This is a genomic window from Arthrobacter sp. 10N418, assembly GCF_056394725.1.
On record NZ_JBFTIK010000021.1, the window covers coordinates 1 to 54526 of the forward strand.

The window sequence follows — 54526 nt, forward strand, 5'->3', positions numbered from 1 at the left end:
TCGACCAGGGCCGCACCGAGGGCGCGCTGGCCCTGGTCGTCGTCGATCCCTGCAATGAGGCTGCGGTCCAGTTTGATGATGTCGGGCCGGATGTGGAGCACGTGCCGCATGGAAGCGAACCCCGAGCCTGCATCGTCGACGGCGATGCGCAGACCCTCGGCCCGTAGTGGCGCCAGCACCGAAAGGAGGGGACCGTACTCGGATACTTCCAGCCGCTCCGTCAGTTCGAGGACCAGCCTCGTCAGCGACAGGCCGGACCGCTGCAAGAGACCGGGCAACCGTGGATCCAGGCAGGTCTCCGGTGAAATGTTCAAGGCCACATAGATGTCCGGCGGAAGCGCCTGGGCGGCCGCCAGGGCGGTTTCCAGAGCGGCAAATTCGAGTTCACCCAAGAGGCCCACGACGGCGGCCTCGGCGAACCAGAACTCCGCTCCGGCGCCGTCCTCGTCGAGGAATCGAGCCAGCGCCTCGACGCCAAGCAGCTTTCCGTGAGGTGTGTCAAGGATGTGAGACAGCCGGTTGGTTTCTTTTGGGTTAGGCGGCCGCGGGTAGCGGCTGGTTTTTGGTCTTGAAGTTGGCCATTGCTGTTGCCGGCGGCAGCCCGTTGTTGTTGGTGTGGGGCCGCCAGCGGTTATAAAACACTTCGATGTAGCGCATGGTCGCCCGGCGGGCGTCCTGGCGGGTGGCGAAGCTGTGGTGGTGGTAGAACTCGTTCTTCAGGGATGAGAACACCGACTCGGCGACGGCATTGTCCCAGCACACCCCGGTGGCCCCCATGGACTGGCGCACAGCGTTTCCGGTGCACCAGGCGCCCATTTCCCGGGAGGTGTATTGGGTGCCGCGGTCGGAATGGAAAATGGCATCCGGGGCCAGGTGTCCGCGGTCCCTGGCCATCGCCAGCGCGCCCGTGACGAGGGAGGCGCGCATGTGATCGGCCATCGCCCAGCCCACGACCATGCGGGTGCACAGGTCGATGACGGTGGCCAGATACAGCCAGCCCTCGCCGGTGCGCAGGTAAGTGATGTCACCGACGAGCTTCGTGCCGGGGGTATCTGAGGTGAAGTCCCGGCCGATGAGGTCGGCAAAGACCTTGTCCGGGTCCGAGGGGATGGTCGTGCGTTTGAAGGCGCGCATCCGCTTGGCTGCCCAGCCGTTCTCGGCCATGATGGCAGCGACCGTTCCCACGGAAATCTCCACTCCCGTGGCGGCGAGTTTGGTGTGGACCATGCGATGGCCGAAGATCCCGTCGGAGGAATCGAACATCGCCTTGACCAGTCCGGTCAGTTCCCGGTGCCGGGCAGCGGTCGGTGATTCTTCGTGGTCCAGCCACCGGTAATGCGAGGCCCGCGGAATGCCCAGCCGGGTGCACATCCAGGTGACAGGGAATTCGGCGTTCTTCTCCTGAACAAGCCGGTAGAGATCCTCTACCGTTGTTCTTTGGCGAAGAACGCCGAAACTTTTTTTAGGAAGTCATTCTCCCTTTCCAGCTCCCGCAGCCGCGCCTCCAACGCCTCGTATTTCGCGGGATCCACCGGATCATCAGGCTTGCCGCCGGCCCCGCCCTCTCCTGCCCGATGCAGCTGCACCCACCGCTTCAGCGCGGTCACGGAGATCCCCAGCTCGGGGGGCAACAGAGGCAGGCGAACGACCGGAGGAAATGATGAGTTCACGGCATCGGCCTTGAACTCATCGGAATAAGTGGGACGGGAAGACATGGGCACAATCCTTTCAAACTGTGTCTCACATCAGTAGTACACCTCAATATGACTACCGACAGCACCATTCAGGGACAGACCAACACCTCAAGGAGAATTGACGCGTAAAGCAGTCATCCCGGCCAGCCGGGCCGGGAACCCGCTTCCTTCCGGCCACCACAGCCATGCCCCAGGAAATGCTCCCGCCCGTAGACAAACCCGTCATCCAGCACGTGGTGGAAGGCCCCAGCGGTCGTATCCCCGATGCGGCCGCCGGCTCCTTTTGTCTATGCAGACTCGGGCAGATCCGCATCGTCCTGGTCGCGCATCATGTCAGAGTCCGTGGCATTGGAAGCAGCCCAAACACTTTGGGGATCGGCGCCAGCATCCATTGCCTCAGTCATTGCATCGCGCAGGTCCATCCTCGCCTGATCCGCTGCAAAGTCCGCGGACTCACTGTCTGCGGAAGCAACCCAAACACGCGCCAAGCTCTCGTCCACATCAGCCTCCAAAAGTATTGAATCACAGCCCTCCTCTGCGGGCAGATCGATTATAGCCATTAGAGTCCCGCGAACTGCACCTGCGAATAGTCCGGCCTTCCCTGAAACCCCCGCGGGGCTCTCAGGGCAGTGCCAGAGGGCACGGCGATGACCGGTCCGTGAAGAAAGTTGATCTCCTGGCAGTGACTAGAGAGCAGGGGGCCGGGCGACCAGAGTCCGGACGTCGGCAGCGCCAGGTTAGGTACCGGATTCGCCATGTCGCGCAGCCGTTGCCGTGCGACCTTAGGGCTGTTGCGGCAGCCGGCGGGACCGGAATGCTACCGCAAAGCTATTCACCGTTGTGGTTGGTGGTGTTCGATGAGCCAGCCGGCCATTTGGCGGGCACGGGCCGCGGCCTGCGTGTCGCCTTCGGCCGCGGAGATGATGGAGCCCTTCATCAGGATATGCCAGGACCGGGCGAACTCTTCGGGCCGGTCCAGCCCGGCCTCTTCGGCCAGAGTTTGGACGTGGTTACGGATCCTCGTCAGGTAGTCGATGCTGGCCTGCCCGAGCCGATGGCCGGGACCCATTTCCAGCAGGACGTTGATGAATGAGCAGGCCTCGAAGTCATCGCGGGCGAACCAGTCAGCGAACACCTCAAAAATTGCCAGCAGCTGCCCGGCCGGCGTGGTCCCGCGGCGCCGGGCGCCGGCGACAATCTGCTCCACAGTCCAGAGCTGGTCCCGGCGGGCCAGGAAGGCCAGGACCACGTCGTCCTTGGACCGGAAATGCCGGTAGAACGTAGCCTTGGCGACCCCCGCGCGGTCGATAAGTTCAGTAATGCCCACATCCCGGATGCCCCGGCGGGAGAAGAGATCATAGGCCGCGGCCATGATCCTTTCCCCCGCGTCCATGGCCACGGCTGGTGGTTCGCCGGCAGCCGCGACGCCTGCGCGCGGGCCGGTGGACACGTCAACGCCGGGCAGGGCGGCGGCGGGGCGAATGGGTTCGGTGGTGGATTTCATGATGTCAGAATTCTACCTCCGATTGGGGACAGACCGGTCGGTACCGGAGTATTGTGGCTTTCATTGGTGTTCCGTCTTTCCCGTCCTTGCCGGCGCGGAGGCCGGCGAACGAAGGAGTAGCCAATGTCAATCCAGCCAGCGGCCCTGCATGCGTGGTCCGGCACCGGTGAACCCGCAGCCCTGGCAACCAGGATGCCCACCGGCGACGGCGTCGCCCGGATACGGGAACAGGCTGCTGACATCATCGAGGAAGTGCTCTCGGGGACCGATCCGGGCCAAGCCGCCGCCCGGCAGGCGCTCCGGGAACAATGTGCCGCCCACCCAGGGCACCCGGAAACAGCATTGGCTGAACACGTGCTCACCATCCGGGGCATTACGCTCGGCCCTGCCCGTTGCCGGACGCCGCTGCTCCCCGTAAGCACCCGCGGTGCCGGAGGAGTGCGGTGAACGATAACGACATTCCCGCAGTGGAAGAAGCCGCAGCCCGGCTGGAGTCCCCGGGCAGGGAAGGAAAGAACCTCGCCAGCCTGCCTTCGGCCTGCGGCGCCGCTTTTACCCACGGGCAACCCGTCCGGGACATCGCCCACGCAGCACACCTGACAGCCCTGGAGGTCCTGGACGCCGTCGACGCAATCACCTACCCGGGCAGTCCCTGCCCGCCCCAGGAGCCGGGGCACTGAATGCTCCCCCTCGACCCACCCCCGGAACATTCCCTCGCCGGGGCAGCCCCGGATCCATGGCAGGACCGCTCCGAGAGCGCGGTCACCGACCGGCCCGGAGCCTGGCGCAAGCCTCGCGTCGGGGACCGGACCTGGGTCAGTCACCGCCCCTCAACCGGCGGGCCGCCCCGAAGCTTCTGGCTCACCTACCGCGCCGGTAAAGACACCCCCGCGCAGGAATAACGCCAAGCAGCCGCCTGCCGGGACGCCGAACCGGTGACCAGCACACGGATGGCCCGGCCTCTGCCCTCCCGGGGATCTCACCGACGGCCGGCCAACCCCGGATGGCCCCATCGGCAAGGTATCGACGGAACCGTCCGGGCGTCCCGTTTGCGGGGACTGGGCTGGCTCCGTCTCGCCACCCCGTTGACCCGGGCCGGGCCCGGGATGCGGGACGGGCAGGGCCGTTGATTTGACGTGAATTTTCGGCGCACCTACGGTGGGAAGTTCCGTCGCAACCCCCAATGGTGACGGGACGCCTCTTCGACCCCCGCGGCCGGCCTCCCCCGGCAAGCCAGGGGGCGTTTTCGCGTCCAGGTACTATGGGTCCGACAGTGAGGCTTTCGAGTTCCCGGGACCGGGTCGCGGGCACCCGGACGAAAGCAGCCCGAGTCATTACGATGCCTGCCCCGCCAATTCTTGCTCCCAATCCGACGGGTCGGCGTTCTGCCGTGGCCCGTCGCGGTCGGAATTCTGCTGCCATGGGACCGGCAGCAACCAACCGTCGAAAAAGCATGGCTGGGCGCCCGAAACCGCAAGCCCCTGGGCGGCTGCGGTTCCCGGAGAGGGGACATGGTCCTGTCAGTGCCGGCACCAACCCCTCTAGCCGCTTTCCCGCTGGCCTTCCTGCTCGATGCGTTTGCGCTGGTCCTCGAGTTCCTTCTCTCCCTCGTGCTCCGCATCGTAGAGTTTGGCGTTGCTGACCTTGAGTTCGAGCATGATGGCGTCGAGCTTCACGTGCATCGCCGCCGTGTCACGGTTTTGCGTGTTCTGGATGATGAAGACCATCAGGAACGTCACGATGGTCGTACTCGTGTTGATGACCAACTGCCAGGTATCAGAGAAACCCAGCAGCGGACCCGTCAGGGCCCACAGAATCAGTACGGCGACCGCAGCGGCAAACACCCAGGCATGCCCCAACACCTTCGCCGTCCTGGCGGTGAACCGCGTGAAAAAATTCGGTTTGTCGCCCTTCCCCGCAGTTTCCATTTCCCGTCCTCCGTCCGCGCCGCTCCAGCATCCTGTTTTCCCTCAGGTACCGCCCGCCCGGTGCCGGATCTGCACTGGCGGTTTCAGTCCGGTATTTCCATTTGGAACCCGCACGGACAGCGCAGGACCTTGGTGCGCAGGTACACCTCCAGCGGTCGCTCTCTTTGATCTTCGGTCGTTAGCGGGGCATAAATGCTGTGGTGCTCGGAACTGGCGGCCATCATCAGTTCCCCGCAGTGAAGATAGGCTCCGCCGAACTGCAGCACGACCGGTTCCGGGCCTGGCCGATTCAGGACCCCGGCAACATCGGCGACCGTGGCCGGGTGGGCGTAGAAATATGCGCACTCCCTGCAGGTGTAGGCGGCATCGACCAGACCCGTTCGGGGCGGCTCCAGTGCCTGGACGGATTCGATGACCAGATGCTCGTCGGTGTCACACTTGGTGCACCAGAGCCGGTGACCGTGCGGGTCCCTGGCGCGGGCCCGCCTGCCACGATGCGAGATGGTCGACATAGGGACTCCTTCGTCTTCAGAGGCCGCCCGGAACCTCCCGGCCGTGACTTCGCAGGTGTGCCTCCTCTGGGATGAGGATAAGGCCGGGTCCCGACGCTGACAAGGACACCGGCCCGCGCCCCGTTAGGACCGTGCCAGGAGTCTGGCGGCCGGCCGCCCTTTTGCCCCGGAACCGGCTGTGGGACGATGCCTTCATGAGCGAAAACACCGGCCTTGGGTCGGCCCGGGACGCCTCCGTCGGACCGCCGCGGTCCCGTCGATCCGATATCCATGTCAACCCCGAGAACCCGACAACCCAGCAGATGCGCATCATCGGAAAGCGGCGCCAAGCCGCCGAAGAAAAACTGGCACAGCATCTGCAACAGGTCCGACATCCCGAACGGCACACAGCAGAAAATTCTTCGGCGGATCAGCACTAGACAGCAGGCCGCGGGAGGCGACCACGGGCGGTTTATGGTTGCCTATCTGTCGGCGCCCTGTGTCGGCTGGCGGCGTTCGCGGCGGTTTTCCTAGACGGCTTAGGGGACTTCCCGGGGGTGTTCGGGGTGGGGAGACTCCACCCGAAGGGCCACATTGGCCGGGCCGGTCGCGCCGTCTTGCGGGCCGCCCGAAGACAGTGTCCCTGGACGCTGGCGTCGTCCGGTTTTGGGGTTGTAGCATCAGGACATCGGAGGCAATCCGGGTCCGCACAACAGGGCAGGGTGGGCAGTGTCGTGAACGCACTTATCTGGATCGTAGTTGCAATTGCCGTCGTCTTTTTGATCATCGGGGGCACCGTCAAGGCAGTGGGCTTCCTGTTATGGGTCGCCCCGATTCTGTTGGTTGTGGCCATCGTCGTGTTCCTGATGAACCGCTCCCGCGGCCGGCGCGGGATCTGAGCCCGGCCCCCACCGCAAGGGCACCCGTGCCAGGTACCTTCGGTCCCACGGGCTCACAGCCGTGGGACCGCGGGCGGAACACCAGGTCATGTCTGTCATCATTCCGGGAGGAAACCATGGAAAGCTTTCTCCGCCACGGCGGCTTAGAAATCCCGGATCCCGTCCGCCGGTTCCTGAAGGGCGAGGCCGAGTCCGGCCTGCGGATCGAACAATACAGCGATGGGAACACTCTGGTCATCAGAACCGATGTTCCAGGCATCGACCCGGAAAAGGACGTTGACCTTACCGTCTCCGACGATGTCCTGACCATTGAGGCCAGACGTGAGGAACCCGCGCACGAATCCGAACCCTCCTACCGCAGCGAGATCCGCTACGGCACGACCGTCCGCAGGGTCCCGCTCCCCCGCAGCGCGGACCACGACAGTATCGAGGCGACCTACCTCGACGGGGTTCTGGAAATCCGCGTGCAACTGCCCAACCAAGCCGGAACGGCATCGACGAAAGTCCGGGTCTCCCGCGGCGGACACCAATCACCGGAGGCCCCAGAGAATTACGTAACCTGACCGGTCACCGGCCGGTCCAGAGGCCGGCCGGGGGAAGGGAAAACTCCACCCGGGTTACCGGACCGCCCCGCAGGTCAGGGTCCACTGGCGGGAAGGTCATGCCCCGCGCCCGCTGCGCTGCTGGCCACCTCACCCCTGTTGGCTATGTCACCCTGTTCTTCTTCCCGGTGTTCCCCACCTCCAGAACCTACCGGATCACCTGCACCGACTGCGGTCAGATCTCGGTCGTCAGGCCGCGGCAGAAAAAGCCCCCACATGGCGAACCACCGGATACGCGTCGGGCAGATATATTTGAAGGGAGTCACGGTGCGGTCCGACGCCTGACACGCTCGTCCAGAACGGCACCTTGCGGAAGAGCCCAGCGAAATGCGCCACCAGATTCCGCCACCCGCCGCGCCTAAAGTCACCCTCTGAAGGAAACGCAGAAATGGGACGCAGACGTCTTGTGCCGCGAACAGCGACCCCAGGGGCGCCTGTGCCCGCTCTGCCCGCGGCCGCCATGGACCGGACCGCGCCCAGGGAAACCCCGGAGGACCTGCCGGCCGCCTGGACTGAACTGATCGCAGCAGCCAAGGGCTCGAAGGTGGTCAGCTTCCACGCCTGCACCCGCACGGGCCGTCCCTGGGCCGAAGACCCGGTCGCCGTCCGGGACATCGCGGCCACGCTCAGGGAATTTCCCGGACGGGAAGACCCGCAGACCACCGGGCCGCGGTAGGGGCCGGGAGCCGCGCCGCCGATACCAGACGGTGAAACGATCGTGCCCACCGGCGGCCAGGTGTAGGACTCCGGGAGGCCGGGTTGGTCATTGGGCAGATCCGGCATACACAGGTGCCAGGAGCAGCGGCCCGGTCTCGACGTCGCCCCTGCTGCACGCTGTCCGAAGCTGCTCGGCCGGGGCTTTTTCACTCCGGGCGCGTGTCCCGGTGAAGGTCCGTGTCGAGGGCGTGGGCACCCGCCAGTAGGCCAAGCAGGCTCCCGAGCTGGGCGGACTGTTCGCGGGTGAGAGGGGCCAGAAGCTCGGCCTCATGCTGTTCGGCGATCCCGCGCAGTGTCCGCAGGAGCTTCCAGCCCCCGGCCGTCAACCGGAGCTCGTAATTCCGCCTATCGGTGCTGCTGCGTACACGCTCGACCAGTCCCCGCGCCTCAAGCGAGTCAATGAGCGGAACGACCCTGCTCGGCACCGCACCCAGACGGTCCGCGAGAGACCGCTGGCTCAGTCCGGGCGTGCGACCCAGCAACCGGAGCACTCCCGCGTCCCTCGGATTCAGCCCCATTTCACGTGTGCGTTCGGCAAAGCGTGCCGATGCCAGTGCCCCCAGCTGGGAGAGCAGAAAGGCGGTTCGCTTCGACCGTGACGGATCCGGTGACTCCATGCCCCAAACGTTACGGCATTGACAGAATCGTTCACAAGATGAATCATTCAAGCTATGACGCATATATAGGAAAGGACAACGATCATGACCGAAGTGTCACACAACCACACCCGCCAATCGACCCGCTCCGGAGGCCCCCATCCGGGGATCCTGGCGACCATAAGCCTGGGGCTCACCATCGGCGGCCTGCTCGCCAGTTCGATCCTCACCGGCGGCCAGACCTTCGTCTCCCCGTTCTCCCCCGCCGGGCAGATCGCAGCATATTTTTACGGAAACGCAGATGCGGTCCGGCTCGCCAGCGTGCTCCAATTCGGTTCAGCTGTACCCCTGGGGATCTTCGCGGCCACCGTCTACGCCCGGCAACTCCGGCTCGGCGTCCGGGTCCCCGGGCCGGCGATCGGGTTCTTCGGCGGCATCACCGCCTCAGCCTTCCTTATGCTCTCGGCCCTCCTGGCGTGGGTCCTGAGCCGCCCGGAAATCACCACCGACCAAACACTGACCCACGCACTGTCGTTCCTCGCCTTCATCACCGGCGGCGTCGCCTACGTCGTCGGCATGGGATTGCTCGTCGCAGGAATCGCCGTTCCAGCCCTCATCCTGCGCCTCCTTCCGCGCTGGCTGGCCTGGACCGGCCTCGTCATCGCCGCCGCCTCCGAACTGGGCTTCTTCTCCATGGCCCTCGAGCCGCTCCAGTTCCTGCTGCCCATCGGACGATTCGGCGGACTCCTCTGGCTTATCGCGGCCGGATTCCTCCTGCCACGCAACCGGCCCGCAGCAAACCGTCAGAACCGGTGACCGGATGTCCAAAGAAGTAAACAGGTCCACACCGCCACCTGGACTCGCCGCACCAGCCGACAGCCACCGACAGAACTGGCACAGATTATGGCCGGGGCAGTCCCGTCTCCAGGTGTTATCCCCTTCGGCGTAGCTGGTCGCCCGGTAGGCGGCCCGCGCCCGGTTCCGCAGCGCGGCGGGGATGCTGACCGTCACCAACGCCACGGGGATGTAGTGGGCGGAGCCGTTCGCACGTCCGCGCTCCAACGCCCTGGGGCCAGCGAGCTTCTACCAAGGGAATACTAGAGGTCCGCATCGAAACACGGCTGATTTCGGCTGATCGAGGGAGACTCACCAGGCCTTCCCGGCAATGAAAAAACCCCGCCGTTCCCGTGTAAACACTGGGAACTGCGGGGTTCTAGCTGGTGGCTCCGACCGGCGTCGATCCGGTGACCTTTCGATTTTCAGTCGAACGCTCTACCAACTGAGCTACAGAGCCTAGGTGACATGTCACCATGACAGCCGGAATTTCTTCTGGCAATCAGAGCGACCCTGACGGGACTTGAACCCGCGACCTCCGCCGTGACAGGGCGGCGCGCTAACCAACTGCGCTACAGGGCCTTGCTATTTTCTTGCTTCTCTGCAGTATCGCTACCGCAATTTTTCAAGGCCTTTAGCCTACCAGACTTTTACATCCGGACTGACCAGTTCCTTGCGTACCCCCAACGGGATTCGAACCCGTGCCGCCGCCGTGAAAGGGCGGTGTCCTAGGCCGCTAGACGATGGGGGCCAGAACTCAATTCGGCTCATCAGGGGCAAAAATAAAGGGCCGAAGCCGTTCGTTTTTGTCCTTTCGAGTTGCTCCGAACTGGACCTATAAAACTATAGGGCCAACCTCCGTATTATCCAAAATCAGGCGGTGCTGCCCGGAGAATGGGGCTGGACAGGCCCCGTCCCGGCAGGCGGATGATGGACAGATGGACGCCGTCGCTGCCCTCAATGAGATCGCTTTCTGGCTCGAACGCGGGCGCGCGGCCACGTTCAAGGTGCAGGCTTTCCGGAAGGCAGCCGGGATCATCAGTGGCCTGGACCCGGCGGAGCTGGCCGCACGGAGCCGGGACGGCAGGCTGAAGCGGATGAAGGGAATCGGGGACAGAACCTCCGAGGTCATCGCCCAGGCCGTGGCCGGGGAAATCCCCGGGTACCTGGCCGACCTCCGGGAGCGCGGCGCCGAACCTCTCGCACAGGGCGGCCACGCGCTCCTGGCGGCCCTCCGCGGAGACCTCCACACCCACAGCGACTGGTCAGACGGCGGTTCACCGATCGGACTCATGGTTGACGCCGCCCAAATGCTGGGCCGGGAATATCTCGCCGTGACCGACCACTCCCCCCGGCTCAGAATCGCGAACGGCCTGACCCCCGAGCGTCTCAATGACCAGCTGGGCGCCGTGGCGCGGATCGGCGCCGGCCGCACGGGCATCCGTGTCCTGGCCGGAATCGAGGTCGACATCCTCGAAGACGGGACGCTGGACCAGTCGGCGGACATGCTGGACCGCCTGGACATCGTGGTTGCGAGCGTCCACTCCAAGCTCCGCTCGGACAAGCGGACCATGACGCGCCGGATGCTGGCCGCCCTGAGGAATCCGTACACAAACGTCCTCGGCCACTGCACGGGCCGCATTGTGGAAGGGAGTCGGGGAACGCGTCCCCGCTCCGAATTCGACGCCGGGCGGGTGTTCGCGGCCTGCGCAGAGAATGGGGTCGCGGTCGAAATCAATTCGCGGCTGGAGCGCCAGGACCCGCCGGACGATCTCATCCAGGCCGCCCTCGATGCCGGTTGCCTCTTCAGCATCGACAGCGACGCGCACGCCCCCGGCCAGCTGGACTTCCTCCAGTACGGGGCCGAACGCGCAGCTTTCAATGGCGTCCCAGCCGAGCGGATAGTCACCACGTGGCCGGTGGAACAGCTGCTGGAGTGGTCAAACCGCAAGCGATAGGCGCGCCAGGGACCCCAAGTCTCAGGCAATGAGGACGACGGCGAGGGTGACCATGACTGCCGCGATGCCGGCGTCGAGCACCCTCCACGCGCTGCGCCGCTGGAACAGCGGCGCCAGAAACCGGGCCCCGACGCCCAGCGCCGTGAACCAGAGAATGCTGCCCAGCGCCGCACCGGCGGCAAACCACCACTTCCCGTCCGGGCCGTGGGTGTTGGCGAGGGATCCGAGAAGCAGCACGGTGTCGAGATAGACGTGGGGATTCAGCCAGGTCAGCGCAAGGCACGTGCCCAGGGCCGCCGCCCAGCTTCCGCCGTTTAGGGCCTTGGGCTGGTCCGGCTGTCCGCCGCGGATGGCGCGCCGGGCCGCGAGCACCCCGTAGGCCAGCAGGAAGATGGCCCCGGCCCACCTCACGACGTCGAGGACCGCCGGCGCACGTTCAATGACGATGCCGAGGCCGGCAACGCCCAGCACGATCAGCACAAGGTCCGACACCGCACACACGCACACCACGAGGGCGACGTGGGTGCGCTGGATGCCTTGGCGGAGAACGAAGGCGTTCTGCGCCCCGATGGCGACGATGAGGGACAGGCCGCTGGCGAGGCCCGAAAATACGGAGAGGATCACGCAGTCCACGTTAGGCGCGCATCCGCCGTGAAACCAGTTAAAGCTATTGATGCAACATAAGCTGGGCTAATGATCGATATCCAGCCCGAGCAGGCCCGCACCCTGGCCGCGATCGTCGCTCACGGAAGCTTCGAGGGGGCCGCGAGCGAGCTGTCGGTCACGCCGTCGGCCGTAAGCCAGCGCGTCAGGGCCCTCGAGGTGGCAGTGGGCCGGCCGGTTCTGCGCCGGACCCGGCCCATCGAACTCACCAGCTCGGGACAGGCGGTGGTGCGTTTTGCCCGACAGCTCGACATGCTCTCCACCGAGCTGGCGGAGGAGCTGCAGCCCGGCGTCCCGCACGCGGGGACCCGCCTGACCCTGGTGATCAACAGCGATTCGCTGCACGCCTGGGCACTGCCTGGCCTGGCCGCGGTGTCCGGCAACGTCCAGCTTGAAATCCTTCGGGAGGACCAGGACTACTCCCTGGACCTGCTGCGCAGCGGCGTTGCTGCCGCTGCCATCACGGCCACGGCCAAGCCGGCGCCGGGCTGCACCTCCCGTAGGCTCGGCGTAATGCGCTACCTTCCGGTCTGCACGCCCGGCTTCGCCAGACGGTGGTTCGGCGGCGGAGTGACGAAGGAAACCCTGTCAGGGGCTCCAGTGATCGTCTACGACCGCAAGGACGATCTCCAGGACCGCTTTTTGCGGCGGTTCAGCCCCAAAGACCTCCAGCCGCCGAGGCACTACGTTCCGGCCGCCCACGAATTCGGCGAAGCCCTCCGGTTGGGAATGGGGTGGGGGCTGCTCCCGGAGAGCGAAATCGAGGCCGATCTGGACCAGGCAAGGCTCCAGATCATGGCACCGGATTCGTTCGTTGACGTCCCGCTCCACTGGCAGCAATGGCGCTATGGATCCGCGGCCCTGAACGACGTCGCCACGGCCATCATCCAGGCAGCGGCGCGGGCGCTCCGGTGAGGGCTGCCAAGGGCGGTTGCCCGCTTGGCCGGAACTCGACTAGAAGTGACCGATTTCCGCCAGCTGCCGGGGCCCTGCAGGCACTAGATTGGCAGCATGGCAACAACCGCCGAAACAGGCCCCACGCAGCCGGACAGCACCCACGAAGTGCCCCCGGCCATTCCCACCCGCCCCAACCGCTCCGCGCGCACCAGGCCCGGACAGCCTGGCCAGCCGGCACCGATCAGCAGGCTCGGCATCGCCGCCGTCGTCGTCACCGTCGTGCTCTGGGCTTCCGCTTTCGTCGGCATCCGGGCCGTGGGTCCCAGCTTCTCCCCGGGTCCGCTGACACTCGGCCGGCTGGCGGTTGGCGCAGTCGTCCTCGGCCTCGTGGTGCTGCCGAAGCTGCGCGCCCTGCCCAGGGGTCGCGAATGGTGGCCCATCCTGGCTTACGGGGTGATGTGGTTCGGCGGTTACAACGTCTCCCTGAACGCCGCCGAGCACCTCCTGGACGCGGGAACGAGCGCCCTGCTGATTAACGTCAATCCCATCCTCGTCGCGGTCATGGCCGGCCTCATCCTGAAGGAAGGCTTCCCGCGCTGGCTCATCATCGGCAGCCTGGTCGCGTTCGGCGGGGTCGCCGTGATTGCGCTCGGTTCCGGGCAGCGGTCGACGGCGGACGTAGCCGGTGTGCTGCTGTGCCTCCTGGCGGCTGCACTCGCGGCGGTCAGCGTCATCGTCCAGAAGCCGGTGCTGCGGAAGTTCCCGGCCGCCCAGGCCACCTGGTTCGGCATCATGGTGGGCGCCATCTGCTGCCTGCCGTTCAGCGGCCAGCTCCTCACCGAGCTGCAGGCGGCACCGCTGCCGGCCACGCTCGGACTCGTCTACCTTGGCGTCTTCCCCACCGCCATCGCCTTCACAACGTGGGCGTATGCGCTCTCGATGATCGACGCCGGACGTCTCGCGGCGACGACGTACCTTGTCCCCGGCACCACGATCCTCATCTCCTGGCTGGTGCTGGGCGAAATCCCCACCATCTGGGGCCTGGTCGGCGGCGTGATCTGCCTGGCAGGCGTAGGGCTGACCCGGCGCCGCTCCCGCTAGCTGTTCAGCGGTACAGTTCAGCTATGTCCGCTTCGCTGCCTCCGGGCCTGCCGATCGTTCCGGGCGGCCCGGCCGACGGGCCGTTCCCGATGTCCGAAGCCGACTTCGAGACCGCCGTAAGTGACGCCCTGGACCGGATCCCGCAGGACCTTGCCCGGACGATGAACAACGTGGCGGTCTTCATCGAGGACGACTACATCCCGCGGCCCGGAGAGGATCCGGACACGGTGCTGCTGGGCCTCTACGAGGGCGTGCCCCTGACCGAGCGGGACTCCTGGTGGGACGCCGGTTCACTGCCGGACCGCATCACCATCTACCGCCAGCCGATCCTGGACATCTGTGCCTCCCGGGAGGATGTGATCGAGGAAGTCACCGTGACGGTGGTGCACGAGATCGCCCACCACTTCGGCATCAGCGACAACCGCCTCCACGAGCTCGGCTGGGGCTAGCCTTGTAAGCATGGGACACGACCACAGCCACTCGCACGGAATGACCGCCACAGGCAAACACCGCAAGCGACTGATGGCCGTCCTGGGCATCACGCTCGCCGTCGTGGTCATACAGATTGTCGGGGCCATGGTGTCCGGCTCGCTGGCACTGCTCGCCGACGCCGGGCACATGCTCTCCGACGCCGCCGGCGTCTTCATCGCCCTGCTGGCCGCCTGGATTGCCGCCCGTCCCGCCAGCGACCTGCGCACCTACGGCTACCAGCGGGCCGAGGTCCTGGCGGCACTGGCCAACGCCCTGGTCCTGATCGTGATCTCGGTGGTCATCTTCACGGAAGCCGTCCGGCGGCTCGGCTCGGCCCCCGAAGTGGAGACCGGCGTCATGCTGTTCGCCGCCGTCCTCGGCGCCGTGGCCAACCTGGCGTCACTGCTGATCCTTCGCGGAGCCCAGAAAGAAAGCCTCAATGTGCGCGGCGCCTACCTCGAGGTGCTGGGCGACCTGCTCGGATCCTTCGCCGTCATCGCCGCGGCAATCGTCATCATGGTCACCGGCTACCGTGCGGCGGACACTATCGCCTCCATCCTCATCGCCCTCATGATCCTGCCCCGGGCCTGGCATCTGCTCCGCGACGTCGTGGATGTCCTGCTGGAGGCGACCCCGAAAGGCGTCGACGTCCAGATGATCCGCGAGCACATCCTCGCCGTGGAGGGCGTGGTCTCCGTGCACGATATCCACATCTGGACCATCACTTCCGGGGTGCCGGTCTTCTCCGCCCACGTCGTGGTGGAAGATGCGGCGCTGGGTGCCCGCGGCGCGGACCAGGTCCTGGACAAGCTCACAAGCTGCCTCGGCTCGCATTTTGACACCGAGCACTGCACCTTCCAGCTGGAACCGGCCACGCACTCCGAGCACGAGGCCCACCAGCACGCCTGATCACGCCCCCGCCCAAGACGACAGCCGGGCCGCCCGCCTTCTTGCGCGTCTTGCCCACCGGCCGGCCGGCCGGCCGGGAAAGAAGGCTCCCCCACCCCCGACACGCCCCGCTCTAATGTGACCAAATGACATTGTTGTTGTTTATGTTATTGGTGTGACTCGTGTTGCCAAAGTGGTCTTTGGCACGTAGCCTCGTCCCTGCTGGGTGATCCGCAGAGGGGCCTTTCCATGCGCCAGAATCCAACCTCGCTCATTCCAGCCTGATACTTCAGCGAGGTTGTGCCCATGAGTTGGACCGGATCCGGCCGAAAGAGCGCGGTGCTCTGCGCCGCCGTCGTACTTCTTGGATCGCTGGCGCTGCCGGCGCAGGCCGCATCCCCTCAGCTGTCCCGCACGGCCGTGCCGGCCTCGCCCGAGACGCCCTCTCCTGAGGAGATCGCCGCGGCGAAGTCCAGTGAAAGCGCGACGGCGGGCGAGGTCACCCGAATCGACAGTCTCCTGGCGGATGCCTCCACGGCCCAGGAATCCAGCCTCGCGGCGTCCCTGCAGGCCAACAACAACTACGGCGACGCCCTCGTCGAGCTTCAAACCCGGCGCGATGCGGCCGCAGTCGCCGCCGCGAAGGCTGCAGCGGCCGGGGCCGAACAGCAGAAAACCCGCAAGCAGATCGGCCAGCTCGCCGGCGATCTGTACCGCAACGGCGGCCTGAATCCGGCCCTGAGCAGCCTGGTCAGCGGCAGCGGGAATCCCCTGGAGCAGGCGGCAACACTCGAGGCCGTGACGGCCGGCCGCACGAGGGCGTTCCAGTCCGCGGAAACCGCCGCCTCCGCTGCGGAGTCGCTGACAGCAGCAGCCGCGGAGGCCAACCGCGCCGCGGACGAGGCGGCCCGGACGGCGGAATCCCGGAAGGCGGACGCGCAGCGGGCCAGCGATGCCCAGCGAAAAGCCGTGTCCGACGCCCAGGCGCAGCGGAGCGTCCTGGTGGACCAGCTGGCAAGCCTCAAGAACACCACCGTCACGCTGGAATCAGCCCGGGTGGATGCCCTGGACCGCCAGCGCCAGCAGGAGCGGCTCGCTGCCGTGACCGCGGCGGCGGCACAAGGGGCGTCAGGAACAACGCCGCAGCCGGCGCCGGCAAATCAGGCGGCCCAGCAACCGGCAGCGCCGGCAGAACAGCCGCGTCCCGCCGTCGTTCCGGCTGTTCCCGCCCCTGCCGCCCCTGCCGCCCCGGCCCAGGCGCCGCCGGCACCTGCTCCAGCGCCGGCCCCCGCCCCCGCTCCAGCGCCTGCACCGGCGCCGGTTCCCGTTCCCGCACCGGTTCCGTCGCCCGCGCCCGGCGGGTCGAACCAGACCGCGATATCAGTGGCCCTTGCAAAGATTGGCTCGCCCTACTTCTACCAGTACGGCGGGACCGGGGCCTATGGCTTTGACTGCTCCGGGCTGGTCCAGAACGCGTTCGCGGCAGCCGGCAAGTACCTGCCCCGCACGGCTTCCCAGCAGTTCGCCCAGGCACCTGTGCACGTGCCTCTCGCTCAGGCGCAGTCCGGAGACTTGCTGGTCTGGGGCTCGGCACCGGGGTTCTACCACGTGGCGATCTACCTTGGCGGCGGCCGGGTGGTCCAGGCGCTGAACCCGGACGCCGGCATCACCGTCACTGACCTTGCCGCCATGTCCGGGATGCAGCTCTACCCTTACGCCGCCCGTTACTGACGGGTCATGAATCAGTGCGCGGCCTCTCCTTGCCGGCGCGGAATACCCGGGGCGCCGCCCGGCCGGGCCCCTAGGAGAGGACGTCCTTCGTGACGAACCTGCCGTAGGCGAGCGCCCCGAAGACGGCGACGTAGCCGCCCTGCAGCAGCGCATTGCTGGCAAAGGAGTCCCACGAGACCGGCTGGCGCAGAAGATCCCCGAAGTCCAGCCAGTAGTGGCTGAACAGCCAGGGATGCAGCCAGTCCAGCTGAGGCAGCGCGTCCAGCACCTGTGACACAACGGAGAGCACCACGGTGGCCGCCATCGCCCCGACCGGCACATCCGTCAGCGTGGACATGAAGAGGCCGATTGCCGACAGCCCCAGCAGGGAGACGGCCAGATAGGCGGCAATCAGCAGCAGCCGCAGCATGGCGTCGCCCGCCCCGATCGAGTCGCCGGAGAGCAGCGTCACCGGACCCACCGGGAAGAGGGCAGCCCCGACGCCGGCACCGACCAGCGCCACCACGAGCGGGCCCACGACGACGAACACCGCCGCCCCTGCGTACTTCACGAGCAGAAGCCGGATCCGGCCTGCCGGGGCGACCAGCAGGTAGCGCAGGGTCCCCAGCCCGGCCTCGCCCGCGATGGTGTCCCCCGCTACGACCCCCACGGTGAGCGGCAGGAACAGCGGGACGGACACCACCATGGCTGTGACGCCGACAAACAATCCGTTCTGCATGATCCGGTCCAGGAATGCCGGCCCGCGGCCCGGAGGCACCGCGGATGACACCCGCACGGCGACGGCGATCAGGACAGGAATTGCCGCCAGCGCGAATAGCATGGCCCAGGTTCTGCGGCGGCGGAAGAGCACCCCGAATTCGGACGCAAGGAGGCCGCCGCTCCACCGTCGGCGCGGGACGGACACCGGGACGGAAGTCCGGCCCGAGTGCCGGAGGGCGGAGTCACTGGACAACGTCGAAGCCCTCCCCCGTCAGCGCCACAAAACGGTCTTCCAGGCTGACCTCCTCGGTCGAGAAGCCACGGACGCGGACGCCTGCGGCCACGAGCGCCGCCACCACAGCTTCCGGCGCCACACCGCCGTCGCCGGCCGCAGCCGGCAGGGGTGCAAAAAGCACTGCTCCCGCGCTGGCGGGACTGCCACCATCGGGGCTGGTGTTGGCGGTCATGCCCAGGGCCGCCAGAACCTGCGCCGCGGTACCGGGGTCAGGCGTGAGCACGCGGATCCGGGCCTGGCCCGCCTGTCGCAGTTCCGCCAGCGTCCCCTGGGCAACCAGCCGGCCCGCGCTCATGATGGCCGCGTGGCTGCAGATCTGTTCCACTTCGGCCAAGAGGTGGCTGGAGACAAACACCGTGGCTCCGTCGGCGGCGAGGGAACGCACCAGGCTCCGCACCTCGCGGGTGCCCTGCGGGTCCAGGCCGTTCGTGGGTTCGTCCAGGACCAGGAGCTCCCGGGGAGCGAGGAGGGCATTGGCAATACCCAGGCGCTGCTTCATGCCGAGCGAGTACGCCCGGACCTTCTTGTCCGCGGCGTGCGTCAGGCCCACACGCTCCAGGGCGGACCGGACCCGGGCCCGCCGCGTGGCGGCGAATCCGTGCGGATCCGCGGCATCCATGCGGTGCAGGTTTGCCGCGCCGGACAGGAACGGGTAGAACGCTGGCCCTTCGACGAGGGCACCTACGCGGGGCAGAACCGAATCGAGCTGCCGGGGCATCTCCTCGCCCAGGACGCGCACGGAGCCGTCCGTGGCGGCGGCCAGTCCGAGCATGAGCCGGATGGTGGTGGTCTTGCCCGAGCCATTGGGGCCCAGGAAGCCGAACACCGAGCCCCTCGGCACGGCCAGATCGACGCCGTCGACCGCCAGCTGGTGGCCGAACCGCTTGCTGAGGCCCGTGGTTTCGATGCTCAGTTCACCCGGCGAGGCGGGGGTCACTCGGCCGCCGCCCGGACCGCCAGCCGCAGAGTCATCATTGCGCGGCCGCGGCCTGGAGCCGCTCCAGGGGCACGGAACCGACGAAGATCCTGCCGTCGTCGAGGATCAGCACGTTCACCAGCGACGTGTGCAGGAGCCGTCCGCCGGAGACGGGAACGGTGGCCTGCTGGAGGAGCGACGCCGCCCCGGAGGCCGACCCGCCGGGAAGTGCCTTGTCCGGCGACTTCGGGTCAGGCTGGTCCTTGGACCCGAGCTTCGGGAACATGCCCGTTCCCGCGGGGAATCCGGTGACGGCTTCCCAGCCGGATCCTGTGACGCTGGGGTGGTGGGCGCCCTTGGGCTCGTCGGCCGGCGGTTTCGTCGCATCGGACTTGTGCTCCGGGACCGGTATTTCCTTGACTGTCGCACCCGGCGGCGGAGTGAAGTTGAAGATCGACGCGTCCGGAGCCTCGAGTGTCAGGCTGGTGAAGGCGACCCGGAAGGCCGGATCAGCCTGTCCGCGCGCCTTAATCTCGACGCCCAGCGGCAATCCGCTCTGCCCGTCGACGGAGATCGCGATGGAGGCAACCAGGGTGGCCGATGACTTCGGCGCCAGCACCAGGTTGTATGCGGGCCGCCCGGCCACCTGGACGTCGGCGCCGACGCTCACATCCGTGCCCGGGTCGAGCTTGGCCAGCACCTTGGCGGCCAGCTGCTCGGGGGTGGGCATGGCACCGGTGTCGGCCGCATGCCGGTCGGTGGCGTCGGCCGGCAGCTGGACGTGGCTGGCGGTGTTGTCCTTGGAGTTGTAGAACCACAGATCGTTGCCGCGCCGGACGGCATTCCGTTCAGCCAGGCGGTCCATGATCTGAACGCGGGCGTTGTGCTCGCCGTCGGTGTAGACCCGGGCCGTGTGCGGACCGGCCAGGAGCTCCAGCCACGCGGTATCCGAGGAGCCGCCGGACCCCGCGGTGGGAAGTTCGGGAAGGCCAATGTCGGAGGACTGCTCGAGCGTTCCGGACAGTGCGGTTTTGCGGTGCTGGGCAAGCAGCTGCAGCACCTGCTCCGGCGACTTGGCCGGCAGGGGATCCCCGGCGCTCGCGGGAAGGGAGCCCGCCAGGGCGCCAGCGGCGATGACGGCGGGAACGGCCACGGCGGGCAACCAACGCAACCATTTGCGGGTCACGAGGACCGCGCTCCAACTTTGCAGCTCATAGTTCAACAGTACGCCTGGAAAGGCCAGCTTCACCCACAACCTCGAGCGCCGCACTGATGGGCATCCGCTGCGGGGTTCCGTGTACAGCGAGGCGTCATTCCCCCGTCGTCGCTCTTGAGTCGTTGGGTTCGATCACCATAAAGTGACTGCCAACGACAAGCACTTCAGGAGATGACATGTCCCTCGTCCGCGTGCATAACTTCTCGGTCTCCCTCGACGGCTTCGGCACCGGCGAGGGCCAGCAACTCGAGGCTCCGTTCGGCCACGCAGGCTCACGGCTAATGGAGTGGGCTTTCGAGACGCGCACCTTCCGCGCGATGGGCTTTCACGGGGAGTCGGAGGGATCCTTCGGCGTCGACGAGGCGTTCGCCAGCGCGTGGGGGCCCGGGATCGGCGTGGAGATCATGGGGCGCAACAAGTTCGGCCCTCAACGCGGTCCCTGGGAGGACGAGGAATGGAAGGGATGGTGGGGCGATAACCCTGTCTTCCACACCCCTGTCGTTGTTCTGACACACCATCCTCGGCCGGTACTTGAGATGGAAGGCGGAACAACGTTCCATTTCGTTGACGCCGACCCCGTCACCGCACTCAAGCAGGCCCGCGCCCTGGCCGGCGACCTCGACGTCCGGATCGGTGGCGGCGTCAGCACGATTCGACAGTTCCTCGAGGCCGATCTGATCGACCACATGCACATCGTCCTCGTACCGATCGTCCTGGGCCGGGGCGAACGGCTCTGGGATGGACTCGAAGGACTCGAACAACGCTTTGACATCGAAGCGACTCCTTCTCCGTCCGGAGTTCTCCACCTGGTCTTCACCCGCCGCACGGCCCGGTAGTCCGACTTGGGAGCCACCGCCCGTGGACGACCGTTCTCAAGACACTGCGCGAGTCTGCCTGCACCCCCGGGAATACGCAGGTTCGACGTGTAGCGGTTACCGTGTACGCGCCAAGGCAAGAGTGCCGGCGGCAGTCAGCGCGCGGACTCCTCGACCAGGGCGATGCGGTTGCCGTCGGGGTCCCGGAAGTACGCCATCGGCGGCATCGGACCGCTCTCGCCGCCCCTCACGTCCTCGAACTCGACGCCGCGCGAGCTGAACTCGGCCATGGCTGCTTCAAGGTTGGGCGTGTCGAAGCCAAACGGTGCCCTGCCACCAGGTTGCGGGTCCTCCTCGCTCATCGGCGGCACGAGGGCGATCACCGTATACGCGCCGACCGGAGCCACCTCGATCCAGCGGAAGCCCTCGCCGACGTCGTTGTCCGTGCGCACCTCGAAGCCGAGCTTGTCGCGGTAGAACGCGAGCGCACGGTCCTGATCGCTCACCGTGAGGTACACGGTGCCCACACCGGGGATGTGCTGTGCGGCTGCTGTATCGGTCATGCGGATACTCCCTCCGGGTGAATGGCCCACCCCACGGTGACGCTCATGGCTGACGTGCTCGGCAACGCGCTTTGGCTGTGACTACTCGTCTCACTTGAACACGTCTCGTTGCCAGTTAACCACGTGGCCCGCAGGCTTCAGCCCGGGACGGTGTCCCCTTGATTCCGGCTGCAGGCGGCCAGCCTGCGCTGCGCCCCGGGCGGCCGCCGAGCCAGTCGATGCGTCAGCCGTCGTTTCCGCTGAAGAATGTCGCGAATGCATACGTCGGGGCGGCGTCTGTCATTGAGCGATAAAAGGTCGTGTGCTCATCCATTCGGCACGAAGTATTGAAAATACCTCCTTGTCGTAACGATTCCCGTCGTAGACCCAGCTACTGCGAAGAACGCCGTCCGAATGCATACGCAGTCGCTGCGCGACAGCAACACTGCGGTCGTTGTCGGTGCGGCACCGCCATTCAACGCGAGACATTCCCCGCTCTATGAAGGCCCACTCCATGAGCAGTTCGACTGACCGGGTGATGAGGCCGCCGCCGACAGCATCGGGTTCGAGCCAGCAGCCGACCTCGCAAATGCCCCAGACGGGGTCAAACGTGACAAACATCACGCCTCCAACAATCTTGCCTTCGGCCCAGAGGCCATAGATGCGCGCTCCATCATTCGCGGTGGCTGTGGCGTAGCGCTGAAGGGTAGCGCGGGCACCGTCGATGGTGTCGGTGACAAAGGTCGGTCCGACCCACGGCCGGATATGGTCTCTTGCCCTGCTCATATGCTCGGCAAACTCGCCGGCGTGCCATGTCTCAAGAGGCTTCAGGACGACCCCGTCTCGCACGACTGTTTCAAACATTGTTTCTCCAGAGGTTTGCCCAGGGTTTGGTGGCCACTGGGGGTGGGTGACTTTCCCGGACGTGTGCGGCGGCTTCTTGGCGGAGACTGAACCAGTTCCGGCGCGTGAGAAGTCGCTGACGGGTGCGCTAGGTGCCTAAAGCGAGGTAGTTGCCCAGAGCCTGGAGCAGGCCCCGTGTGCCCTTTTCACGGACGTCGCTGTCAGCCCAGAACTGGTCGAAGAAGACACCCTGCTCGACGTGGGTGAATCGGGCGCCCTCGTCGATCGGGTCGAACTCCAAGGACGCCACCGACGTCGACGCGTGGATCCCGTCGAGCCACATGTCATACGTCGTGACGATGCGGTTGTGCTCGACGATGTCAGTGTATGTGGCCTCGTACCGAGAAACTGGACCGTTGTGAAATTTGCCCTCAGCGACGTCCCGTCCGCCGACGCGGAAGTCGAAGGCCCAATCGCGGGCCTCCATGCTGTTGCCGCCGCCCCACCAGTCCAGCTTCTGCTTCTCGTCAGCAAACGCGCCCCAGACGCGCTCGACAGATGCCGGGTAGTCGCGGGTCAGGGTAAAACCAGAGCGGGCGAGACGTCGTTTGATCGTCATGAGTACGTTCCTATCGCGTCAGGGTGACGTGGATCGTGCCGCTTTCGGCCACCTCGGTCGTTACTTGGTGGGTCAGCTCGAAGGCGCGCAGGTCATCCCACAGCCGGTTGCCCCCGCCGAGGAAGATCGGGGCCACCGTGAGGTGCAAGTCGTCCACCAGGCCGGCGCGCAGGAAGGCGCGGGCGGTGCCGTACCCGCCGCCCACGCGTACGTCCAGGTCACCGGCGGCCTCGGCCGCCTCCGCGAGCACGTCCTCAATCGCGGTGCTGCGGAAGTGGAACGTAGTCCCGCCCTCCATCGGGATCGACGGACGAGGTGCGGTGTGCGTGAGGACGTAAACCGGGGTCCCGAATGGCGGCTTGTCACCCCACCAGCCTTTCCAGTCCGGGTCGCCTGGAAATGCGTGGAGCCCGAACATGCCCGCTCCCATGATCTCGGAGCCGACGCCCTCGAAGGACGCGACGGCGTATCGATCATCGACGCCGGTCGTTCCAGCGCCGCTGGTCTCGCCGAATACCTTCTCCCGGAACGTTCGGGTCGCGCTGTATGCCTCCGTGAGGCGCCCCCAATCCGTGCCCATCGGATTGTTGGGCGTCGGGTCGGCTGGCGTATATCCGTCCAACGAGGTGAACAGGTCCATGCGAACGCGGATCATATCAGATTCCCTTCGGGTTAGATTGTGAGGTGGATGGCAAGCCGGTCCGCCTGGTGTTCTGCGGGTGTCCGCTGCTCGCCGAGCCACAGGTGCAGAACGTCGAGGGCACCTGGGCGCAGGCTAATGGTGCGGACGCGTCCGTGTTTCTCCGACCTGACCACTCCCGCGTTCTCGAGGACGCGCAAGTGCTGCATAAGCGACGGCAACGCCATCTCGAACGGCGCGGCGAGTTCGGACACGACCGCCGGGGACTTCGCCAATCGCTCGACGACGGCTCGGCGTGTGGGATCCGCGAGAGCGCGGAGCACGGAGTCGAGCTGTTCGTAATACTTAGGCACAGGCCTAAGTATTTTTGATGGAGGAGGGGTTTGTCAATCAATTCACGGACAAGCGTTGCGAGCCGTGACACATCTGAGCAGCCCAGGACGAAACTGGTCGGCTACGCACGCGTTTGGACGCGGCAGCAGGCGGTCCTTCTGGCCGCCAGGGTCCGACGCGAAGACCTCTACATGGATCTCTGCCGCGCCCGCGCTGGCTTCAGCCGTCAGCCCCGGGAGAACCGGGCGCAGCGCGCGATGACGCGTCTGGCGCTACGGTGCCGGCGGCGCCGTCGACCGTGATGCTGTGCCCGGTGGAAATCCGAGTCGTGGCGTCCGGTACGCCGACCACTGCCGGGATCCCGTATTCGCGTGCGACGACGGCGCCGTGGGAATTCGGCCCGCCCATTTCCATGACCAGGCCGCCGGCCGTCAGGAACAGCGGCGTCCAGCCCGGGTCCGTGGATGGTGCTACCAGGATCTCACCGGGTTCCAGGTGCGCGCCTTGCGGGTCCAGGATCACGCGGGCCCGGGCAGTGACCGTGCCGGCGGAAGCCGGTGTGCCGGACAGGATCCCGGCTGCGGCAGAAGCTCCGGCGTCAGCACCGGCCGCGGCGTTCTGAAGCGCCTCTGGCTCTGTGCCGTCCGAGAGCAGCACGCGGGGGATGTGCCGCCGGCCCAGTTCGGCCGCGTAGGCGTCGCGGCGTTGCTCCACGACCGCCTGCAACGGTGCGCAGTCCAGCCCGTGGCGGGCTTCGGTGAGGTCCAGGAAGAAGACATCATCCGCAGCGTCAATGCGCCCGGCCGCGGCCAGCTCCTCCCCCACCGCCGTGAGTTGTTGCCGGACCGCGCCCAGTGCCTCCACGAGGTAATACTTGGGCAGTTCCCGCAGGCCCGCGAACATCCGCGTCCGTCTCAGTGCCGCCCGGACCAGGCCCGCGCGCAGGCGGCTGTGTTCCCGGGCAGTGGCTACGAAACGCTCCACCTGGGCCTCCGCCTCGTGCGCCGCCTTGCTGAACTGACGGTCCGGGGCTTGGGCGGGGTCATCGAGCCGCAGATAGTTGGCCAGGACCCCCAGGATATGGGTCGGGTCATCGGACCAGCGCGGCATTCCGAGGTCAATTTCCGCCACCGCACGGTGGCCGTACCGGCTAAGAAAAGCCGAAAGTCCGGACTGCACGACGTCGGGAAGCCCTAGGGCCCGGTAGCGGCGCGCGAGCTCGGGCAGACTGGCGTCGGCGAACACGGCCACCGAGTCGGGGTGGGCTCGTATGGAGGCGGCGAGTGCCCAGAGTTCGAGGTCCATCTCGGTCGTCACATTATTGGGCAGTCCCCTCAGCACCGTCTGCAGTTCCGCCGCGGACGCCCTGCCTCCCAGCAGCTTTCCGGCCACGGCCAGCAGCGCAAACCCCAGCGCCGGCAGCGGCAGGATGTTGGGAACCACCTGAAAGACCTCCCGGCCCAGGATGCGCTCGGCATGGTCCAGCCGCTCGGCGGGGGTGGATCCGGCCGGGACCGCGAGCGAGCTCCTGAGCCGCCCGCCAACGCGGGCAGCCCGGCGGAGCGCGGCCTCCGGGCGGATCAGGCCGCGGAGCAGGGACTCCGGCACCCTGGCGTGGGCGGCTACCGGGGCGACGTGCCGCAGGAGCGGCCATGCTGACGTGACGGTGACGGAGAACCTGGCATCGGTGAAAAGCCGGCGCAGGACGGTGGCCGATCTGGCCTCCATGACATCGAAGACCTTGGGGACGATCGCGCGGCCGACGGTGCTGCGGACGACTGGCGTGAGGTCGAAAAAGATACGTTGCCCGGCCTGGGTATAGGGAGACGGGCCGTCGCGCGGCGCCGGCACCTCAAAGTGCGCCGCCTTGGCCACGGAGGAGGCAATGAGCCGGATGCCGGCGAGCCCCATCGGTGTCAGGGGCCGGGTCAGACCCTGGGCCAGGCTGAAGCACAGATACACGCGCAGCCCCTCCCCTGCCGGCGGCCGGTCCGGCAGCGGGTAGAGCGTGGTGATGGGCCTGGACTGCGTCAGCCATACGATACCGTCCGCACTGATGGCCCATTCAAGATCCTGCGGGGAACCGAAGTGCGCCTCGGCGCGGCGGCCCAGGCGTTCCAGCGCCGCGAGCTGTGCATCGTCCAGGCTGGCGGCTGCCCCTGCGCCGGGTTGCGCGACCCGCTCCGTTCCGCCTCCGGGCAGGGAGCGGATGACAAAGCCCTTGTCCCCGATCCGTCGCGCCAGGACCCTCCCGGTGGCGCCGTCCACCACGAAGTGGTCCGGGTTGACGGCCCCGGAAACGACTGCCTCGCCCAGGCCGGGGCTGGCATCGACGACGGCCTCGTGCCGCCGCCCGGTGACCGGGTTCGCCGTGAACAGCACGCCCGCGACGGATGCCTCCACCATGCGTTGAACCACCACGGCGAGCGCAACGGCGGCCGGGCTGATTCCTTGAGCGGCGCGGTATGTCACGGCCCGGTCCGTCCACAGCGACGCCCAGCACTGACTGACGGCGGCCAGCACCGCATCCGCACCGACCACATTCAGGAACGTGTCCTGCTGGCCGGCGAAACTGGCGAACGGCAGGTCCTCTGCCGTGGCGGAGGACCTCACGGCGACGGCAGCGTCGTCCCCTAGCGCGGCGTAGGCAGCGCGCACGGCAGCCGCAATGTCGTCCGGAACATCGGCGGACATGACCGCGGCGCGGGCCTTCGCAGCCAGCGCGGCCAGTGCGGGCAGATCGTCCGGGGCGGTGGCAGCAAGGGCGCTGTGGATGCCGCCAAGTCCCGCGGGCGCCGTGGCGCGCACGTAGGCCTGCGTGGTCAGGCAGAACCCGGCCGGAACCGGCAGCCCGGCCCGCATCAGTTCGCCCAGGTTGGCCGCCTTGCCTCCGGCCTGGGCCAGCATGGCCTTGCCGGTGTGCTCCAGCGCCAGCACCAAAGCGTCCGGGGGCGTTTCCGGTATGCCGGGCTGCTCCATGCGCCGTACTTCCCTTCAGCGTCGATGAAAGCGGGACTTCGGCAAGCGAGGGCTAGGAGACGCCGAGCATGGGTCCGAAGCTTGGTCGGTCCGCCAGCCGCGGGTCCTCGCGGTCAGGGACCACCATGACGGGGCCCTTGGCATGGTGCAGGACGCCGTCGGACGTGGATCCCAGCAGCATTCCGGCAAACCCGCCACGGCCGCGCGTGCCGACCACCACGAGTTCCACGTGTCGGCTGGCCTCGACGAGGATTTCGACCGGAGAGCCGTCCACGAGCTGCGTCTCCACCGTTAGCTGGGGGAAGTGGCTCTTCAGCCACGCCACGCCGGCGTCGAGCTGGACCTTGATATCGGCGAAGAGTGCTTCACGGTCCATCGGTGCGGGCACCCATGCCAGCGATCCGCTGTACTGGGGCACGGCGCACACCACCCGCAACCGGGCGGAGAGCCGCTCGGCCTGGGCCGCCGCCTCCAGCACTGCCACGCGGGCCTGTTCGGAACCGTCCACGCCCACCACCACGACGTTCTCGACGGGCTGGCGGCCGGACTTTGCCTGCTCAGCGAGGACGTGCTTGTCCTGCGTGGTTTCGCCGAGGCGGTCGGAGCAGATCAGCGGCACGGTGACGGTGGGGCACTTTGCATGGGCCGGCAGGGCGCTGCTGACGGAGCCGAGCAGACGGCCGACGAAGCCGCCCCGGCCGCGCGTGCCGAACACGAGCAGTTCCGCAGTTTCGGTCATTTCCAGCAGCACGCCGGACGCGTCGCCGTTCTCAACGGAGGCGTCGACGTCGATGTTGTAGCCGGAGACCTTGTCCAGGGCCTGCTTGAGGATGGCCTCCGCGCCTTCACGGATCACGGAATCGTCCACCGTGGCGTAACCGCCGTCGAGCCCTGACGCCGCGAAGATCGGCACCGAGTAGGCGGTCACAATGTGGAGCGGGCGCTGGCGGCGCTCAGCCTCGCGGGCGGCCCAGACCAAGGCGCAGTGGCTGTGGTCCGAGCCATCCACGCCAACCACGATCCCCCGGGGCGGCACCGACTCGCCGGAATTCCCTGACGGTTCCGGATGCACCTGTTCACGGCCCATGGGGTCCGCCTCCTCGCGATTCTTGCCTGATGTTGCGGCTATTCTGCCAGAAGTGTCGGAATCGAGCGTCCACCGGCATCGCGCCCCGAAAACTGGGCGCGGGAACCCCTGGTTTTCCTCACTATTCCCGGGTAGTCGCCAACAAGCAAGATGCCGCCCGGGGGCGCCAACGACACCCCCGGCAGCGAAATTTTACCCAGAGTTAACCCGGCAAAATGGCGGCGCGGGACTTTGGGATTTACGGCTGCCGACGGCCGCGGAAATCCGGAGAAACCGGAGCACTGCCGAATGTTCGGGGGGCCCTATTCACGGGCCGGAATGTTAGGTAGTCTTCGAGGCACTGCTGAACTGAGACTCGTCTTTCAGAACGCAGCCCCCTCGAGGGGCTAGCGTCAGGACGGCGTCTCGGACGGCGCTTGGGGCTTGCGCCCCGCAACCAGCACCATTCGAGGAAGGACCCTGCAGTGTCGAGCATGCCTGAATACGGCGGGATCGAGCGGACTACCGCCGTGGTGATCGGCACGGGACTCTCCGGCCTGGCCGTCGCCAGCGAACTGCAACGCCGCGGAGTGGCCGCCATCATTGTGGACGGCCTCGACCTGCTGGGCGCCGGGCATCCGGCCAACACCTCCTCGCTCCAACGCTGCGACGCCGCGGATGCCGCGACCCTCAGGGAACGCAACGAGATTCTGCGCCACCTCCGGAACTACGCTGCAAGCCACAAACTGGACGTCCGCAACAACATCCGGGCCCTGCAACTGGACCACTTGGACGCCGGCGCTGACGGCGCTGACGGCGCTGCCACACAACAGTGGGCCGTCCGCACGCCGGGCGGCGTCCTCCTGGCGGACCACCTCGTCCTGACCCGCTGCGCCCACAGCCAGCTGCGCCGAATGCTCTCCGACCTGGGTGTGGCCGCCGGCCAGAACCTGATGGCCGCGATGCACGCCCTCGGGATGTACCTCGTGGGCGTGGGCGAACTCATTACCCCCACGCCCAAGGAAGTCCTGCGGCAGGCGAAGGTGGTGGGCCAGGCAATATCCGTCAAGGTCCACCCGGGCGGCATTCCGTCCGTCCTGCCGCGGGGCTTCGCCCTGGCGGCTCCCGCATAGCCGGAGCATACCAACCCGGAGTCCTGCAGTTTCAAGACGCAACGCGGGGTCAGATACAGCCCATCCGAAGCCTTGCGATGGGCCGTATCTGACCCCGCGTTGCGTCTGTTGTTCAGCTGCCGCCGTCCGGGTCGTCGTCGGGCTCGACGTCGTCCGGGTCGTCGTCACCAGGGGTGAGGCGGCGCTTCGCCATCAGTCCGAGCGCGACCAGGATGCCTACCGCCGTTCCCACGAAGATCACGATGCTCCAGGGAAACGGCTGCGAGGCGTCCGGGGACTTCTCCGGCGCGGGCGTGGTGCCCGGCTGGGCGGTGCCCAGCGTCGGGACGGCAGCGGCCGCCGTCGAGCCCGCTGCCCCGGCCGTTGCCGTGGCCGTGAACGTGAAGCTGCCCTCGATGGGGTGGCCGTCCGAACTGGCCACCCGCCAGGCGACGGTGAACAGCCCTGCGGGGGCGCCCGGCTTGACCTTCTCGGAGGCGACGTTGTCCACGATCTCCACGGGGCCGTCAGCCCAGTTTGACCCCGCGGCATCAGTCACGGCGATCTGCGAACCGATCGCCAGCGGATTGTGGTTGAACGTGACCGAGACCTTCTCCGGCGGCGCCGGCACCGTGGCACCCGCGGCCGGGCTGGTGGACTCGGCGGCATCGTGCGCCGACGCCGGACCGACGGCACCCAGCAGGGCCGCGGCGAGGACCACGGCGCCAAGCAGGGCGTTCAGAAGCTGTCGGATGAGGCGCATGGGCGGAGGGCTCCTAGTGTTGTCTTCCTTACAGACTAGGCGAAAACGCCGGGTGGGCCCGCGCCCGCCTAATAGGATGCAGGTAACATCCAAGACTCCCGGAGGACCAATGCTTAAGCAGGGCTCTGCACTCGATCGGTATTTTAAAATTTCCGAGCGGGGGTCGAACTTTTCGCGCGAGATCCGCGGCGGCTTCGCAACGTTCTTTGCCATGAGCTACATCGTGGTGCTGAACCCGCTGATTCTCTCCGGCCCCGATTCCTCCGGTGCCACGCTCGGGTTCCCGGCGGTTGCAGCCGTCACCGCTTTCGTGGCCGGCATCCTCACCATCCTGATGGGGGCCTGGGCCAAGCACCCGTTCGCTTTGGCAACCGGGCTCGGCGTCAACGCTTTCGTCGCCGTCACGGTCGCCACCAACCCGGGCCTGAGCTGGCCGGACATGATGGGCCTCGTGGTCCTGTCCGGTGTCACGATGCTGATCCTGGTCCTCACCGGGTTTCGGACCGCAGTGTTCAAGGCTGTTCCGGACGGGCTCAAGACCGCGATCGTCGTCGGCATCGGCCTCTTCATCGCCCTGATCGGCCTCGTCAACGCCGGCTTCGTGCGCCGCATCCCGGACGTCGCCGGCACCACCGTCCCGGTCGGCCTGGGCTTTGACGGCAAGCTCCTCGGCTGGCCCACGCTAGTGTTTGTCTTCGGCCTGATCCTGACCATCGCCCTCGTGATCCGCAAGGTCAAGGGCGCCATCCTGATCGGGATCGTGAGCTCCACCATCCTGTCCGTGATCCTGGAATTCACCCTCCACATCGGCCCCAGCTTCGACGGCAAGAACCACAACCCGCTGGGCTGGTCCCTCGTGGCGCCCAAGTTCACCGAGTGGGCCGCCCCGGACCTGTCCCTGATCGGCAAGGCCAACCCATTCGGCGCGTTTGAGCACCTGGGCTTCGTCGCCGCGACACTCCTGGCCTTCGTGATCCTGCTCAGCATCTTCTTCGACGCCATGGGCACCATGGTGGGCCTCGCCACCGAGGCCGGGACGATCGACAAGGACGGCAACATCCCCAACGTTGACCGCGTGCTCCAGGTGGACGCCCTCGGCGCGATCATCGGCGGCGGCGCGTCCGTCTCCTCCAACCAGATCTACGTCGAATCCGGCGCCGGCATCGGCGAAGGCGCACGGACCGGCGTCGCCTCGATCGTGACCGGCCTGCTGTTCCTCGTCGCCATGTTTTTCACCCCGCTGATCAACCTCGTTCCGTTCGAGGCCGTGGCCCCGGCACTCGTCGTCGTCGGCTTCATGATGGTCTCCCAGGTCGGCAAGATCGACTGGCAGGACTGGGGCATCGCGATCCCGGCCTTCCTGACCTTCACCCTCATGCCGTTCACGTACTCCATCGCCAACGGCCTGGGTGCGGGGTTCATCGCGTTCGTCCTGATCCGCCTCTTCCAGGGCCGTGTCCGCGACGTGCACCCGCTTATGTGGGCTGTGGCCGCGGCGTTCCTCCTGTTCTTCGGCATCGGCACCATCGAAGCCGCCCTCGGAATCCACTAGGCGGCCTTCAATGGGAAGTTTCCGGGATTCCGGACGGTCCGACGGGGGCGCGGCTGGTTTTCGGGCGCCGGCTGGGGTGAGCTAGGACCATGGTTTCTCCCGCGCTCACCGTTGATGTCCCGCCGCAGCCCTGGACCGGGCGGTTCGACGGCGAGGGCGCCGACCACTGGCGCTGGTGGCAGTCCGTCACCCATTCCGCCCCGAAGGCGATCCCGGCCGCCGCCACGGCACGCACGCGGCCCGCCGTCATCCTCGGCTTCTGCAGCGATGAGGGCGTACGCCGCAACAAGGGCCGCACCGGCGCCGCAGCCGCCCCCGCCGCGATCCGCGCCGCGCTCGGGCCGCTCGCCTTCCACCTGCAGCGGGAAGTGCACGACGCCGGCGACGTCACCGTCGCGGGCAACGCGCTCGAGGCCGGCCAGGCGCGCGCCGGACTGGCCATCACCCGGTTGCTCGACGCCGGCCAGCTTCCCGTGGTCCTGGGCGGCGGCCATGAAACCGCGTACGCCAGTTACCTGGGCGTGGCCGGCTCGGCTGCTGTCCGTGAGGGCCTGCGGGTGGGCGTGCTGAACCTGGACGCCCACTTCGACCTCCGCGACGAACCCGTGCCCAGTTCCGGCACCCCGTTCCTGCAGATGGCCCGGGCGGAAGCCGCCGCAGGCCGCGAACTCATGTACGCCGTCGTCGGGATTTCCGAGCCGAACAACACCCGGGCGCTGTTCCGGACCGCGGAGGGGCTCGGCGTGGACTACCTGCTGGACGAGGACTGCTCGCCGGAGGCAGCGCACGCGTTCGTGGCGGCGTTCCTGGCGCAGGTGGACGCGCTGTACCTGACCATCGACCTCGACGTCCTGCCGGCCTCGGTAGCGCCAGGGGTGAGCGCACCGGCCGCGTACGGTGTCCCGCTGCCGGTCATCAGCGCCGTGTGCCGCCAGGTGGCCGCGAGCGGGAAACTGCTGCACGTGGATGTGGCCGAACTGAACCCCCGGTTCGACATCGACGGCCGGACGGCCAAGGTGGCCGCACGCCTGGTCAATACGCTGCTGGGGTAGGCAACTCAGGGCTGGACGGCCGGCATTGAGACCAGGGCAGGCTGCCGGTCTGGCCCACCTTTCAACAAGAGCCACCGCGCCCGGCCCCGCAAACGGGGTGACACCCGGTCAAAACTGGGGAAATTCAGCGGCCGCCTGCCGAAGCGTCCAGCACGAGGCCCCCAGGAAGCAGAAAGTCCCCGCCCTCCGGGGCGAGCGCCACGCAATGCGGCGGCCGGTCCGGTGGACGGGGACTTTCTGCTGACGACGTGCGGCTAGCTGCGCCGCACCTGAACGCCGTCGGACTTCAAGAAGAGCACGTTCTCCGAGGGCACCGGCGGCCCCGCCGGGACGAGCCAGAGGACGTTGCCGCTGAGTGAGACTTCTTCGACCTCACCGGCGGCCAGAACCTGCGCGTGCTTGAGGATTTCGACCCGGTCACCTGCCTTGAGGCTTCTCCAGTCAGAAACCGTAGTGGCTGACGCCTGGCGTCTGGACAGAACCGTCCCGCGTGCTTTCATTGAACTTTTACCCCTTTGTATATGTTCTTCGCCACAACATCATTGGTGCGGACTTTCCCTTTTTACTACACTTCCCGGGCCCCCGCCGTCCGGGTCGCCAAAGATTTCGGGGGCGCCGGGAATTGCTCAGCTGCAGTGCACTTTGTTTCTCGTCAGGCGAGATTTCCGACGGCGGATTCGGCCGCCGCCCGGACCGCCCCCGACGCCACCAGGGCGTCCGCCGCTTCGAGCTCCGGCGACAGGAACCTGTCCGTGCCGGGACCGTCGACGACGTCGCGCAGCGCCGCGATCACGGCGGTCCCTGCGGGGCCCGGGGTGAGTTCGCCGCCGGAGAGCTGGGTGCGTATGTCCAGTGCCCGGGCAGAGGTGACCAGTTCGATCGCCAGGACACGGCGCAGGTTCTCTACGGCGCGGCGGAGCTTGCGTGCCGCGTGCCAGCCCATGGACACGTGGTCTTCCTGCATCGCCGAACTCGGGATCGAGTCCACCGACGCCGGGACGGCCAGCCGCTTGTTGTCCGAGACCAGCCCGGCCTGGGTGTACTGGGCGATCATGAGGCCCGAGTCAACGCCGGGGTCCGCGGCCAGGAAGGCCGGCAGCCCGTGGGAACGGGCCGGGTCCAGCATCCGGTCGGTCCGGCGCTCGGCGATGGAGCTGAGGTCCGCGACGGCGATCGCGAGGAAGTCCAGCACGTAGGCCACCGGGGCGCCGTGGAAGTTGCCGTTGGAGCTGACCCGGCCGTCGGGCAGGACCACCGGGTTGTCGATCGCGGCGGCCAGTTCCCGGGAGGCGACCAAGGCTGCGTGGTCCACGGTGTCGCGGACGGCGCCGGCGACCTGGGGTGCGCAGCGCAGCGAGTAGGCGTCCTGGACCTTGGTGTCGTTGATCCGGTGCGAGGCCACGATCGGGGAGTTGGACAGGACACGGAGCATGTTGTCCGCCGCGGCGGCCTGGCCCGGGTGCGGCCGGAGGGCGGCGTGCAGCTCGGGCAGGAACACCTGGTCGGTGCCGAGCAGCGCCTCGACGCTGAGCGCGGCGGTGATGTCCGCCGTCGTGAGCAGCTGGCGGATGTCAGCAATGGCCATCAGCAGCATGCCCAGCATGCCCTCGGTGCCGTTGACGAGGGCCAGGCCCTCCTTTTCGGCCAGGGTGACGGGTTCGATCCCGTGCGCGGCGAGGAGCTCGGCGACGCTACGTCCGCCCTTGCCGCCATAAAGCTGACCGTCGGGGCCGGTCGCTTCGCCTTCGCCCATGAGGACCAGGGCGCAGTGGGACAGCGGCGCGAGGTCGCCGGAGCAGCCGAGCGAGCCGAATTCGCGGACCACCGGGGTGATGCCGGCGTTGAGCACATCCACCATGGTCTGCAGCACGACGGGGCGGACGCCGGTGCGGCCGGAGGCCAGGGTCTTGGCGCGCAGGAACATGATGCCGCGGACCACTTCGCGTTCCACGGCCGGGCCCATGCCCGCGGCGTGGCTGCGGATCAGCGACTTCTGCAGCTGCGTGCGCAGTTCGTTGGGGATGTGCCGGTTGGCCAGCGCGCCGAAGCCCGTGGAGATGCCGTAGGCCGGGGTCTCGCTGTGGGCGAGGTCGTCGATGTGGGTGCGGACCTTGGCGACCGCGTCGAGGGCTTCCTGGGAGATGGCCACCTGGGCGTCGTGGCGGGCGACGGCGATGACGTCCTCGGGGGTGACACCGCTGGAGCCGAGCGTGACGGTGAGCGGTGAGTGGGTGGTGATGGTCATGATAGTTCCTACTCAGTTCTCATCGATTGCTCCGTAATGGCCCTTTTCAAGGCTCAAAACGGCGTTTACGGAGCAATCGACGGGTTTAGCGGCTGGGTTAGTGGGACTCGTGGGGCCACGCAGGCCGGATTCCCTGGCCGTTGGTCCCGGCCGGCGAGGGGCCCGGCCTGAGCTTGCGAAGGCTGGGAGCCGGCGGGGACTTGCGAGGCTAAGGAGCCTGTGGGGACATGGGGATGCGGACGCCGCGTTCCTTGGCGACCTCGACGGCGCGGTCGTAGCCGGCGTCGACGTGGCGGATGACGCCCATACCGGGATCGTTGGTGAGAAGGCGTTCGAGCTTTTCCGCGGCGAGGTCGGTGCCGTCGGCGACGGAGACCTGGCCGGCGTGGATGGAACGGCCGATGCCGACGCCGCCGCCGTGGTGGATGGAGACCCAGGTGGCACCGGAAGCGGTGTTGAGCAGGGCGTTGAGCAGCGGCCAGTCGGCGACCGCGTCCGAGCCGTCGGCCATGGCCTCGGTCTCGCGGTACGGGGAGGCAACGGACCCGGAGTCGAGGTGGTCGCGGCCGATCACGATGGGCGCCTTGACCTTGCCTTCCTTGACGAGCTGGTTGAACAGCAGCCCCGCCTTGGCACGTTCGCCGTAGCCCAGCCAGCAGATGCGGGCCGGCAGGCCCTCGAACTCGACCCGTTCGGCGGCGGCGTCGATCCAGCGGTGCAGGTGTTTGTTCTCGGGGAAGAGTTCCTTGATGGCCTTGTCCGTGACCGCGATGTCCTCGGGGTCACCGGAGAGCGCCACCCAGCGGAACGGGCCCAGGCCCTCGCAGAACAGCGGCCGGATGTAGGCCGGGACAAAGCCGGGGAATTCGAAGGCACGGTTGTAGCCTCCCTTGCGGGCCTCGTCACGGATGGAGTTGCCGTAGTCGAAGACCTCGGCGCCGGCGTCCTGGAACTCCACCATGGCCTGGACGTGCTTGGCCATGGAGGCCTGGGCCTTCTTGGTGAAGCCTTCCGGGTCGGCCGCGGCCTCGCGGTGCCACTCCTCGACGGTGATGCCTTCGGGGAGGTAGCTCAGGGGGTCGTGGGCCGAGGTCTGGTCCGTGACGATGTCCACGGTCAGCTCGCCGGCGTTGTGGCGGCGCAGGATCTCGGGGAAGACCGTGGCGGCATTGCCGACGTAGCCCACGGACCAGCCGCGGCGCTCCTGCTTGGCTTTGAGGACTTTGGCGATCGCGGTGTCGAGGTCCGTCTCCACCTCGTCGAGGTAGCGCTTGCCGGCACGGCGGCGCAGGTGGCTCTCGTCGACGTCGACGATCAGGCAGGCGCCGTCGTTCAGGGTGACGGCCAGCGGCTGCGCGCCGCCCATCCCGCCGCAGCCGCCCGTGAGGGTCAGGGTGCCTGCGAGGGTGCCGTTCTCGTCGCCGGTGAGCTTGCGGGCGATTGCGGCGAAGGTCTCGAACGTGCCCTGCAGGATGCCCTGGGTGCCGATGTAGATCCACGACCCGGCGGTCATCTGGCCGTACATCATGAGGCCCTCGGCCTCGAGCCGGCGGAATTCGGGCCAGGTCGCCCAGTCGCCGACGAGGTTGGAGTTGGCCAGCAGCACGCGGGGCGCCCATTCGTTGGTGCGGAAGACCCCGACCGGCTTGCCGGACTGGACCAGGAGAGTCTCGTCCTTCTCCATGGTCTCCAGAGTGCGGGTGATCGCGTCGAATGCGGCCCAGGACCGGACGGCCCGGCCGGTGCCCCCGTAAACCACGAGGTCATCGGGTCGTTCGGCGACCTCGGGGTCCAGGTTGTTCATGAGCATGCGCAGCGGGGCTTCGGTCTGCCAGCTCTTGGCGGTGAGCGTGGTGCCGCGGGCTGCTTTGACCGGGCGGGCACCGGTGGTGAAATCGGCGGGTGCCATGAGGGCTCCTTCGTGTACTGGTTGGTCAAGCCTGCGCTTGAGGGAAACGAGGTTCTGTATCAACTAAAGCCTGCCGGCGGCCCCGGAAACAGGGCCTGCGGAGGGGTGCTGTCCGGGATTCCAGACCCGGCCGCCTTTTCCCAACTAGCTAACAGCAGGGGCCGTTTTGAGCGCTCAAAACGGCCCCTGCTGCTAGCTAGTTGGGTGGGGCAGCGGCGTCAGGCGGGGCGGCCGTGGATCCGGATGGAGAGTTCGTCGGCGACCTTCTGGACCCGGGCGGCCAGGGCCGGCCACTCCTCGGCCGGCAGCTTGTCCTCGAGGAACGTCACGGCGACGGCGGCCGTCGGCCACCCCACGTGGTCCGTCACAGCGGCGGCGATCGATCCGAAACCGGGCGTGACCTCACCGTGTTCGGTGGCGTAGCCGCGCTGCCGGACCTGGTCCAGGTGCGAGGACAGCGCGGAGTACTTCATGATGGGCGATTCGGTCTCGTGCCGGGCGGTGAACGCAGCGGCGTTCGGGTACAGCGCGCGGACCTGCGACTTCGGCAGTGCCGCGAGGATCGCGCGCCCGCTGGCGGTGAGGTGGCTGGGCAGCCGGACGCCGACGTCGGTCACGAGGGACGGGCGGTTCTTAGCCCGCTCCTCGACGATGTAGAGCACGTCCCGGCCGTGCAGCACGGCCAGGTGGGCGCTTTCGCCGATCACGTCCACCAGCGAGGCGAGCATCGGCCGGCCCAGCCGGGACAGCGGTTCCTGCCGTGAGTAGGCCGAACTGAGTTCGAACGCGCTGATGCCCAGTCCGTACCGTTGTTCCTCGTGCAGATGGAGCACGAAGCCGTTCGCCTCCATGACGCCGAGCAGGTGGTAGACGCTCGAGCGGGGAAGGCCCAGTGCCGTGGCAATATTCGACGCCGCCATGGGTCCCCGTTTGGAGGCAAGCAGCTTGAGGATGCGCAGGGTGTTCTCCGCTGCCGGCACCTTGGACGTCACCTTCGGGGCAGCGGTCTTGGGGGTCCCGACGGCGGCCGCTGCGGCCGCTGGGACCGCCACCGGGTCTGCCGCGGCGGGGTTCAGGGTAGTGCTGGTCATTGGCATGGATCCTCTTCGAAATCGGGCAGTGTCCGGTATCCCGTACTTAAGCATGCGCCCGGGTTCGGGCTGTGGCCACACCTCCGTGTTCCAGGATGTCTGGAATCCCGGACATTGCGGCTCTTTGCGGCATGGACGGCCATGTCGCCCCCAGGGGCCCCGGTCCCGGCGCCTCTGCCTCCCGCGGGCTCCACACTCATCAGCCTCTTCGGCGCAGCAGAACGAAGGGCTACTATCTGGACCATGAAGCAGACGTGGGAGCCATCCCAGGACGGCGTCATGGTCCTTCCCTCCGGCCGGCGCATCCGCGGCCGCGGCCTGCATGATCCCCTTCCCGCCGGACCGCTTCCGGAATTCGGCCTCTATCTCCTGGGTACGCGTCCGCCCGACGTGGAGTGGGCTTCCAGGTGGGTCCCCTGGCCGGATCTGCGGCTGCCGGCCGACGAACCCGATGCGCTGGACGCGCTCAGGGAGGCGTGGCGCCGGGCCGAAACCGAACGGGTCGAAGTCGCGTGCTGGCGCGGCATTGGCCGTACGGGCACGGCACTGGCCTGCATCGCCATCCTGGACGGAGTCCCGCCTAAGGAAGCGGTGTCCTTCGTGCGCCGGCAGTACCGCCGTCGGACGGTGGAAACGCCATGGCAACGGCGCTTCGTCGCCCGCTTCCAGGGGCAACAGCCCCGGTAGGCACCGCGCTCAGACGGTGATCACGACCTTGCCGCGTGCCCGGCCCTCGTGCATGTACTGGATGGCCGCCGGTGCGTCGGCCAGGGCGTATGTCCTGTCAATGACCGGCCGCACGGTACCGGCCTCGATGAGTCCCGTCAGGAACCGGAGGTCCTCCGCGCGCTCTACCGCCATGAGCCCCTTCAGCTTCTGGCCCACAAAAGGGGGCAGCATGGCCGCACGCAGCGAGCGTTCGAACCCGCCAGTCCACCGGCCGTCGCCTTCTCCTCCCACAATCACGAGCGTCCCCCGGGGCTTGAGCGCCCGCCGGAGGACGGAGAGCGGGCGGTTGCCGGCAGTGTCGAGAATGAGGTCGTATTGCCTCGCACCGTCGGCGAAGTCGTCGTGTTTGTAATCAATGACGCGGTCCGCGCCGATCGACCGGACGAGGTCCGTCTTCGCGGTGCTGCATACCCCTGTCACGTGGCCCCCGAACCCCTTGGCGAGCTGCACCGCGTAGGCCCCGACTCCTCCGGCCGCGCCGATGACCAGGACGTCCTGCCCGGCCTGGACGCGCCCGCTGTCGCGCAGGCCCTGAAGTGCCGTGACGGCGGAGATCGGGACGGCCGCGGCCTGTTCGAAGCTCAGGTTCGCTGGTTTCAGCGCCAGCTTTCCCTCCTTTGCGCACACGTATTCGGCAAAGGATCCTTCGCAGGTGCCGAACACTTCATCGCCGGGCCGGAACCCGACCACGTTCCTGCCAATCTCTTCCACCTCGCCGGCGACCTCCCGGCCGCGGATGCTGTTCCTGGGCGCCTTCAACCCGAAGCCGAAGGCACGGATCAGGTACGGCAGTCCCGTCATGAGGTGCCAGACGCCTTGGTCGACGCCGGCAGCGCGGACGCGGAGCAACACTTCGTCCTCGCCCGGCGCCGGCTTGTCGACGTCGCGCAGCTCCAATACCTCAGCAGGGCCATAAACATCCTGGATGATCGCCTTCATCGTGCTTCTCCTTCAGGACCGGGGTACTGGAAGTTGCTCCCAATGTCAGACGAACCCGCCATGTTGAACGTATGGATAACCTGACATGGCGTCAAGAGTCTTCCACATTCGGACGGGGCGGACGTCGCCCCCGGGAAGGCCTGCGGCCCGCGCCCCGGCGGGGCTAAGATCAGGCATGGTTCCCGCCACCAACCTCCTGGCCTTTGCCCTCGCGGCCCTTCTGCTGATCGCGGTTCCGGGACCCAGCGTGCTGTTCGTGATCGGCCGGACGCTGGCCCTGGGACGCAAGGGCGGGCTGCTGAGCGTGCTGGGGAACGCGATCGGCGAGCTGGTGCAGATTGCAGCGGTGGCACTGGGCGTGGGGGTGGTCGTGGCCCAGTCCATCATGCTCTTCAGCGTGGTGAAGTTCGCCGGCGCCGCCTACCTCATCTACCTGGGAGTCCAGGCGATCCGGCACCGCGGCAGGGGTGCGACGGCGGCCGACCCCTCGCGCACGGCGTCCGCCGCCCGCGTCCTCCGGGAAGGATTCGTCGTGGGCGCCACGAACCCCAAATCGATTGTCTTCTTCGTGGCGGTTCTCCCGCAGTTCGTGGACTACTCCGCCGGCGCGATCGCCCTGCAGCTGGGCATACTCGGGGCGGTCTTCCTGCTCATCGCACTGGTCTCAGACAGTACCTGGGCCCTCGCGGCAGGCACGGCCCGCCGCTGGTTCGCCCGATCGCCCCGGCGGATTGCCACCCTGAGCACCACCGGCGGCGTGATGATGATCGGCCTCGGCGGCACCCTGGCATTGCTGGGCAACCCGGCGGACCTCCAGCCGGGCAAGTAACGCACTGCTGCGGCGGCGGCACAGGGCCAGCGGCGGGCGGGCGGCGCGGGGCCCGCGGCGGGCGGCCCGGCCTCAAACGCGCTGAGGCGGGACTCCGCACCCAGGCTCTGGACAAGAACCGGCGCGGAGTCCCGCCTCAGCGGGCCAAGATAGGGGGCTGAATTCCTAGCGGGCGGACCAGCCGCCGTCCATCGTGTAGCTGGCGCCGGTGACCATGCCGGCGTCGTCGGAGGCAAGCCATGCCACGAGGGACGCAACTTCCTCCGGCTCGACGAGCCGCTTCACCGCGGACTCCGTCAGCATGATTTTGGCCAGCACCTCGGACTCCGGGATCCCGTGGACCTTGGCCTGGTCGGCGATCTGCGACTCGACCAGCGGCGTCCGGACGTAGCCGGGATTGATGCAGTTGGACGTGACGCCGTGCGCGCCGCCCTCCAGCGCCGTCACCTTGCTCAGCCCTTCCAAGCCGTGTTTGGCGGAGACATAGGCACTCTTGAATGGCGAAGCCCGCAGACCGTGCACGGAGGACAGGTTGATGATCCTGCCGAAGCCGTTGGCGTACATGTGCGGGAGCGCCGCGCGGACCAGCAGGAACGGCGCCTCGAGCATGAGCGTGATGATCCGGCGGAAGTCGGCCGGATCGAAGTCTTCGATAGGGCTGATGCGCTGGATCCCTGCATTGTTCACGAGGATGTCGCAGTCAAGGCTGAGCGCCTGGAGCGAATCGACGTCGAGCAGGTTGACGGCCCAGGACGTGCCGCCTACTTCGTCAGCGAGGGCCGTGGCGGCGGCTTCGTCAACATCCGCAATCACTACTTTGGCACCGCGTGCGGCCAGGGCACGCACGCTTGCTGCGCCGATCCCGCCGGCTCCGCCCGTGACGAGGGCCTTGCGGCCATTCAAGGTGTTTTCCATTACTCAGCCTTCCATCCAAAATTTTGACGTGACGGCCGGCCCCAGCGCTGCCGGGGCCGGCCCCATACTCAGGCGGCCCGGTACTCAGGCGGCCCTGCACTCAAGCAGCTCAGCGTGCGGCTGCTACTGCGAGGCCTTCACGTTCGGCGTCGGCCCTGTCCACTTCCTCGAGGGCGATGCCCTTCGTTTCCTTCAGGGTGAGCACTGCGACGGCGGTGATGGCGCAGGCCACGAGGAGGTAGATCGCGGTGGGCACCCAGGAACCGGTGTCCTTGAGCCACTGGGTGGCCAGGAGCGGCGCCAGCGAACCGGCGAAAATCGACGTGACCTGCGAGCCGAGCGAGACGCCGGCGTACCGCATCCGGGTCGGGAACAGCTCGGCCATGAGGGCCGGCTGGCCGGCGTACATGAAGCCGTGCAGGCACAAGCCGATGGTCACGGCCAGGACGATGACCACCGGGTTGCGGGTGTCGAACATCGGGAAAGCGATGAACGGCCAGGTGGCGCCTGTGATGGCACCGACGAGGTAGACCGGCTTGCGGCCCCAGCTATCCGCGAGCCGGCCGATCTGCGGGATGATCAGGAAGTGCACGAGGTGCGCGATCAGGAGGGCCAGCAGCAGCGAGGAGGTGTCGTACTTGTCGACCGTCTTGAGGTAGACAATCGAGAAGCTGACGACGAGGTAGTACATGATGTTTTCCGCGAACCGGAGGCCCATGGACTGCAGGATGCCCTTGGGGTATTTGCGGATGACTTCGCGGACGCCGTAGCTGACGGCCTGCTCCTTCTCCAGCTGCGCCTTGGCTGCCAGGAAGATCGGCGATTCGGAGACGTTGGTGCGGATGTAGTAGCCGACGAAAACGATCACGGCCGAGAGCCAGAAGGCCACGCGCCAGCCCCAGCTTAGGAACTCGGCACTGCTCAGCACATTGGACATGATGTAGAGGACCAGGGTTGCCAGCAGGTTGCCCACCGGCACTGCGGCCTGGGGCCAGCTGGACCAGAAGCCGCGGGACTCGTTGGGGCTCTGCTCGGCCACGAGCAGCACGGCGCCGCCCCATTCGCCGCCCAGGGCGAAGCCCTGGATGAAGCGCAGGAGGACCAGCAGTGCCGGTGCGAGGTAGCCGAGGTCGGCGAACCCGGGGAGGCAGCCCATCAGGAACGTCGATACACCGATGATGATGATGGTGAGCTGCAGGGTGGGCTTGCGGCCCAGCTTGTCGCCGATCTGTCCGAAGACGATGCCACCGAGCGGGCGGGCCACAAAGCCGACAGCGTACGTCAGAAAGGCCTGGATGATGCCGTCGAGCTCGTTGCCGGAGGCCGGGAAGAAGTATTTGCCGAACACCAGGGTGGCGGCGGTGGCGTAGAGGAAGAATTCGTACCACTCGACGACGGTACCGACCATCGATGCTGCGACAATTCTTTTGAGCCCGGAACCCTTGGATGCGGGTGCGGCGGGGGGTGTTGCAGAGCGTTGGTTTACGCTCATCTGGTTCTCCTTAGTGTCCACGGTGACACGCGCTGTGACGCACAGCACTGAAATGGCTCCATTGAGTATTGCTGCACAAAGTCGGCGGTTCAATGGCCAATCAGGCACGAAGTATGTGCAGAATTGCAGATATGAACGCCAACCCTGACGACCTGTTGGTCCTGCTGGCCGTTTCCCGCTCCGGGAAATTCACGACGGCGGCCTTGGCCCTGGGCCTGAACCACACCACGGTGTCCCGGCGGATAACGGCGCTGGAGAAGGCCCTCGGCGGCCGGGTACTGTCCCGCGCCGCGGGCGGCTGGGAGCTCACGGAGTTGGGCGCCGAGGCCGTGCGGGTGGCCGAGCAGGTGGAAAGCGCTGTGCGCACGCTCGAGCAGCCCGGCCACACTCCGGATCCCGTCACCGGCGTCGTCCGGATGACCGCGACGGACGGCTTCAGCGCCTACATCGCCGCCCCAGCCGTGGCACGGCTGCGCCGCGAGCACCCCGGGCTGAGCGTCGAGATCGTCACGGTAACCCGGCGGGCGCTACAGCAGCGTTCCGGGCTGGACATCGAGGTCGTGGTCGGCGAACCCCAGGTGCACCGGGCCGAGGCCGCCCGGCTGGGCGAGTACATGCTGGGCATGTATGCCTCCCGCAGTTATCTGGCCGAGTACGGGACGCCTGCCACGGCGGAGGAACTGACGGCCCATGCCCTGGTGTACTTTGTCGATTCCATGCTTCAGGTGGACGATCTGGACGCCCCCCGGCGCCTGGTGCCTGCCATGCGGGACGGCCTGAGCTCCACCAACGTCTTCGTCCACGTGGAGGCGACCCGGGCCGGCGCCGGGATCGGGTTCCTGCCCTGCTTCGCGGCGGACCTGCACCAGGACCTGGTCCGGCTGCTGCCGGACGAGTTCGCGGAGCTGCTGCCCTACTGGATGGTGCTGCGGCCCGACTCCATGCGCCGGCCCGCCGTCGCGGCCGTGGTGCAGGCGCTGCGCGAGCAGACCGCCGCGCACCGCGAGGCCCTGCTGGGCCGGGGCGGGAACGCATCGATTGCTCCATAAGCGCCGTTTCGGGGCCGCAAAAGGGCCGCTACGGAGCAGTCGACGACGGCGACGGCCCCGTCGGCGGTCCGGCTTCCGGTCCGGTTTTAGGGTCGTGGCGGACGGCCGCCCCGGCCGCGAAGGCCCGCACCTTGGCGTCGCTCCAGATGTGCGCCGGCACCGCGCCTCCGAGCAGGCGCCGCGCCAGCCGGGGATCGTCCTCGAACGGGAGGTCGCTGCCGGCAATGATCATGTTGCCGTAGCGCCGGCCCTTGAGCATGGCCGGATCGGCGATGAGAACCGTGTGCTCGAAGGTGTCCGCGATGGTGGCGGCGTCCTCGCGGGCGTTCGACAACGCCGGGGCGTCGCCGGAGTTCACCACATAGATCCCCCCGGGCGCCAGGACCCGCTTGGCATGGTCATTGAATTCCCTGGTGGTGAGCGGCCGGGGCGTGATGGATCCGGCGAAGACGTCGCGGATGACCAGGTCCCGCGTGTGCGGGGTGAGGCTCTCCGTGACCTCGCGCGCCTCCCCCACCCGAAGCCGGAGCAGCGGGGCCTTGGGGAGATCGAACCAGCCGCGGACGTACTCGGCGAGTTTGCCGTCCAGCTCCACCACCACCTGGCGGGCATCCGGGTACGCGGCATGGAAGTACCGCGCCAGTGAGCATGCTCCCCCGCCAAGGTGCAGGGCGCGCAGCTTCGGCTTTGATTCGCGGGGCCAGCGGGATTCCACGAGGGCCGAGATCCAGCGCATGTATTCGAAGTCGAGGAACAGCGGGTCGGCCAGATCGATGTGCGAACTCATCACACCATTGATCCGCAGCAGCCAGCCGTTGGAATTGTCCTGGTCCGGGATCAGTTCGCAGTCGCCGGTATCGATGTAGTAGACGCCTTCCACCGGCCCGTCCGGGCGGGCGCCTTTGGGCACGTCGACTACTCCCGGGGACGTGGCTGCGGCATTCCGGGCGGCCGCCCTGCCCCGCTTCGCCATCAGCCGTCCGCCTCATTTCCCATGCCTCAACCCTAGTTCACAGGCCACCCGGTTTCCCCGGCCACCATCTGATACCACACTTTCCGCCCTCGTGGCAGGGCTTGAATACAAATGGAAAGGATGCTTACTATTATTTGGTAATCATGCTTAGTATTTGAGTTCAGCACTGGTGTGATCAGTAGCCGATCTTCAACGAAAGAGAGCGACGATGACAGAGAACCAATGGCCCCAGGACGGAAGCTACGGAACCCAGACGGCTGCCCAGCAGCCGGGTCTGCGCGAACCCGCAACTTTCCCGTCTGCCACCCCGCCGGCAACAGCGCCGACAACGGTTTGGGAAACGCCCGGCGAAACGCCCTCGAAGACCGATACCGCCAAGGACGAGGCGGGCGAAGTCACGCGGCAGGCCGCAGACTCCGCCCAGAACGTGGCTGAAACCGCCAAGTCGGAAGCGGCCAACGTTGCCGCCGAGGTCAAGACCAACGCCAAGGATCTGCTGTACCAGGCGCAGTCCGACCTCTCCGGCCAGGCCGCCGCCCAGCAGCAGAAAGTCGCCGGAGGCCTTCGGTCCATTTCGACCGAGCTCCATTCCATGGCCTCGGCATCAGAGCAGCCCGGCGTTGCAACGGACCTCGTCCGGCAGGCCGCAGAGCGCTCCTCCGCCGTCGCAGGCTGGCTCGACGAGCGTGATCCCGGTTCATTGCTGGCCGAAGTGAAATCCTTCGCCCGCCAGCGCCCGGGCACGTTCCTCATGCTCGCGGCCGGCGCCGGCATCCTTGCCGGACGCCTCAGCCGGAGCCTCTCGGCCGGAGCCCCCGAGGCGACGGACGCTTCTGCATCAAAGGCCCAGGCCGGAGTGCCTTCCCCGGCCACCCGGGTGCCGGACACCGGGATGGCAGTCCCGCCGCCGCCCGTCCAGATGCCGGCGCCGGAAATCACGACGGCCGGCTTCGCCGACACCTACCCGCCGAACCCGGTTGAGGGTGCCGGCACCGCGGCCGACCAGTGGGCCGACGATCCGCTGGCTGCGGATCCGTACCGGATCGACCCCGCCATTGACCCTGACCGCCGGAAGCCGCTGGACGGGGACCCCTTTGACGGCGGGCGTCGATGAGTACCGAAATGCCCACGACGGGCGCCCCGATGCCACCGCCCGAGGCCCACGTGAAAGCCGAAACGACGTCCCTCGGTGATCTGCTCGGCGACGTAACGCGGGACATGTCCACGCTCATGCGCCAGGAGGTGGAACTCGCCAAGGCCGAACTCAAGCAGTCGGCCACCCGCGCAGGCAAGGGCGGCGGGATGTTCGCCGGCGCCGGCGTAGCGGGCCACTTCGTCCTGCTGTTCCTGTCCCTCGCCCTATGGTGGGGACTCGGAACCCTGATGGGTCTGGGATGGTCCGGCGTCGTCGTCGCCGTCATCTGGGGCGTCATCGGCGCCGCGCTCGCCTCGATCGGACGCAAGGAGCTCAAAGCCATCAAGGGCATGCCCCAGACGGCCGAGACCCTGCAAGAAATTCCGCCCACCCTCAAGCCCAGCCACTAAAGCGAGGAAAAACGATGAGTGAAAACCCGGATGTCATCCGAGCCGACATTGAAGCAACCCGCGCCCGGCTCGGCACCAACGTCGATGCCGTGGCCGACAAAGTCACGCCGTCCCACATCGTCCAGCGTCAAACCGACAAGGTGAAGGACGCCGTCTTCGGAGTGAAGGAGAAAGTCATGGGAGCAGCCGACCACACCAGCGCCGGCCTGCATTCCGCGACCGGAAGCACCACCGCACACCTCAGCGACGCGGGCTCCGCCGTCGCCGATGCACCGCACCGTGTGGCAACCAAGGCCCAGGGCAACCCGCTCGCGGCCGGGCTGATCGCCTTCGGTGCCGGACTGCTGGTCTCGTCGCTGATTCCGGCCAGCACGAAGGAACGCGAAGCCGCCGACGCCCTGAAGACTGCCGCCGAGCCGCTCACCACGGAGCTTAGCGATGCCGCAAAGCAGCTCGCCGAGGGGCTCAAGGAACCGGCCCAGGCGGCCGTGGAGAACGTCAAGGCAACCGCCTCCGACGCCGCGGACCACGTCAAGTCCGAAGGCCAAGGCGCGGTCGGGGACGTCAAGGACCGTGCGGCCTACGCCAAGGACAACGTCCAGCAGGCCTAAGCCCTGCCGGACCCAGGCCGGCCTGCCCCCGCTTCCGCGCGGGCAGGCCGGCCGCTGTAATTAACCCGATGAAGGATGATTCCCATGGCCAAGACCGATGCCAAGGCAGAAAATGGCACCATGAACGACGCCGAAACACAGGAGAGCAGCACGGCCAAGGCGCGGACAGCACCCGCCCCTGACGATGCCCGTAAGCCGAGTAACCCGAGCGATGTCACCAAACCTTCCTGGAAATTCATCGCAAAGAAGACCCTGCGCGAATTCACGAAGGACCAGTGCCCCGACCTCGCAGCCTCGCTGACGTACTACTCCGTCCTCTCCTTGTTCCCGGCGCTGCTGGCTCTGGTGTCGGTCCTGGGGATTTTCGGGGACGCCCAAAAGACCACCTCCGCCCTGCTCGACATCGTCCAGGGCATCGCGCCGGGCCAGACCGTGGACACGATCCGCCCGGTGATCGAAGACCTGGCAAGCTCCCCCGGCGCCGGCTTCACGCTGGTCCTTGGCCTCCTCACAGCCCTCTGGTCCGCATCGGGCTACGTCGGCGCCTTCGGCCGGGCCATGAACCGGGTGTACGAAATCGATGAGGGTCGGCCGTTCCTCAAGCTGCGCGGCACCATGCTGGCTGTCACTGTCGCCACCGTGCTGATCGTGGCCGTGATCGCTGCCATGCTCGTCCTCAGCGGCCCGGTGGCCGAGCAGGTCGGCAACCTGATCGGGCTCGGCGGCGCTTTCCTGGCCGTCTGGAACATCGCCAAGTGGCCGGTGATGCTGGTGCTGGTCATTCTGGCGATAGCCCTCCTCTATTACGCCACCCCCAACGTGAAGCAGCCGAAATTCCGCTGGATGAGCATGGGATCCGCGATCGCACTGTTGGTGTTCCTGCTGGCCTCCCTGGCGTTCGGCTTCTACGTGGCGAACTTCAGCAACTACAACAAAACCTACGGTGCCATCGGCGGTGTGATCATCGCGCTGCTCTGGCTGTGGATCCTGAACATGTCGCTGCTGTTCGGCGCCGAGTTCGACGCCGAAACCGAACGCGGCCGCCAGCTCCAGGCCGGCATTGCGGCCGAAGAGACCATCCAGCTTCCGCCGCGGGACACCAAGCAGAGTGACAAACTGCAGGCACGCGAGGACGAGGACATCCGGCGCGGCCGCGAGTTGCGGGAACAGCGCGGCAACGACGGCGACAACACCGCGCATTAGCAGCCCCCCGCGGGACCAAAGCCCCTACCCCAGCCCGCCCCTGTGCGCTCTACTGGGAAATACTGCTGGGGATAGTGCACGGCCGCCGATCCTGGAGGAAGCATGTCGGCATCCGCAGGGCAAGAGTGCGGTCCCGTGGCGGTGGGCTACGACGGGTCCGACGCCGCGCAGGTAGCGGTCCGCTGGGCCGCCGAGCACGCCGCCGCGCTCGGCCTCGGCGTCACGGTGGTGCACGCCTGGGTGTGGCCCGTCTTCACCAGGAACCTGGGACCCGTCGGCGGCGTGGCAGGCAGCGGGTTGCGGTATTCGGCCGAAACGATCCTGGCCGAGGGCCTCGAACTGGCGCGCAGCATCGTCGCGGCGGCGCCCGGGGCCGCGCCGGCGGACCCGGGCAACTGCGCCGCCCGCGGCGGAGGGCTTGGCCACGCCCGCCGTCGAGGGCACGGTGCAGGGCGTTATGGTCGCCGGGCTCCCCGCGCCGGTGCTGCGGGACGCCGCCCGGGACGCCCGGATGCTGGTGGTCGGCAGCCGTGGCATCGGCGCCGTACTGGGGACGCTGGCGGGATCCGCGTGCCTTGAACTGGCCGGCTCCGCACCCTGCCCGCTGATGGTCATCCGGCGGCCACGCAGCCCGGGGCACCCCGTCGTCGTGGGGGTCGATGCCTCGCCGCGGAACCCTGCAACCCTGGCCGGCGCGGTCCGGCTGGCGACCGCACTGCATGCGCCCCTGCAGCTCATCCACGTTGATCCCCAGACCCCGGGCCGGCGCGAGGACCACGGCCGCCATTCCCCGCTCCATGGCCAGGAGTTGCTGGATCACGCCCTCGACGCGGCCCGCAGGGCAGCTCCCGGACTGGCCGTGTCCGGCGTCCTGAAGGAGAGCCGTGCCGCCGCCAAGGAGTTGCTCGCCGCTGCAGCCGACGCCGATGTGCTGGTGCTCGGAACCCACACCCGGGAAGGCGCCCCCGGCAATACAGTCTCCGCCGTCCTGCACAAGGCGCGCTGCAACGTGCTGATCACCCGCTGACCGCGTGGCGCCGGAGCCCCCCCGGAGCCGGCGGAACGTCCGGAACAGACCAACCACAACAGAACATCGTGAGGATCGGATCCGCAGGAACCGGATCCGCAGGAAGAGGAGGCCACCGTGCGAGCCTGGCGCGTAGGACATCCCGGACCCATGTCCAGCGGCCCACTCGAAGCCGTCGAATGCCCGGATCCCCGGCCCGGTCGCGGGGAAGTGCTCCTCAGGGTCCGTGTGTGCGGGGTATGCCGCACCGATCTGCACCTGGCCGAGGGGGACCTCACACCCAAGCACCCCGGCATTATCCCCGGCCATGAAGTCGTCGGAGAAGTACTCGAACGAGGTCCGGGGGCACGGCGGTTCCGTCCCGGCGAACGGGTGGGCGTCGCATGGCTGGGCGGCACATGCGGTTCCTGCCGCTTCTGCCTGCGCGGGCAGGAAAACCTATGCCTGACCCCCACGTTCACGGGCTGGGACCGCGACGGCGGCTATGCCGAGCTGGTTACAGTGGCCGAGAACTTCGCCTACCGGATTCCGGACCTTTTTTCCGATCAGGAGGCGGCGCCGCTGCTGTGTGCGGGCATTATCGGCTACCGCGCCCTGAGCCGGGCGGAGCTGCCCATCGGCGGCCGGCTGGGCATCTATGGCTTCGGCGGTTCCGCGCACCTGGCCGCTCAGATCGCCATCTACCGGGGCGCCAGGGTCTACGTGATGACACGCTCCGCGGAAGCCCGCAAGCTTGCCCTGGAGCTCGGCGCCACCTTCGCCGGCGGGGCCGACGAGCCGCCGCCGGACCCGCTGGACTCCGCCATCCTCTTCGCACCCGCCGGCGGCCTGGTCCCGGTGGCGCTGCGTGCTCTGGACCGCGGCGGGACCCTGGCGGTGGCCGGCATCCACCTCAGCGACATCCCTCCCCTGCACTACGCCTCCGAGCTCTTCGAGGAACGCCAGCTCCGCAGCGTCACCGCCAATACCAGGGACGACGGCGAAGAGTTCCTCAGCATCGCCGCGGAGATTCCGATCCGCCCCACCACTGTTCCGTACCCGTTCTCGGCTGCGGACAAGGCGCTGCGGGACCTGGCGGAGGACCGGATCACCGGCGCCGCCGTCCTGCGGATGGCCCCGCAGCTGTGAGACGGTGGGTAAGGCGCCGCTGTGAGGACGCGGGGTGGGGCTGCGTCCCAGCTCCGCTGGCAGCCTCAGGGTGAAGTCCAGGGCGTCGCGGGTGATCCGGAGGCCGGCGAAGCTGCGCTGGACGACGTCGATCGAACCGGCCATGGCCCCCAGGTGGATGCCCGCGCTTGTCGTTCCGCCGTGGCAAGGACCACGGGAATCCGCCCCGCCCGTAGCCACTCCAGCAGGGCCACCGTCCCGGGGAACACCCGGCCAGGGTGGCGGTTCCGGGCCGGGAGGTTCGGGGGCCGGCGGCAGAGGCAGCGGCGCCGGCTCAGCGGTGCATCAGCCAAACCTCCCAAGGAACGCGGGGTCAGGACGTGGCGGGAATCAAGCGGTCCGCCCGGTACCGGTCGAAGAGCCGGAGGAAGGAGTCTTCCGTTCGGCGGTACCCGGTGAACCCCTTAAGGCGGCTCTTGCTCATATCGGTGACGACTTCGAGGTTCCGGCCCAGGTCACCGTCTGTGTGCCACCAGGATGCGACGCGCGCGAGTTCGGGTTCGGCCAGGCCATGCCGGGCGGCGATGTCCGCCCACACTCCTTCCATGCCGCGCATCTGCTGCTCCAAGGGGCGGGGTTCGTTGGCGTAGCCCACCGGTTCAACACCGAAATAGGCGGCCAGCGCGGGCCACATGCGCCGCCAGCGGAAGACGTCGCCGTTGACGATGTTGTAGGCCTCGTCGCCGACTTTCTCCCCGGTGGCTGCCCAAATCATGTGGTCGGCCAGCAGCCCGCTGTCTGTCATGTCCGTGAGGCTGTTCCACTGCGTCTCGGAGCCCGGGAAGATGAACGGTTGCCCCAGTTCCCTGCAGATGGAGGCCTGGACGGCGAGGGTGAGTCCCATGTTCATCGCGTTTCCGACGGCATGCCCGATCACCGTATGCGCCCGGTGCACGGACCAGCCAAATCCCTGGTTCCCGGCGGCTGCCCACAATTCGTCTTCCTGGGCGTAGTAGAAGTTGGGAGCTGGCAGCCTCGGCTCGCTCTCGCGGAACGGCGTGTCCGGCATCTCCCCCGCCGCATACGCTTCAAAGGGGCCCAGATAGTGCTTCAGTCCCGTCATGAGGGCGACGTGTTTCACCGGTTTGCCGCCCAGGCTGGCGAGGACGTTGCGGAGCATGCCCGCGTTTGTTTCGATGTTTTCCTGTTCGGTATTCATCCTGGACCAGGCCGTATAAAACACGTGGGTGGGCGACTCTCCGGCCAGGGCCTCGCGCAGGTTGTCCATGGAATTCAGGTCCGCGCTCACATGGCGTACGTCGCGGCGGCGGAGCGGATTGCGGGAGAGCCCCACCACGTTCCAGCCATCATCGGCAAGCCTGTCCACCAGGGCGGATCCGGCAATGCCGCTGGCCCCCACCACGAGGGCAGTCGGGGTTTCGACGGTATCTGAACTGCTTCGCACGTCATGTCCTCCTGGTAGCGTCCCGCGTCGGCGTCACCGCCCCCGGGGCTGGTCCGGCCGGTCGGGCTGGTCTGGCCGGGGCGGATGCTTATCCGCCCCGCTCCAGCGTCTCATGCCGCTGAGGAATGGCCGCCGGAGCCTCTTAACCTGCGTCCCGGGAGCCCACTGGCGGCCGGGCCCGCAGTAGGATGCACGTAGTGGAAGACGCGTGAAGACAACGCGAATGCTAAGGCGGGATATCCGTGAAACTGATGCTCCGGTATCCGCTTGTAGCAGGCACACTCATTGCCCTACTCGCGGTGCTCGTACTCCTGCAGTCCGGACATGCCGGAACCGCCCAGGTCACCGCAAGTATCTACGCGCTGGCTGTGGCGGCCTATCTGTCGGTCGGGATGGTCCGCCGGCTGCTGCGCCGCCTGTGGGGCATCGACATCCTGGCGGTCACCGCGATTGCCAGCACCGTGCTGGTCGGCGAATTCATCGCCTCCATGATCATCGTGCTCATGATGGCCGGCGGCACGGCACTCGAGGACTACGCCGCGGGCCGGGCCAAGAAAGAGCTGACTTCGCTGCTGGAGCGCGTCCCGCAGACGGCCCACCGGGAGCGCGACGGCACCTCCGCCGCCGGAACCCAATCCGGCGAAACCAAAACAGGCGGCCAGCACGAAGACGTGGCGGCCACCGACGTCGAAATCGGCGACATCCTGCTCATAAAACCAGGTGAAGTCGTGCCGCTGGACGGCATCCTGCTCTCCGACTCGGGAACTTTCGACGAATCCTCGCTCACCGGAGAGAGCCTTCCGGTGGAGCGGAGCGCCGGCGACGGCCTCATGAGCGGTTCCCTCAACGGCGAGGCCGCGGTCCGGATGCAGGTCACGGCGCTGATGGAGGATTCTCAGTACAGCCGGATCGTTGCCCTGGTCAAGGAAGCATCGGAGAGCAAAGCCCCGATGGTCCGGCTGGCCGACCGGTACGCCGTCCCCTTCACTGCCCTCGCCTACATCCTTGGCGCAATCGGCTGGATCGTCAGCGGCAGCCCGGCACGCTTCGCCGAGGTGCTGGTGGTGGCCACCCCCTGCCCGCTGCTGATCGCCGCCCCTGTGGCGTTCCTGGGCGGCATGAGCCGGGCCGCGCGCTCCGGCATCATCGTCAAGTACGCCGGCGTCCTCGAACAACTCAGCCGGATCAGGACCGTGGCCTTCGACAAGACGGGAACCTTGACCTACGGCCGCCCCGCGATCGTCGGCGTGAGGACGGCCGGATCCGTGCCCGAGGCCGAGGTCCTGCGGCTGGCGGCCTCGGCCGAGCAGTATTCCTCCCACGTGCTGGCCGCGTCGGTGATGGACGCCGCCCGGTCCCGGGGGCTGGCCTTCTCGACCGCCACCGAGGCCACCGAGTTCGCCACCCACGGGGTCCGGGCACGCTTCGACGGCCAGGACGTGGTGGTCGGCAAGCCCGGTTTCGTGGCGGAATCTGCCCCCGGGGTGTTGGAGACGGAGTTGGCCAGCGGGGAGCTTGGCATCTATGTCGGGGTGGGCGGCGAATTCGTCGGTTGCCTCGTGATGAGCGATCCGATCCGCAAAGAGACCCGCCGCACCCTGGCTGAACTCGGGTCCCTGGGCGTGACCCGGACCGTCATGCTGACCGGTGACGCGCTCGCCACGGCCCAGCACATAGCGTCGGAGGCCGGGCTGACGGATGTCCGCGCCGAATGCCTGCCGCCGGACAAGGTCGAAGCGGTCCGGTCGCTGCCTGAACGCCCGGTGATGATGGTCGGGGACGGTGTCAACGATGCTCCCGTCCTCGCCGTCGCCGACGTCGGCATTGCCATGGGTGCCCGCGGTTCGACGGCGGCCGGCGAGTCCGCCGACGTCGTGATCATCCTGGACGACCTGTCGAAGGTGGCCTCGGCTGTCAGGATCGGGCAGCGGACGGTGCAGGTGGCCCTGCAGAGTATCTGGATCGGGATTGCCCTCAGCGTTGGCCTCATGCTGGCCGCCGCCGCCGGGTACGTGCCCGCCATTGCCGGCGCCCTGTCCCAGGAACTAGTGGACCTGGCCACCATCCTCAACGCGCTGCGCGCCCTGGGCTCGGGCGGGACAGGCGCCGAAGGGAAAGGCGCGGGACGCACAGCCCCTGCCGCTACCCGCCTGAAGCCAGCTTCTCTGCCTCGGCGATCCGGGGAACGGTCCTGAGGTAGCTGTCCGGGTTCAACGAGATCGAATCGATGCCCTCGCGGACGAGGAACGCCGCGAAGTCCGGGTGGTTGCTTGGGCCCTGGCCGCAGATGCCGATCTTGATCCCGGCGGTGTGGGCTTTGCGGATGGCTTCGCTGATCATGGCCATGACGGCCTCGTCCCGCTCATCGAAGAGCGTCGCGAGCTGGCCTGAATCCCGGTCCACGCCCAGGACCAGCTGCGTGAGGTCGTTGGAGCCGATCGAGAAGCCGTCGAACCGGGGGGCGAATTTCTCGGCCAGGACCACGTTGGAGGGGATCTCGCACATCATGTAGACCTGAAGCCCGTCCTGCCCGCGCACCAGACCGTGCTCTGCCATGACGGCCAGCACCTTGTCCGCTTCCTGCGGGGTCCGGCAAAACGGCACCATGACGATGATGTTGCCGAAGCCAAGCTGTTCGCGGACCCGTTTGAGCGCCAGGCACTCGAGGGCGAAACCGTCGCGGTAGCGGTCGTCGTAGTAGCGGGAGGCGCCGCGGAAGCCGAGCATCGGGTTCTCCTCCGGTTCCTCGAAGGAGGCGCCACCGACCAGGTGCGCGTACTCGTTGGTTTTGAAGTCGCTGAGCCGGACGATCACCGGCCGGGGGTGGTAGGGCGCGGCGATTTTCGCGATGCCCCGGGCGAGGGAGTCCACGAAGTACTCTTTTGGATCCGCGTAGCCCCGCGTCAGCTCGCGGATCTGTGCGGCTTCCCCGGCATCGGTGACCCGCTCGGGGTGGACCAGCGCCATCGGATGGATCCGGA

The 54526-nt window shown here is 67.5% G+C and carries 57 protein-coding genes, 3 tRNA genes and 1 pseudogene (1 of these 61 cut by a window edge); 29 read left to right on the forward strand and 32 right to left on the reverse strand.

Going from position 1 to position 54526, the window contains the following annotated elements:
• The 4 genes and pseudogenes from AC1DCZ_RS15510 to AC1DCZ_RS15525 all read right to left on the reverse strand — a co-directional run.
• Positions 1-635 (reverse strand): EAL domain-containing protein (locus AC1DCZ_RS15510; protein ID WP_476975443.1); only part of this gene is annotated, 635 nt, incomplete at its 3' end.
• A pseudogene (locus AC1DCZ_RS15515) lies at positions 535-1404 on the reverse strand (IS3 family transposase); the annotation flags it as partial. The pseudogene AC1DCZ_RS15515 and the gene AC1DCZ_RS15510, both read right to left, overlap by 101 nt.
• A 20-nt stretch (positions 1405-1424) precedes the next feature.
• Positions 1425-1715 carry a transposase gene (locus AC1DCZ_RS15520; RefSeq protein WP_476975383.1) on the reverse strand — a complete coding sequence of 97 codons (291 nt, stop codon included), beginning with the start codon at positions 1713-1715 and terminating at the stop codon, positions 1425-1427.
• A gap of 811 nt (positions 1716-2526) precedes the next feature.
• Positions 2527-3087, reverse strand: coding sequence for a TetR/AcrR family transcriptional regulator (locus AC1DCZ_RS15525; protein ID WP_476975444.1), 561 nt, complete (start codon positions 3085-3087; stop codon positions 2527-2529).
• Between the two features lie 234 nt (positions 3088-3321).
• Between AC1DCZ_RS15525 and AC1DCZ_RS15530 the strand changes: the two genes are divergently transcribed.
• Genes AC1DCZ_RS15530 through AC1DCZ_RS15540 form a run of 3 tightly spaced genes read left to right on the forward strand, consistent with a single transcriptional unit; the run spans position 3322 to position 4100 of the window.
• On the forward strand, positions 3322-3645 hold the full coding sequence (locus AC1DCZ_RS15530; protein WP_476975384.1) for a hypothetical protein: 324 nt from the start codon (positions 3322-3324) through the stop codon (positions 3643-3645).
• Positions 3642-3878 (forward strand): hypothetical protein, encoded by a 237-nt coding sequence (locus tag AC1DCZ_RS15535; RefSeq protein WP_476975385.1) that lies wholly within the window; start codon positions 3642-3644, stop codon positions 3876-3878. The genes AC1DCZ_RS15530 and AC1DCZ_RS15535 overlap by 4 nt, the downstream gene beginning before the upstream one ends.
• Positions 3879-4100 (forward strand): hypothetical protein, encoded by a 222-nt coding sequence (locus AC1DCZ_RS15540; RefSeq protein ID WP_476975386.1) that lies wholly within the window; start codon positions 3879-3881, stop codon positions 4098-4100.
• 639 nt (positions 4101-4739) lie between these two features.
• Here AC1DCZ_RS15540 and AC1DCZ_RS15545 read toward each other — a convergent pair.
• Positions 4740-5126, reverse strand: a complete 387-nt coding sequence (locus tag AC1DCZ_RS15545; protein ID WP_476975387.1) for a low affinity iron permease family protein — start codon at positions 5124-5126, stop codon at positions 4740-4742.
• 83 nt (positions 5127-5209) lie between these two features.
• Positions 5210-5638 (reverse strand): hypothetical protein, encoded by a 429-nt coding sequence (locus AC1DCZ_RS15550; protein WP_476975388.1) that lies wholly within the window; start codon positions 5636-5638, stop codon positions 5210-5212.
• A gap of 194 nt (positions 5639-5832) precedes the next feature.
• Here AC1DCZ_RS15550 and AC1DCZ_RS15555 point away from each other — a divergent pair, with 194 nt between their 5' ends.
• The 4 genes from AC1DCZ_RS15555 to AC1DCZ_RS15570 all read left to right on the forward strand — a co-directional run bounded on the left by AC1DCZ_RS15555 (position 5833) and on the right by AC1DCZ_RS15570 (position 7794).
• Entirely contained in the window at positions 5833-6057 is a 225-nt protein-coding gene (locus AC1DCZ_RS15555; RefSeq protein WP_476975389.1) for a hypothetical protein, read from the forward strand.
• Between the two features lie 294 nt (positions 6058-6351).
• On the forward strand, positions 6352-6516 hold the full coding sequence (locus AC1DCZ_RS15560; protein ID WP_476975390.1) for a hypothetical protein: 165 nt from the start codon (positions 6352-6354) through the stop codon (positions 6514-6516).
• 116 nt (positions 6517-6632) lie between these two features.
• The gene (locus AC1DCZ_RS15565; RefSeq protein ID WP_476975391.1) at positions 6633-7079 is read left to right on the forward strand and encodes an Hsp20/alpha crystallin family protein; all 447 of its coding nucleotides are present in this window, start codon (positions 6633-6635) and stop codon (positions 7077-7079) included.
• A 475-nt stretch (positions 7080-7554) separates the two neighbouring features.
• Complete coding sequence (locus AC1DCZ_RS15570; protein ID WP_476975392.1) at positions 7555-7794, forward strand: hypothetical protein; 240 nt, start codon at positions 7555-7557, stop codon at positions 7792-7794.
• A gap of 187 nt (positions 7795-7981) precedes the next feature.
• On the opposite strand, the gene AC1DCZ_RS15575 is transcribed toward AC1DCZ_RS15570, so the two are convergent.
• On the reverse strand, positions 7982-8452 hold the full coding sequence (locus AC1DCZ_RS15575) for a MarR family winged helix-turn-helix transcriptional regulator (protein ID WP_476975393.1): 471 nt from the start codon (positions 8450-8452) through the stop codon (positions 7982-7984).
• An 84-nt stretch (positions 8453-8536) separates the two neighbouring features.
• Here AC1DCZ_RS15575 and AC1DCZ_RS15580 point away from each other — a divergent pair, with 84 nt between their 5' ends.
• Positions 8537-9247, forward strand: coding sequence for a hypothetical protein (locus AC1DCZ_RS15580; RefSeq protein ID WP_476975394.1), 711 nt, complete (start codon positions 8537-8539; stop codon positions 9245-9247).
• Between the two features lie 402 nt (positions 9248-9649).
• Here the strand turns inward: AC1DCZ_RS15580 and AC1DCZ_RS15585 are convergent.
• From AC1DCZ_RS15585 to AC1DCZ_RS15595, 3 genes are all read right to left on the reverse strand, one after another.
• Positions 9650-9725, reverse strand: a tRNA-Phe gene (locus tag AC1DCZ_RS15585).
• 48 nt (positions 9726-9773) lie between these two features.
• Positions 9774-9847, reverse strand: a tRNA-Asp gene (locus tag AC1DCZ_RS15590).
• Between the two features lie 96 nt (positions 9848-9943).
• Positions 9944-10016, reverse strand: a tRNA-Glu gene (locus AC1DCZ_RS15595).
• Between the two features lie 187 nt (positions 10017-10203).
• On the opposite strand from AC1DCZ_RS15595, the gene AC1DCZ_RS15600 reads away from it, so the two are divergent.
• Positions 10204-11223, forward strand: a complete 1020-nt coding sequence (locus AC1DCZ_RS15600) for a PHP domain-containing protein (RefSeq protein WP_476975395.1) — start codon at positions 10204-10206, stop codon at positions 11221-11223.
• 21 nt (positions 11224-11244) lie between these two features.
• Here the strand turns inward: AC1DCZ_RS15600 and AC1DCZ_RS15605 are convergent, their stop codons facing one another.
• Complete coding sequence (locus AC1DCZ_RS15605; protein ID WP_476975396.1) at positions 11245-11847, reverse strand: LysE/ArgO family amino acid transporter; 603 nt, start codon at positions 11845-11847, stop codon at positions 11245-11247.
• A 69-nt stretch (positions 11848-11916) separates the two neighbouring features.
• Between AC1DCZ_RS15605 and AC1DCZ_RS15610 the strand changes: the two genes are divergently transcribed.
• The 5 genes from AC1DCZ_RS15610 to AC1DCZ_RS15630 all read left to right on the forward strand — a co-directional run bounded on the left by AC1DCZ_RS15610 (position 11917) and on the right by AC1DCZ_RS15630 (position 16974).
• Positions 11917-12801: an ArgP/LysG family DNA-binding transcriptional regulator gene (locus tag AC1DCZ_RS15610; protein ID WP_476975397.1), complete on the forward strand. Its 885-nt coding sequence runs from the start codon at positions 11917-11919 to the stop codon at positions 12799-12801.
• 96 nt (positions 12802-12897) lie between these two features.
• Positions 12898-13884, forward strand: a complete 987-nt coding sequence (locus AC1DCZ_RS15615; RefSeq protein ID WP_476975398.1) for a DMT family transporter — start codon at positions 12898-12900, stop codon at positions 13882-13884.
• A 23-nt stretch (positions 13885-13907) separates the two neighbouring features.
• Complete coding sequence (locus tag AC1DCZ_RS15620; protein WP_476975399.1) at positions 13908-14333, forward strand: metallopeptidase family protein; 426 nt, start codon at positions 13908-13910, stop codon at positions 14331-14333.
• Between the two features lie 10 nt (positions 14334-14343).
• The gene (locus AC1DCZ_RS15625) at positions 14344-15264 is read left to right on the forward strand and encodes a cation diffusion facilitator family transporter (protein WP_476975400.1); all 921 of its coding nucleotides are present in this window, start codon (positions 14344-14346) and stop codon (positions 15262-15264) included.
• Positions 15265-15549: 285 nt separating this feature from the next.
• A complete protein-coding gene (locus tag AC1DCZ_RS15630; RefSeq protein ID WP_476975401.1) occupies positions 15550-16974 on the forward strand; it encodes a C40 family peptidase in 1425 nt (474 codons plus the stop codon).
• A gap of 70 nt (positions 16975-17044) precedes the next feature.
• Here the strand turns inward: AC1DCZ_RS15630 and AC1DCZ_RS15635 are convergent, their stop codons facing one another.
• From AC1DCZ_RS15635 to AC1DCZ_RS15645, 3 genes are read right to left on the reverse strand one after another with little or no spacing between them, the layout of a single operon-like run.
• Complete coding sequence (locus tag AC1DCZ_RS15635; protein WP_476975445.1) at positions 17045-17878, reverse strand: ABC transporter permease; 834 nt, start codon at positions 17876-17878, stop codon at positions 17045-17047.
• A 37-nt stretch (positions 17879-17915) separates the two neighbouring features.
• Positions 17916-18905, reverse strand: coding sequence for an ABC transporter ATP-binding protein (locus AC1DCZ_RS15640; protein WP_476975402.1), 990 nt, complete (start codon positions 18903-18905; stop codon positions 17916-17918).
• Between the two features lie 34 nt (positions 18906-18939).
• Positions 18940-20106, reverse strand: a complete 1167-nt coding sequence (locus tag AC1DCZ_RS15645) for a LolA family protein (protein ID WP_476975403.1) — start codon at positions 20104-20106, stop codon at positions 18940-18942.
• Positions 20107-20276: 170 nt separating this feature from the next.
• On the opposite strand from AC1DCZ_RS15645, the gene AC1DCZ_RS15650 reads away from it, so the two are divergent.
• On the forward strand, positions 20277-20936 hold the full coding sequence (locus AC1DCZ_RS15650) for a dihydrofolate reductase family protein (protein ID WP_476896250.1): 660 nt from the start codon (positions 20277-20279) through the stop codon (positions 20934-20936).
• A 134-nt stretch (positions 20937-21070) separates the two neighbouring features.
• Here AC1DCZ_RS15650 and AC1DCZ_RS15655 read toward each other — a convergent pair whose 3' ends face one another.
• The 7 genes from AC1DCZ_RS15655 to AC1DCZ_RS15685 form a co-directional block, all read right to left on the reverse strand.
• The gene (locus tag AC1DCZ_RS15655; protein WP_476975404.1) at positions 21071-21478 is read right to left on the reverse strand and encodes a VOC family protein; all 408 of its coding nucleotides are present in this window, start codon (positions 21476-21478) and stop codon (positions 21071-21073) included.
• Positions 21479-21757: 279 nt separating this feature from the next.
• On the reverse strand, positions 21758-22321 hold the full coding sequence (locus tag AC1DCZ_RS15660) for a GNAT family N-acetyltransferase (protein ID WP_476975405.1): 564 nt from the start codon (positions 22319-22321) through the stop codon (positions 21758-21760).
• Between the two features lie 127 nt (positions 22322-22448).
• Positions 22449-22919: an SRPBCC domain-containing protein gene (locus AC1DCZ_RS15665; RefSeq protein ID WP_476975406.1), complete on the reverse strand. Its 471-nt coding sequence runs from the start codon at positions 22917-22919 to the stop codon at positions 22449-22451.
• A 10-nt stretch (positions 22920-22929) separates the two neighbouring features.
• Positions 22930-23574 carry a dihydrofolate reductase family protein gene (locus AC1DCZ_RS15670; protein WP_476975407.1) on the reverse strand — a complete coding sequence of 215 codons (645 nt, stop codon included), beginning with the start codon at positions 23572-23574 and terminating at the stop codon, positions 22930-22932.
• 17 nt (positions 23575-23591) lie between these two features.
• Complete coding sequence (locus tag AC1DCZ_RS15675; RefSeq protein WP_476975408.1) at positions 23592-23912, reverse strand: ArsR/SmtB family transcription factor; 321 nt, start codon at positions 23910-23912, stop codon at positions 23592-23594.
• A gap of 199 nt (positions 23913-24111) precedes the next feature.
• Positions 24112-26871, reverse strand: coding sequence for a PEP/pyruvate-binding domain-containing protein (locus tag AC1DCZ_RS15680; RefSeq protein WP_476975409.1), 2760 nt, complete (start codon positions 26869-26871; stop codon positions 24112-24114).
• Positions 26872-26923: 52 nt separating this feature from the next.
• Positions 26924-27958: a universal stress protein gene (locus AC1DCZ_RS15685; RefSeq protein ID WP_476975410.1), complete on the reverse strand. Its 1035-nt coding sequence runs from the start codon at positions 27956-27958 to the stop codon at positions 26924-26926.
• 473 nt (positions 27959-28431) lie between these two features.
• Here AC1DCZ_RS15685 and AC1DCZ_RS15690 point away from each other — a divergent pair, with 473 nt between their 5' ends.
• On the forward strand, positions 28432-29070 hold the full coding sequence (locus AC1DCZ_RS15690) for an FAD-binding protein (RefSeq protein ID WP_476975446.1): 639 nt from the start codon (positions 28432-28434) through the stop codon (positions 29068-29070).
• Positions 29071-29182: 112 nt separating this feature from the next.
• Here AC1DCZ_RS15690 and AC1DCZ_RS15695 read toward each other — a convergent pair whose 3' ends face one another.
• Positions 29183-29812 (reverse strand): copper resistance CopC family protein, encoded by a 630-nt coding sequence (locus tag AC1DCZ_RS15695; protein WP_476975411.1) that lies wholly within the window; start codon positions 29810-29812, stop codon positions 29183-29185.
• Positions 29813-29921: 109 nt separating this feature from the next.
• Here AC1DCZ_RS15695 and AC1DCZ_RS15700 point away from each other — a divergent pair, with 109 nt between their 5' ends.
• Both AC1DCZ_RS15700 and hutG read left to right on the forward strand, forming a co-directional pair.
• Entirely contained in the window at positions 29922-31364 is a 1443-nt protein-coding gene (locus tag AC1DCZ_RS15700) for an NCS2 family permease (protein WP_476975412.1), read from the forward strand.
• Between the two features lie 89 nt (positions 31365-31453).
• Positions 31454-32416 carry a formimidoylglutamase gene (gene hutG / locus AC1DCZ_RS15705; RefSeq protein WP_476975413.1) on the forward strand — a complete coding sequence of 321 codons (963 nt, stop codon included), beginning with the start codon at positions 31454-31456 and terminating at the stop codon, positions 32414-32416.
• A gap of 254 nt (positions 32417-32670) precedes the next feature.
• Here the strand turns inward: hutG and AC1DCZ_RS15710 are convergent, their stop codons facing one another.
• From AC1DCZ_RS15710 to AC1DCZ_RS15725, 4 genes are all read right to left on the reverse strand, one after another.
• Positions 32671-32916 carry a hypothetical protein gene (locus AC1DCZ_RS15710; protein WP_476975414.1) on the reverse strand — a complete coding sequence of 82 codons (246 nt, stop codon included), beginning with the start codon at positions 32914-32916 and terminating at the stop codon, positions 32671-32673.
• Between the two features lie 152 nt (positions 32917-33068).
• Positions 33069-34661, reverse strand: a complete 1593-nt coding sequence (gene hutH / locus AC1DCZ_RS15715; RefSeq protein ID WP_476975415.1) for a histidine ammonia-lyase — start codon at positions 34659-34661, stop codon at positions 33069-33071.
• Between the two features lie 208 nt (positions 34662-34869).
• A complete protein-coding gene (locus AC1DCZ_RS15720) occupies positions 34870-36570 on the reverse strand; it encodes a urocanate hydratase (protein WP_476975416.1) in 1701 nt (566 codons plus the stop codon).
• 218 nt (positions 36571-36788) lie between these two features.
• On the reverse strand, positions 36789-37667 hold the full coding sequence (locus AC1DCZ_RS15725; protein ID WP_476975417.1) for an IclR family transcriptional regulator: 879 nt from the start codon (positions 37665-37667) through the stop codon (positions 36789-36791).
• A gap of 237 nt (positions 37668-37904) precedes the next feature.
• Here AC1DCZ_RS15725 and AC1DCZ_RS15730 point away from each other — a divergent pair, with 237 nt between their 5' ends.
• A complete protein-coding gene (locus tag AC1DCZ_RS15730; RefSeq protein ID WP_476975418.1) occupies positions 37905-38348 on the forward strand; it encodes a protein-tyrosine phosphatase family protein in 444 nt (147 codons plus the stop codon).
• Positions 38349-38357: 9 nt separating this feature from the next.
• On the opposite strand, the gene AC1DCZ_RS15735 is transcribed toward AC1DCZ_RS15730, so the two are convergent.
• Positions 38358-39329, reverse strand: a complete 972-nt coding sequence (locus AC1DCZ_RS15735; protein WP_476975419.1) for an NAD(P)-dependent alcohol dehydrogenase — start codon at positions 39327-39329, stop codon at positions 38358-38360.
• Positions 39330-39504: 175 nt separating this feature from the next.
• Between AC1DCZ_RS15735 and AC1DCZ_RS15740 the strand changes: the two genes are divergently transcribed.
• Entirely contained in the window at positions 39505-40158 is a 654-nt protein-coding gene (locus tag AC1DCZ_RS15740; protein WP_476975420.1) for a LysE family translocator, read from the forward strand.
• Between the two features lie 165 nt (positions 40159-40323).
• Here AC1DCZ_RS15740 and AC1DCZ_RS15745 read toward each other — a convergent pair whose 3' ends face one another.
• Complete coding sequence (locus AC1DCZ_RS15745; protein WP_476896278.1) at positions 40324-41073, reverse strand: 3-hydroxybutyrate dehydrogenase; 750 nt, start codon at positions 41071-41073, stop codon at positions 40324-40326.
• 109 nt (positions 41074-41182) lie between these two features.
• Positions 41183-42565 carry an MFS transporter gene (locus tag AC1DCZ_RS15750; protein WP_476975421.1) on the reverse strand — a complete coding sequence of 461 codons (1383 nt, stop codon included), beginning with the start codon at positions 42563-42565 and terminating at the stop codon, positions 41183-41185.
• A gap of 131 nt (positions 42566-42696) precedes the next feature.
• Here AC1DCZ_RS15750 and AC1DCZ_RS15755 point away from each other — a divergent pair, with 131 nt between their 5' ends.
• On the forward strand, positions 42697-43614 hold the full coding sequence (locus tag AC1DCZ_RS15755; RefSeq protein ID WP_476975422.1) for a LysR family transcriptional regulator: 918 nt from the start codon (positions 42697-42699) through the stop codon (positions 43612-43614).
• A gap of 28 nt (positions 43615-43642) precedes the next feature.
• Here the strand turns inward: AC1DCZ_RS15755 and AC1DCZ_RS15760 are convergent, their stop codons facing one another.
• Complete coding sequence (locus AC1DCZ_RS15760) at positions 43643-44587, reverse strand: spermidine synthase (RefSeq protein ID WP_476975423.1); 945 nt, start codon at positions 44585-44587, stop codon at positions 43643-43645.
• A gap of 208 nt (positions 44588-44795) precedes the next feature.
• Here AC1DCZ_RS15760 and AC1DCZ_RS15765 point away from each other — a divergent pair, with 208 nt between their 5' ends.
• From AC1DCZ_RS15765 to AC1DCZ_RS15795, 7 genes are all read left to right on the forward strand, one after another.
• Positions 44796-45701, forward strand: coding sequence for a hypothetical protein (locus AC1DCZ_RS15765; RefSeq protein WP_476975424.1), 906 nt, complete (start codon positions 44796-44798; stop codon positions 45699-45701).
• On the forward strand, positions 45698-46132 hold the full coding sequence (locus tag AC1DCZ_RS15770) for a phage holin family protein (protein ID WP_476975425.1): 435 nt from the start codon (positions 45698-45700) through the stop codon (positions 46130-46132). The genes AC1DCZ_RS15765 and AC1DCZ_RS15770 overlap by 4 nt, the downstream gene beginning before the upstream one ends.
• Positions 46133-46146: 14 nt before the next feature.
• Positions 46147-46743, forward strand: coding sequence for a DUF3618 domain-containing protein (locus AC1DCZ_RS15775; protein WP_476975426.1), 597 nt, complete (start codon positions 46147-46149; stop codon positions 46741-46743).
• 84 nt (positions 46744-46827) lie between these two features.
• The gene (locus AC1DCZ_RS15780) at positions 46828-47946 is read left to right on the forward strand and encodes a YihY/virulence factor BrkB family protein (protein WP_476975427.1); all 1119 of its coding nucleotides are present in this window, start codon (positions 46828-46830) and stop codon (positions 47944-47946) included.
• 102 nt (positions 47947-48048) lie between these two features.
• On the forward strand, positions 48049-48525 hold the full coding sequence (locus tag AC1DCZ_RS15785) for a universal stress protein (RefSeq protein WP_476975428.1): 477 nt from the start codon (positions 48049-48051) through the stop codon (positions 48523-48525).
• Positions 48428-48973, forward strand: a complete 546-nt coding sequence (locus tag AC1DCZ_RS15790; RefSeq protein WP_476975447.1) for a universal stress protein — start codon at positions 48428-48430, stop codon at positions 48971-48973. The genes AC1DCZ_RS15785 and AC1DCZ_RS15790 overlap by 98 nt, the downstream gene beginning before the upstream one ends.
• 117 nt (positions 48974-49090) lie before the next feature.
• Positions 49091-50101 (forward strand): zinc-dependent alcohol dehydrogenase family protein, encoded by a 1011-nt coding sequence (locus tag AC1DCZ_RS15795; RefSeq protein WP_476975429.1) that lies wholly within the window; start codon positions 49091-49093, stop codon positions 50099-50101.
• Positions 50102-50453: 352 nt separating this feature from the next.
• Here AC1DCZ_RS15795 and AC1DCZ_RS15800 read toward each other — a convergent pair whose 3' ends face one another.
• A complete protein-coding gene (locus AC1DCZ_RS15800; RefSeq protein ID WP_476975430.1) occupies positions 50454-51545 on the reverse strand; it encodes an SDR family oxidoreductase in 1092 nt (363 codons plus the stop codon).
• 251 nt (positions 51546-51796) lie between these two features.
• On the opposite strand from AC1DCZ_RS15800, the gene AC1DCZ_RS15805 reads away from it, so the two are divergent.
• Positions 51797-53740, forward strand: coding sequence for a heavy metal translocating P-type ATPase (locus AC1DCZ_RS15805; RefSeq protein ID WP_476975448.1), 1944 nt, complete (start codon positions 51797-51799; stop codon positions 53738-53740).
• On the opposite strand, the gene ppsA is transcribed toward AC1DCZ_RS15805, so the two are convergent.
• On the reverse strand, positions 53688-54526 hold the end of the coding sequence (gene ppsA / locus AC1DCZ_RS15810) for a phosphoenolpyruvate synthase (protein WP_476975431.1). 1552 nt of this gene lie beyond the right edge of the window; 839 of the gene's 2391 nt are visible here — the last part of the coding sequence; its start codon lies off the right edge, out of view; it ends in the stop codon at positions 53688-53690. The two genes, AC1DCZ_RS15805 and ppsA, sit on opposite strands and share 53 nt — an antisense overlap.

Excerpts from the sequence above, each read along its gene's own strand:
- AC1DCZ_RS15520 (WP_476975383.1), bottom strand. The coding sequence starts at position 1,715 with ATGTCTTCCCGTCCCACTTATTCCGATGAGTTCAAGGCCGATGCCGTG.
- AC1DCZ_RS15525 (WP_476975444.1), bottom strand. The coding sequence starts at position 3,087 with ATGGACGCGGGGGAAAGGATCATGGCCGCGGCCTATGATCTCTTCTCC.
- AC1DCZ_RS15530 (WP_476975384.1), top strand. The coding sequence starts at position 3,322 with ATGTCAATCCAGCCAGCGGCCCTGCATGCGTGGTCCGGCACCGGTGAA.
- AC1DCZ_RS15540 (WP_476975386.1), top strand. The coding sequence starts at position 3,879 with ATGCTCCCCCTCGACCCACCCCCGGAACATTCCCTCGCCGGGGCAGCC.
- AC1DCZ_RS15545 (WP_476975387.1), bottom strand. The coding sequence starts at position 5,126 with ATGGAAACTGCGGGGAAGGGCGACAAACCGAATTTTTTCACGCGGTTC.
- AC1DCZ_RS15550 (WP_476975388.1), bottom strand. The coding sequence starts at position 5,638 with ATGTCGACCATCTCGCATCGTGGCAGGCGGGCCCGCGCCAGGGACCCG.
- AC1DCZ_RS15555 (WP_476975389.1), top strand. The coding sequence starts at position 5,833 with ATGAGCGAAAACACCGGCCTTGGGTCGGCCCGGGACGCCTCCGTCGGA.
- AC1DCZ_RS15565 (WP_476975391.1), top strand. The coding sequence starts at position 6,633 with ATGGAAAGCTTTCTCCGCCACGGCGGCTTAGAAATCCCGGATCCCGTC.
- AC1DCZ_RS15575 (WP_476975393.1), bottom strand. The coding sequence starts at position 8,452 with ATGGAGTCACCGGATCCGTCACGGTCGAAGCGAACCGCCTTTCTGCTC.
- AC1DCZ_RS15580 (WP_476975394.1), top strand. The coding sequence starts at position 8,537 with ATGACCGAAGTGTCACACAACCACACCCGCCAATCGACCCGCTCCGGA.
- AC1DCZ_RS15600 (WP_476975395.1), top strand. The coding sequence starts at position 10,204 with ATGGACGCCGTCGCTGCCCTCAATGAGATCGCTTTCTGGCTCGAACGC.
- AC1DCZ_RS15610 (WP_476975397.1), top strand. The coding sequence starts at position 11,917 with ATGATCGATATCCAGCCCGAGCAGGCCCGCACCCTGGCCGCGATCGTC.
- AC1DCZ_RS15615 (WP_476975398.1), top strand. The coding sequence starts at position 12,898 with ATGGCAACAACCGCCGAAACAGGCCCCACGCAGCCGGACAGCACCCAC.
- AC1DCZ_RS15620 (WP_476975399.1), top strand. The coding sequence starts at position 13,908 with ATGTCCGCTTCGCTGCCTCCGGGCCTGCCGATCGTTCCGGGCGGCCCG.
- AC1DCZ_RS15625 (WP_476975400.1), top strand. The coding sequence starts at position 14,344 with ATGGGACACGACCACAGCCACTCGCACGGAATGACCGCCACAGGCAAA.
- AC1DCZ_RS15630 (WP_476975401.1), top strand. The coding sequence starts at position 15,550 with ATGAGTTGGACCGGATCCGGCCGAAAGAGCGCGGTGCTCTGCGCCGCC.
- AC1DCZ_RS15650 (WP_476896250.1), top strand. The coding sequence starts at position 20,277 with ATGTCCCTCGTCCGCGTGCATAACTTCTCGGTCTCCCTCGACGGCTTC.
- AC1DCZ_RS15655 (WP_476975404.1), bottom strand. The coding sequence starts at position 21,478 with ATGACCGATACAGCAGCCGCACAGCACATCCCCGGTGTGGGCACCGTG.
- AC1DCZ_RS15660 (WP_476975405.1), bottom strand. The coding sequence starts at position 22,321 with ATGTTTGAAACAGTCGTGCGAGACGGGGTCGTCCTGAAGCCTCTTGAG.
- AC1DCZ_RS15665 (WP_476975406.1), bottom strand. The coding sequence starts at position 22,919 with ATGACGATCAAACGACGTCTCGCCCGCTCTGGTTTTACCCTGACCCGC.
- AC1DCZ_RS15670 (WP_476975407.1), bottom strand. The coding sequence starts at position 23,574 with ATGATCCGCGTTCGCATGGACCTGTTCACCTCGTTGGACGGATATACG.
- AC1DCZ_RS15680 (WP_476975409.1), bottom strand. The coding sequence starts at position 26,871 with ATGGAGCAGCCCGGCATACCGGAAACGCCCCCGGACGCTTTGGTGCTG.
- AC1DCZ_RS15685 (WP_476975410.1), bottom strand. The coding sequence starts at position 27,958 with ATGGGCCGTGAACAGGTGCATCCGGAACCGTCAGGGAATTCCGGCGAG.
- AC1DCZ_RS15690 (WP_476975446.1), top strand. The coding sequence starts at position 28,432 with ATGCCTGAATACGGCGGGATCGAGCGGACTACCGCCGTGGTGATCGGC.
- AC1DCZ_RS15695 (WP_476975411.1), bottom strand. The coding sequence starts at position 29,812 with ATGCGCCTCATCCGACAGCTTCTGAACGCCCTGCTTGGCGCCGTGGTC.
- AC1DCZ_RS15700 (WP_476975412.1), top strand. The coding sequence starts at position 29,922 with ATGCTTAAGCAGGGCTCTGCACTCGATCGGTATTTTAAAATTTCCGAG.
- hutG (WP_476975413.1), top strand. The coding sequence starts at position 31,454 with ATGGTTTCTCCCGCGCTCACCGTTGATGTCCCGCCGCAGCCCTGGACC.
- AC1DCZ_RS15710 (WP_476975414.1), bottom strand. The coding sequence starts at position 32,916 with ATGAAAGCACGCGGGACGGTTCTGTCCAGACGCCAGGCGTCAGCCACT.
- hutH (WP_476975415.1), bottom strand. The coding sequence starts at position 34,661 with ATGACCATCACCACCCACTCACCGCTCACCGTCACGCTCGGCTCCAGC.
- AC1DCZ_RS15720 (WP_476975416.1), bottom strand. The coding sequence starts at position 36,570 with ATGGCACCCGCCGATTTCACCACCGGTGCCCGCCCGGTCAAAGCAGCC.
- AC1DCZ_RS15725 (WP_476975417.1), bottom strand. The coding sequence starts at position 37,667 with ATGCCAATGACCAGCACTACCCTGAACCCCGCCGCGGCAGACCCGGTG.
- AC1DCZ_RS15730 (WP_476975418.1), top strand. The coding sequence starts at position 37,905 with ATGAAGCAGACGTGGGAGCCATCCCAGGACGGCGTCATGGTCCTTCCC.
- AC1DCZ_RS15735 (WP_476975419.1), bottom strand. The coding sequence starts at position 39,329 with ATGAAGGCGATCATCCAGGATGTTTATGGCCCTGCTGAGGTATTGGAG.
- AC1DCZ_RS15740 (WP_476975420.1), top strand. The coding sequence starts at position 39,505 with ATGGTTCCCGCCACCAACCTCCTGGCCTTTGCCCTCGCGGCCCTTCTG.
- AC1DCZ_RS15745 (WP_476896278.1), bottom strand. The coding sequence starts at position 41,073 with ATGGAAAACACCTTGAATGGCCGCAAGGCCCTCGTCACGGGCGGAGCC.
- AC1DCZ_RS15750 (WP_476975421.1), bottom strand. The coding sequence starts at position 42,565 with ATGAGCGTAAACCAACGCTCTGCAACACCCCCCGCCGCACCCGCATCC.
- AC1DCZ_RS15755 (WP_476975422.1), top strand. The coding sequence starts at position 42,697 with ATGAACGCCAACCCTGACGACCTGTTGGTCCTGCTGGCCGTTTCCCGC.
- AC1DCZ_RS15760 (WP_476975423.1), bottom strand. The coding sequence starts at position 44,587 with ATGGCGAAGCGGGGCAGGGCGGCCGCCCGGAATGCCGCAGCCACGTCC.
- AC1DCZ_RS15765 (WP_476975424.1), top strand. The coding sequence starts at position 44,796 with ATGACAGAGAACCAATGGCCCCAGGACGGAAGCTACGGAACCCAGACG.
- AC1DCZ_RS15770 (WP_476975425.1), top strand. The coding sequence starts at position 45,698 with ATGAGTACCGAAATGCCCACGACGGGCGCCCCGATGCCACCGCCCGAG.
- AC1DCZ_RS15775 (WP_476975426.1), top strand. The coding sequence starts at position 46,147 with ATGAGTGAAAACCCGGATGTCATCCGAGCCGACATTGAAGCAACCCGC.
- AC1DCZ_RS15780 (WP_476975427.1), top strand. The coding sequence starts at position 46,828 with ATGGCCAAGACCGATGCCAAGGCAGAAAATGGCACCATGAACGACGCC.
- AC1DCZ_RS15785 (WP_476975428.1), top strand. The coding sequence starts at position 48,049 with ATGTCGGCATCCGCAGGGCAAGAGTGCGGTCCCGTGGCGGTGGGCTAC.
- AC1DCZ_RS15805 (WP_476975448.1), top strand. The coding sequence starts at position 51,797 with ATGCTCCGGTATCCGCTTGTAGCAGGCACACTCATTGCCCTACTCGCG.